Below are 57,671 nucleotides of genomic sequence, written 5' to 3'. Positions count from 1 at the left end.
TAAATAAAACTTTTCTGAAATTCAAAGAAGTTTTTATCAGTTTTATCAAGAATTTCATCTATTTCACTAATTATGACTTCTATATCTAAAATATATTTTAAAGCCTTAGGATTCATACAGAGAAAGTTTAGTTCTATTTATTTCATCAATAAAGTATTTATTACTTAAAGATTTTTCGGATACTAAGTCAACTTTTTTGTTGAAAAGATTTTCAACATCTTCTAAAAAGTTAAAGTAATAGTCAGCATAATCAATAACATCAATCTTATCAGAAAATTTAATTAATAGGTCAATATCACTATCTTCTGAATAATTTTCAGTTGCTTGAGAACCAAAAAGATATACTTTTTCTAGTCTATGTTTTTTGCATAGCTCTTTAAAAGGATCAATATATCTCAATAATTCTTTGTTCATATACAAAGATACTATTATTTCCACAATTCTTAAATGTTGACTTAGCTTCTCTTAGATAGGCAAAACAAGAATTAATACCTTTTTTGCCTTTTCCTATTTCTCCTAATTTGCAAAATAGAATACTTTTGAGGTATCCCGAAAAGTACTTTGGCCACAGAATTTTACTTATGCGAAGTCCTACGACGACTTCAAGGAATTACTAACTAAAGTATTATTGAAATGAACCGAGTACTACTCAAAACCAGCTTCAGAATGCTATTTATTCTGGCTATGATTCCTTTTATAGGAAATGCGCAAGACCCGAATTGGGGGAAAGAGAACCGTTGGGAAAGTCTTAATCCTGGCGGAGGTGGACAAATTCAAGATGTCTATTTTGATCGTAATGTAGAAGGCCGTATTTGGTTTTCAAGCGACATGGAAGGGGTGTATCGCTCCGACGATTTTGGTCAGTCTTGGCAGTATGTGTCCAAGGATTTAAGTCATGGTATGGCTTTTTGTATTGCCCAAGAAGAAGGAGGCAGTAAATTGTATCAAGGAGGTTTGTATGGTGCACATGTTGCCGTTAACCCGGGAGCTAGTAACCATCATAATGTTTCTTGGGACATGATTGAAGAAACTAGGGGTGATGCCATCGCTTCTATTGCTATTTCTTCAGATCATCAAACAGTTGTTTTGGCTCCGGGTTGGCAGAATAAAGATCCTCAAAAAGGGCAGGGATCGTTAATCGACCCAAATCAAAATCTTCAATCCGATAAGTTCAATGGGGAGAGAAACATCTATTTATCAAAAGATAGAGGGGCCACTTGGACCAAAGTAAAGTATGATAATACAAATGGATATCGTAATGTTTTTGGGGTGGCCATTCACCCAACAAACGATAATATCTATTTGGGTGCCGCATCGGGAGTTTTTGTATCTTCTAATGGTGGCAATTCATTTAATTTAATTGCTAAACCATCGGAAGCTATTGGTCCTGCAGGGAATGCGACTTCAATTACAAAACGACCGGATGGAGGATCGAGAGGTGTTGGCTTATCGCCTGATGGAAAGTACATTTATGCGACTTATCAAACGCAAGGAGGTTCTACGTATGCCGATAGAAGATGGGCAGTTTTTGTAGCGAAAACGTCATCTACGGGTATTACAGGTGGATGGACGAAAATTATGGATGGTTTAACAGATACAGCGGAATGGTATGATCCTAAAGTGGATCCAAGATCGACAGCTACGGAACACAGGTTATTAGTAGGAACTGTTTGGAACGATAATAAAAACAGAATTGGTTTGTGGGAAGCCACCGTGAATTATAATGGTTCTGGAAATGTAACTTCTTACAATTGGGAACAGATTCTAAACCTTCCTAAAAACAACAGATGTTTTGATTTTGAACCAAGCTGGGAACGTCGTGATTTTATTGTAAGAACATGTGATTATACTCCAAAATCTTGGAATCAACATCAAATTATCTCGATGGGAGGAATGAATGTTTTCTTAACGGATGCTGATGCTGTTGATTTCCCTTGTTCTAGTTGGAAGGAAGTTTATGGAGAAGTGATATATTATCAAGAGGGATTGGCGATGTCACATGAAAGAGGTTTTTCTTCACCATATTGCTATGATGTCGATAGTTATAAAAGCTATATGATTCAAGGGTGTGCTGATCATGGTATCTTACAAAGTTTGGACAATGGGTATTCTTGGACATCAGAACATGGTCCTCAGGGAATTACCAATGCAATGTCTGTTTTAACAGTACCAACTAATCCTGCTCTTGTATTAATGGATGCACGTAAAGGTTATGGAGCACCAAGTCAAAGTGTGGGTGGTTTGTATGCTAAACCAATCGAATTGGATAGAATTGGAAATGCAGAGGATTGGAAATTGATAGGTGGTTTTACACCAAATAATTCGGGTACAACCAATGATTTGCCATCAAGGAATTATCGTGCAATGCAGTACGATCCGAGCAATCCTAAGCGTGTTTATGTGACTATGAGAGGAAAGAATTGGGGCGGAGCAAATATCGAAGGAGGTGTGTACATGACCGATGATATTCTAGCAGTGTATAACGGGAATGGTTCTTGGAGAAAAATCTCAGAATCGAGTATGGGATATAGAGATTTTAGAGATGTTTGGGTAGATCCAAATAATGGTAATTACATTTATGTACGTTCGGCAGGATCAGGTTCTGCAGGTTCAATTTATAGAGGTGTTCGTCAGTCGAATGGTTCTTACACTTGGACGAATATGGAAACAGCAAGTAAGAATACATCGGATATTTATGCTTGGGAAAAAGATGGTCAAACTTGGTTAGTAGCTGCTGCTCAGATCAATAATGTGTATGGAGTTCATATATTGAAAACACCAAGAAATGCAGATTGGAATGATCCGAGTAATTGGACCTTTACAGGATTAGATGTTGCCAAAACATTGGAAATTCGTCCTGAAAAATGGGTAGAACCAAACGAACCGATTTCCATTGGTGGTTTAGCTGCTTTTGATGATCGTATTGTGGCCAATTCAGAGGTAAGTAATCATAAAAAAGGAAACGGATCTTTTATTGGGGTGATTCAAAATAATGGAACAGTGCAATGGTCGGATTGGACTAGAGCATCGGCTAATGATAGAGATATCGAAAACCCTACATCCCTACAAGCTAAAGTGAGAGTAGAAGACGGAGTGCCGTATTACTATGTGGCTTTAGCGGGAACTGGACCTTGGAGAAGACAAATTTCTTCAGCTGTTACTCCTCCAACTTGTTCGTTATCTGTTAATCCAAATAGTGTTGCCTTTGCTAGCAATGGCGGAACGAAAAATATTTCGGTGACGAGTACAGATGCTTTTTCAGCCAGCTCCAATCAAGGGTGGTTATCAGTGTCAACATCAAATAACCAGATTAGTGTAGTCGCTTCGGCAAATACATCTGAACAATCTAGAAATGCTACCGTTACGGTTTCTGGGTGTAAAAATGTATCCATATCTATCACTCAAGAAGGGGCATCAGTGACTCCTCCTCCTACAGGAGATTTGTTCACTGAAACATTGGATAATATGCCAACAGAGAACCAATGGGCCAATGGTAGTTTCGTTGGAAATTACGGACTGACTTGGGATTATGTTCAAGTGAAAAGAACATCCACTATCAATGGGAATACCATTAAGTTAGACAATAGTGCCAACGGAAGTTTATCTACTTCTTTATCAAATGGTCTGACATATTTGAGTTTCTGGGCAGCACCTACTGGAACGGGTTCTCCAAGTGGTGTTGAGGTGTATGTAAATGGTCAATTGATCCAATCATTTGAAATTGCTAAAGGAGCTGCACCTCAAGAATTTGTGATTCCGATTTTGGATGAATCAGGTACAACAGCTCTAGAATTTAGAGGAATGAATGCCTCTGATGTTCAGTTGGATGATATCAGTTGGAAAGACAATTCTGCTGTTACACTTTATCAACTAACCGTAAATAATGGATCGGGAAGTGGTAGTTATGCAGCTGGGGAAATCGTAACTGTTACTGCTAATGCTCCTGCTGCTGGTAAACAATTTAATGAGTGGACAGGAGCAGAACACCATTTAGCGAATCGTAATAATGCTTCTACTCAATTTACGATGCCATCTAATGGAGCCACAATTACAGCTACTTATGTAGATCTACCTTCTGGTGATAGTGGTTTCGAAAACTTCGACTTATTGGGCACCCTAAACGATTGGTCAACAGGATCATTTGTGGGGAACGATGGTCAGGTTTGGAATTATAGCGTCATTAAGAGAACACAAACCATTAATGGAAATACTGTAAAATTAGACAATAATGCTGGTGGTAGTTTATCGACGACATTGAATGGTTTATCAACGCTTACATTCAAAGCCGCACCTACAGGATCTGCGAATTCAAGTGGTGTTATTGTAAAAGCAAATGGAAATACCATTGGACAATTTGATATTGCAGCCAATTCAGGGTCGAATACATTTACGATCAATAATATTGATTTAACAGGAAGTGTTGCTTTAGAATTCACCGGCTATAACAATGCTGATGTACAATTAGATGATATTGAATGGAATGCACCTTCGGGAGCAAGAAGAGTGGTTTCTAATCAATTACTTGATGAAGAAGTAAAGGTTTATCCAAATCCATTTAATGATCAAATCAAGCTTCAAGGGGTTGATCAAGGAACGGTGACTATTTTCTCAATCACTGGAAATATTGTGTATCAGAATGATTATCAAAAAGGAGATACGATTGTATTAAATTATTTAACTAAAGGGATGTATATCCTAAGAGTAAATGATAAGACATTCAAGATCAAAAAATAAAGTATCTTATTAGAAAAAGTGGAGATCGTAAGCTAGGAAAAGGGTGAGCGATCTCCCTTTTTTTTATGAACAAACTTCAAAAGATTAAAACTAAAGTAGATTGTAACTATCTGATTATCATCTTTTAATAGTCTTTGTGTTACTTCTGATTTACTACTAAATTGCAAATTGGAAGTATTCCCCCATCATCAAGTCTTAAAATTGTAATGTCGTTCAAATAAGAACTTACGATTGTAAACTCTTTTTAATTTTTTGAGTCTAACATAACTACATAAAAATCTTAGACTACATAAGTATGACTATGATGAAAATTTTACTTAAACTATTCAGCTTCTTATTCATGTTCACAGCATGGATAACAGTACAAGCCCAGCCAGATACATGGGGGCAAGAAAATGCTTGGGAAAGTTTGAACCCAGGTGGTGGAGGCCAGATTCAAGACCTTTATTTTGATAGAAATGTGGAAGGACGAATTTGGTTCTCTTCAGATATGGAAGGAATTTATCGTTCTGATGACTACGGACAATCTTGGCAATATGTAAGTAGAGATTTAAGCCATGGTATGTCGTTTACGGTTGAGCAAGAAATTGGTGGATCTAGAATGTACCAAGGTGGTTTATATGGAGCATCTTATACAGATAATGCAGGAGCAGCCAATTACCATGAGGTGACGTGGAACATGATCGATATTACTAGAGGCGATGCAATTGCTTCTATAGCAGTATCAAGAGATTACAATACAGTAATTTTAGCTCCAGGTTGGCAAAACAAAGATCCTCAAAAAGGACAAGCAGCTATTTGTGATCCAGTACAAAATATATCATCTGGTAAATTTAATGGTGTAAGAGAAATATACTTATCTCAAGACGCAGGGGTGAACTGGAAAAAAGTGGTTTACGAACCAACAGAAGGTTACCGTCATGTATTTGGTGTAGAAATTCACCCTGTTACAGATTACATTTATTTAAGTGCCGCTTCTGGCGTGTATATCTCAAAGGATAATGGGGAAACTTTTACAAAAGTAGCCAAGCCGACAGATGCGTTGGATGGTGCGGGTGAAGCAGCGAATGTAAACAAAAGACCCGATGGCGGTTCAAGAGGTATCGAATTATCTCCTGATGGTCGTCATGCGTATGCGACTTATCAGACAGTAGCTAATGATAATTATGCCGACAAACGTTGGGCGGTATATTATGCAAAAGTAGAAGAGAATGGTGATTTAGGTGAGTGGGTGAAAATTATGGATGGCTTAATTGATACTGCGGAATGGTTCAACCCTAAAGTGGATCCAAAATCGCCTATCAATCAAAATAAAATGCTTATCGGTACTGTATGGAACGATAATGCTAACCGTGTTGGTCTTTGGGAATGTACTTTAAACTTTAATGATAATCACGAATTAGTCGACTATGCTTGGGAGAAAATTATTGAAAAACCAACGGCAGGGTCTAACGGTAACTGTTTCACTTTTGATGTAGGTTGGGAGAGTAGAGCATTTATTGTTAGAGCATACGATTATTCTCCATCAACATGGCAAGATCCTTATGTGATTTCAATGGGTGGTATGAATGTATTCCTTGGAGATCCATCAAATAATGGTTTCCCTTGTTCAGCAGGTAGCTGGTGGGAAGTGTATGGTGAGATTGTACCAAGTGCAGGAAGTCATACAATGGCACATACTAGAGGTTTTGCATCACCATATGCTTATGATGTTTTCAGTTATAAAAACTATATGATTCAAGGTAATGCAGATCATGGTATGTTACAAAGTATAGATCATGGATATTCATGGACATCACACGAAAATCCACAAGGTGTTACCAACGTGATGTCAGTTTTAGTGACTGAGACGACACCTGAATTAGTATTAATTGATGCAAGAAAAGGTTTTGGTGCGCCATCACAAACAGCAGGTGGTCTTTATGCTAAAGAGTTAGATCTAACAAGTATTGGAGAAAAAGAAGATTGGAAATTAATCGGAGGTTTTGAGCCAAACAATAATGGTGTGGTCCAAGGTCTTCCATCAAGAAATTTCAGAGTAATAGTTGCAGATCCTAATCATCCGGAAAGAGTGTATGTGAGTATGAGAGGATCTTCTACAAACTCTGGAGGTATTTACATGGCAAATAATATTGTCAATGTATATAATGGTACAGAAGATTGGGTGAAAATATCCTCTGCAGACTATGATGAATTGGACATTAGAGATGTATGGGTAGATCCAAATAATTCTGATATCGTTTTTGGGCGTTCAGATACAAATAATGCAGATGGTATTATTTTCAGAGGTGTTCGCCAAGCAGATATGTCGTATGTATGGACTTCATCAATTGGTCTTTCGAATTCTAAAGATGCCTACGTTTGGGATAGAGGTGATGGAACATCATGGTTAGTAGCTTCTACTACAATTGGCGGAAATACAGCAGTATATATCAATAAAAATTTAAGTGATGATACTTGGAATACGGAATCGAATTGGGTGAATGCTGGTTTTGATGTCCCTACATCTTTAACACTTCGTCCAGAAAAGTGGGTAATTCCAGGTAAGCCTATCAAAATGTCAGGTTTAGCAGCTTATGGTGATCATGTGGTCATCAATACATCCGTAGATAATCATAAAAGGGGATTAGGTTCATTTATTGGAGAATTACAACAAGATGGGTCTATCGAGTGGTCGGATTGGACATTAGGCGTAGCAAATAATACAGCTATTGTTCACTCTGTAAGTAATCAGTCAAAGATTATTATGGATAATGGTGAGCCATATTATTATGTTGCCACTGCAGGTACTGGACCTTGGAGAAGAAAACTTCCTAAAGTGGATCTTTCTTGTGACATTTCAGTATCAGAAAGTGTACTTGATTTTGCTTCGACTGGTGGAACAAAAACGGTTATAATTACTGCATCAGGAGCTTATGATGTACATGTGGATAAATCTTTTGTAGAAATTTCAAAAGAAAATGATGAGCTAACGGTAACTATGCCATCAAACAATACAGCAGATATAAGAACAGCGATTATCACTATTGCTGGTTGTGAGAATAAAATCATCACTGTTTCCCAATCAGGTTTAACTTCAGGTGGACACGAAACTTTTGATTACTTCCCAGATATTTCTACTTCTTGGGGAAATGGAGATTACGTTGGTGATGGTGGAATAACTTGGACATTCGTTCAAGCAAAAAACATCAACACATTAGACGGAAGAAACATTAAACTTAGGAAGCCAGGTACAAATCCAACTCCTAGTTTTGAAGGAGTTGTATCGGGTGGTATTACTACATTCTCAGTTGATGTAAAGAACAATAAAGATTTAGGTGGATTAGAAATCTATTTAAATGATGAACTTCAAGGTGAATGGCAAGTGGATAAAAACCGTAAACAGATCTATTTACAGAACCTAACTTACGAAGGTGATGTTAAAATCAGGTTGGTGACAACAGGTCAGAATACAAGTACATACGGTGATATTAATATTGATAATATCAAATGGAGCGGTGCTGCACTCGATAAAGAATTAAAAGTAGTAAACGGTACAGGATCAGGTTTCTATCCTCAAGGAAGAGAAATTGAAATAGTTGCAGACGATGCACCTGCTGGATATGTTTTCAAAAACTGGACGGGTTCTACAGGTTATTTAGAGGATGCAAATCAAGCATCAACGAAGTTAGTAATGCCAGGAAGAAATATTGAGTTAACTGCCAATTATGTAGAATCGACCACTCAATCATATACTCTGACGGTGAATCAGGGAACAGGTTCAGGTACTTATTTTGAAGATGCACAAATTGAAGTAGCTGCAAACAATTTAGCCGGAAAGAGATTTGTGGCTTGGACTGGAGATACAGATTATTTGGTGAATCCAAATAGTGCTTCAACTACGCTTACGATGCCAGCTATGAATGTAGAAATTACAGCAACATATGCAGATGCAACTACTTATACATTAACCGTAAACAAAGGATCAGGATCAGGAGATTATGAAGCAGGAACAACAGTAGAAATTTCTGCAGAATTACCAATGGACGGTTATGTATTTGATAAATGGACAGGAGATACGGAACATATAGCTGATGTAAATTCTACTTCGACAACGGTAACTATGCCTTCTTCAACGGTTTCATTAACGGCTACTTATAGAGAAGCTGATGTTGAAACATTTGCATTAACTATCGAAAAAGGTACTGGTTCAGGTGTATATGAAGTAGGACAAGTGGTGAATATCAAGGCGGATGCTGCAGAGACAGGTTTTGTTTTCTTAAAGTGGACAGGTGATGTTGAGTATTTAGCCGATGCAATGACTGAGGAAACAACAGTGACTATGCCTGAAAAAGCAATCACTATTACAGCCACTTATAGGGAAGATGATCTAACTTCTATTGGAGATCATTTAAAAGAAGAAAAATTATTGATTTACCCTAATCCAGCATCAGTACAAATTACTGTAGAGGGGTTAGATCAACAAGCAGATATTATCATTGTTAATGCAATGGGTCAGGTAATGAAGTTTAATCCATCTGTAGAAAACAATAACATTCAAATAACTGAATTACCAAAAGGAATTTACTTCTTAAAGAATGGAAGAAGAACTTCAAAATTCATAATTAAGTAAGTCAATTTGTTAAGTATTACACGTTGTGTTTTACGTAATGAAGGCATTAAGGCTACCTCATAGTATTTGAGGTAGCCTTTACTATAAAAGTAAAATAATTGTCTTTTTTGGTGTAATAACCCAGTTATCTGGGATAAAAAAGGACAGAATTCTATTATCAAGAGGATTAAATGAGGTAATTTAAAATCATCAAGATTTCTAATTAAATGGCTATTAAAGCCTAAATAAGCACTTTTTTACTCTGATATTTCAAAATCAAAAGAAAATAGAATGGTTGATTTTCTTCGGCTTTCCTAAATAAAAGTCTTTTGTACACTCATTCCTCTACTTTTGATTTAGAGTAAAGTAATATATTCAATATGCAACTAAAGAAACTATTTAAGGAGCAGGTCAACAACGTAAATGAATACGAAAGAGAGCCTGTACCAAAATCTGAAGTAAAAGGCTTTAAAAGCTTTGTCGGCATGGTATCGGGAGAACATATAGCAGGAACCGAATTTGTAATCGGACCTTTGTTTGTTTTGCATGGTGCGGCCGCAAAAGATGTATTTTTGGGACTACTTTTAGGAAACTTGCTAGCAACCTTAAGCTGGGTGTTGTTTTGTGCACCTGCAGCAGTAAAAACTAGAACAACTATCTTTTACCAATTAGAACGAATTAGTGGAAAAGGGATTGTCACATTATATAATAGTGTCAATGGCCTTTTGTTTTGTGTGACCGCATCTGCAATGATCGGTGTTTCAGCATCCGCAGTGGGGATTATGTTGGATATTAAAGGTCCAGGACTAAACGATCTTTATCCAACGAGTCCATTGTGGGTAGGGATTATTTTTGCAATTGGAGCTGTTATTACTATTGTAGCCACTTTTGGTTTCGATAAAGTATCGAAATTTGCCAACATCTTTGCTCCATGGATGCCCGTTATTTTCTTTTCGGCAGGTGTTGCTATGTTACCACAATTAGGAGTGACTTCTGTTAGTGATTTCTTTCAGGTAGCAGAAGAGAAAATATGGACAGGTGTTCCCATAGATGGACAAACAAAGTACACTTTTTGGCATATCATGATCTTTGCGTGGTTATGTAACAGTGCAATGCACTTAGGTTTAGCCGATATGTCGATTTATCGTTATGCAAAAAAATCGACTTATGGTTTAGCTTCTGCATTTGGTATGTTCATTGGTCATTTTATGGCTTGGATTGCTTCAGGTATTTTATGTGCTGTTGCTCTTCAAATGGGAGAGACCAATCCTTCACCAGGTCAGATTGCCTTTATGGGTGCAGGGGTAACCGGTTTAATTTGTGTTGTTATTGCAGGTTGGACTACAGCGAATCCAACAATTTATCGTTCAGGTTTAGCAGTTCAGGGCTTATTCCCCAAAATGAAACGATGGAAAATAACCCTTATTGTAGGGTGTGTGACTACTATCTTGGCTTGTTCACCAGCTTTTGTAGCCAAGTTAGATCAATTTTTAGGCGTGTATGCTTTATGTGCAGCTCCAATTGGTGCGATTGTATTAGCTGACATATTTATATTTCCGAAACTAGGTTTACAATCAAATTATGCCGAAAAGAAAAAGTCAATGCTTAATCTTTCGGTATTAATCTCATGGGCATTATCTGTGTTAGGATCATACCTCGTGTACAAAGTATTCGACCTAGACTTTTATTTCTTTGCAGCAATTCCAGGGTGGTTATTAGGTTTTGTCACCTATATAATTTCATCTAAACTACTACAAAGAGATACAGGAAATGAAGAAGATGTAGAATTTCAAAATATTACTGTAGATGAATTTAACTAAACACTTACTAAAACCATTATCCTATATTGGTTTAGCGATTACTTTAGTTCCTTGTATTTTAGTCTTCCTGGGAGAAATGGAAGTTGAAATATATAAACAAACGATCTTATTTGGATCTCTACTATGGATGTTTACAGCTCCATGGTGGATTAATAAAAGTTGAAAATCAAACAAATTATTTTTAATTGATATTTTTTAGATGATTTTCTTATTGATGTCATCTCATTCTAAACAAATTGATCTGGAGACCGACGACGACTTTTTTAATTCAGTTCAAGTAATAGAAACAAAGAAAGTGATGAAAGATTAAAAATGAATCTTTGAATTATCATATTATTAATGATTAATTTTTACGCTGTAAACGTAAACAACAAATACTCTTTTTAGAAGGAGACAATTGGTATTTATTTGAAATAAGCAGACCGACGACAGGGATAAACTTTCGGCTTTTTCATAAAAACATTACAATTGAAATCTTTCTTTTAAGAGTATTTTTTTGTTTGCACGTTAATTGATATTTTGTATTATACTAATGATGGAACAACATATTATACGCAAGTAATATTTTATTTTTTTTGACACATACAATTCATTTTTTTTATATGATTTCTATTTACTGATATACCTTTTACACAACTACTTAGTCATTTTTTAGTCAATTTCTTTTCAACGATAAAATTATAATTAACTACTTATATAGCCTCTAAACACTTCTAAAGTCTATTTTTTGGAAATCCGAAGAAAAAAGAAAACGGTTCAGAACCTTTGTTTTTGGTGTGTTTAAGACACTTTTGCTTCAATTTTATAAATGAAAAGACTTTTGAGAGAATTTTAGACGATCATTGTTGTAAGAAATTAATGAAGTGAAAATATATGCGAACTCTTCTCAAATAAAGGCAAGCTTTATGAACAGTGATAAACTTATTTTAAGAACAAAGATTTTCATTTTCCTCAGTCTACTACTGGGAATGAATTCTTTATATGCACAGAGCATTATATCTGGCAAAGTGCTTTCAGCAACAGATGGTGCTGCACTTCCTGGTACTTATGTAATCGAAAAAAATTCTCCTAACAATAATGGAGTGGTTACAGATTTCGATGGGAAGTATAAGATTAATTTAGAAAATCCAAATAGTGCAATTTTAATATTTAAAACAATTGGATTTAAAACTACAGAGGTTCCTGTTAACGGACAAAAAGTAATTGATATCAAACTAGAGGAAGATCTTCAAGAATTAGATGCTGTAGTAATTACAGGTTATGCTACAGAATCGAAGAAGATGAGTACTGGTAGTTATCAAACAATTGAATCAGATCAACTTCAAGAGTCAATTCAAAACTCTTTCCAAGAAGGTTTACAAGGTATGTCGCCAGGTTTGGATGTAACCAACTCAAGTGGTTCAGTTGGTGGCGCGGTGAACATTAGAGTTAGGGGTACAGGTTCGTTCTCAAGTAACTCTTCTCCTTTATATGTAATTAACGGTATTCCTTTTACTTCTTATCCTACAGATGGTACGGGTAACTTCGGTACTTCTTACAACCCGATGACCAACATTAACCCAGAAGATATTGAAAGCGTAACGGTATTGAAAGATGCTGAAGCTACAGCAATCTACGGTTCTCGTGGTGCAAATGGTGTAATTGTAGTGACTACAAAACAAGGTAAAAAAGGAAAAGCGAAGTGGGAAGTAAATTATGCTCAAGGTATTAACCGCCCAACTAAAATGTTGGAACATATACGTACGAATGATTGGTTAAACTATTTGCAAGAAGGTTGGGAAAATGATGGTACGCCATTAGATAAAAGAGTTTTACCTTATACTACATCAGCAAACAATCCATGGTATACTGATGAAGTGGCAAGACAAACAGATATTGATAAATATGATTTAGCATACCGTCAAGGAGCAACGATGAATGCATCGGTAGCTGTTGCAGGTGGTACTGAAGGAATGACTTATCGTATTAATGGTACCTATGCAAAAACAGAAGGTATCTTAAATGCCAATGATAACGAACGTTTAGCTTTTGCTGCCAACTTTAAATTTGATGTAAGTGATAGATTAAAGATTGGTATCAATACAAACATCAGTAATGTTGAAAACTCACAATATCCAACAAACATTTATTTCTTAAATGTTCAGGGTCAAGGTGGAGGAGTTTTCCAATATTGGAACAACCCAACAGGTTTAAACTTTATCAGAAACGCAACGCCACAATTACCAGTTCATAATCAGGATGGTTCTTACTTCCAACCGACATCGTTGAATAATATTGTTCCTGCAACGAATGAAGAATACTTCTATCATCGTTCGAACTCAATGACAACGATTAATTCAGCGGATTTATCTTATAAAATCTCGAATAACCTAACATTAGATGCAATGGTAGGTATGACGTATACAGGTTATGAAAGAGAAGTATGGTACTCGCCATTCTTAACAACAATAGCTATTAAAGGACAATGTGATGAGTGTTTTGGTTATGCAGATAAAATTCAGCAAGCCCGTACTTATATTAACTACAATGCTATTTTAAAGTACAATAAAGAAATAGGCGATCACTCTTTTGATGGATTACTTGGTTTTGAGAGTTTTGGTGAGACTCAAAAATTCTTATCAATGAAAGGGGTTGGTTTTCCTCCAACAAACTCAATCAAAAATGTAGGTAACGCACAAGAAATCATTGAATGGAGATCAGGTCAAAATGGTGTGATTTTCTACTCAGGTTTCTTTAGAGGTAAATATGCTTATAAACAAAAATATTTACTTGGATTTAGTGCTCGTGCCGATGGTTCATCAAGATTTGGTGCTAAAAACAGATGGGGTGTTTTTCCTTCAGCATCAGTAGGTTGGAACATTTCAGAAGAAGACTTCTTAAATTCATCAGACGTATTAACTTACTTGAAATTAAGAGCATCTTATGGTGTATCTGGTAACGCAGAGATTGATCAGTCAGCAGCATTTGCAAACTGGGTGTACAATAGCCAATCGTATGGTAATAATCCAGGTATTTCGCCATTGAGATTAACAGGTTCTACAGATAACATTGGATGGGAAAGAGCTTATTCATTAGATATCGGTGCAAACTTCGAATTATTTAATGGAGCTGTTACAGGTGAAGTTGCTTATTATGATAAGATCAACAGAGATCTTCTAGCAAAATTAGATTTACCTCCATCTCAAGGTGGTGGACAGTTTATTACCAATTCAGGAGCGATTAGAAACAGTGGTGTGGAGACATCATTAACTTTCAATATGTTCCAGAAAAAAGCATTTAACTGGAGCTTAACAACTAATGTGGCTTACCTACAAAATGAAGTATTAGAACTAGCAGTAGATCCTGCCGTTTTGGAACAATCTAATGGTCTAGCTTTACCACAAATTGGAGGTTCAGTAGCCTCTTATCAGATGGTTAAATTCTTAGGAGTAGATCCTCAAACCGGTTATGAAATGTATGAAGATCCGGAAACAGGCCAACCTTATCAATTTGAAGATCCTGCTAAACCAACTCCTGCAGAAATGGAAGGTTTAATTCAGACTATTGATAATAAAACAGGTTTACCAAGCTTTACTGGTGGTATAACAAACAGATTCTCATATAAAGGGATATCATTCAGTTTTATGTTCACATTCCGTCAAGGCAACTGGATATATGATGATGAATTGAACTTGATGGCCTACATGAGATCTGAAAATGCATTAACGAATGTGCCACAATACATGTATGACCAAAGATGGCAACAGCCAGGTGATCAGACAGATGTGCCAAGAGTAGTATATGATCACCCATTTGGTAAGAGAGATCCTTTCCAAGGTTCGAGATCAACAAGGTTCTTATATGACGGTTCCTTTATCAGATTGAAGAATGTAACCTTAGCTTATACGTTGCCTAAGTCAATTTCAAGTAAACTTAGAATGGACATGATGAGATTCTATGTAACAGGAACCAACTTACTAACATTCACAAAGTACCCAGGTTGGGATCCAGAAGCTATGAACTCTCTAGGTAACTTCTCGCCAACAGAGGCAAACATTGCACCAGGTGTAGTAAAAGGTAATCCACCTCAGGCAATGCAACTTAAAGTAGGCGTAAACTTAAATTTTTAGACTAGAAAGATGATGAAATTAAAATCAAATATTGCAAAATCAATCGCACTTATGGCAGTGCTTGGGCAATCACTCTTCTTTTCTTGTGTGAAATTTGAAGATGTTGGACCTACTGATGAATTTCCAGGTAGTAAAGTAGATGCTTCTACTTTCAATATAGAATTGGTCATTAATGAAGGTTATTTATTGTGGGCTAACGCTCACCTTTCAAACCATTTACCTGATGCCAATCTAATTGCAGATCATACGGCTGCAAATATTGATGGAGCTAAACTTGGAGGAAATAAAAACAAATTCGAATACATCCGTACAGAATTCCAAAACGGAGGAATGTGGTCGAATGCATATAAATCAATTAACCAAGCCAACTTGGTACTTAGTGTAACTGAACCAGATGGTGGTATTGATTCATATTATGAATTTCAAAGAGGTCGTTTAAGAGGTGAAGCATTGTTTTTAAGAGCTGCAAATACCTTCTTATTATTAAGATATCACGGAGCTCAATATTCTGCTCAAACCAAAGATATGCCTGGCGTGATCATTAAGACAAAGCCAGCCGAAGATTTTAATGGTGGTGGTAGAAGTACAGTACAAGAATGTTATGATTTCATTTTGGATGATCTAACAAAAGCAGCTGAATTGATACCTGTTACTTTTGACAATACCATTCATCAGAACTTCCCTTCTTATAAAATTAGAGCAAGAAGATTTGATGTGTTGGCCCTTAAAGCTAGAGTTTTGTTCCAAATGAACAGAATGGATGAGGCGGAAGAATTGATTACTTCTTTAATAGGTTTCCAGCCAGGAGTGGTTACGATAGAGGAAGCAATATCTCCAGCTCCAGTAATGGAATTAACAACTGCACAGAATGCCACTACACTATTTTCAAATAGTGGAGCTACTGAAGCCTTAAATCTTCGTTCATTTGTTGCTGGATTTGCAGTTTCTGATCCATACAATTTAATGTTCAATGTTGATCAAATTACTGACGGTGAATTTTCAGCCATTTTCTTATCTAAAGATTTCATAAGTAATTATGTAGATGATAAAGGCTTGGTGATCAACGATGAATATTTTAGAATGAGTTCTTTCATTCGTGAAGCAGAATTAGAAGACGCTGAGTCAGGTGAAGTTACAGATACAGTATATGTTTTCAATAAATTTAGTTTAGACTTAGGGTCAACAACCAATTGGCCTACACTTCGATTAGAAGAGTTAATTTTAATGAGAGCAGAGATCCGAGCATTAAACGGACAAGTGAATGGAGCACTTCCAGATATCAACTTGTTAAGAGCCAATCGTGATGCAATGGAAATAACATCTGCTCCATCTAAGCAACAAATGATTGAAATTGTAGCACACGATAGAGCATTAGAATTGATCGGTGAAGGCGAAAGATTCTTTAATTGGAAAAGGATGGGTGCCTACAATGAAACGGTAGCTCAAGTTTATCCAGAATCGGTATATAAACCTTTTGATAGAGGGAATGTACTTGAAATAAAATGGAACAGTCCAGAAACTTTATACCGATTGCCATTAAACGAAATTCAAAATAATCAGGATTTATCTAACTCAGATCAAAATCCATAAAAGTTGTTTTGATGGTATTGAACAATACTCTCAAAAGGACTTAAACCAATTGAGCGTACTTACTTGTGGTAGGTGCGCTTACCACAACACTTTTTAAGAAACTATTATTATAACTTTAACTTTTACTTTTATGAAAGGATTACAACTACTCAGCAAAATGAGTAAGTTGATGCTTACTACACTAGTGATAGGATTAGCAACAACTTTTTCCGTAAATGCACAAGAATATTTAACGAAAGATCATGATACAGGAGTAACTACTTTTCCTGATTTACAAGATTACACACCCAATGCAGGCTTTCCAGGAGATACGATTACAGTAACAGGTACAAATCTACTTACGAAGATCAAAACCATTAAAATTGGAGCTGCAGAAGCAGAAATTATTACTGAATCTACAGATACAGAATTGTATTTTGTAGTACCTGAACCTGACATGGATGCTGAAAAAGATACCATCAGTTTTACTACAGACGATGGTTCTATTTTTGGTTCACACCAACCTTTCTTATATCCTAAACAATATTCTGATGCAGAACAATTGGTAATGTATGAGCCATTTGAAGATGCACCATATGGTGGTGGTACACTATGGTGGGGTGTTGATGCGAACAAAGATTATCAAGAGCACAAAGAGATTGATTATTCAGGTTCTGCTTCTAGAATCTGGTTTGGGGTAAAAGAAGCAAAGTATGAAGGTGCCTCTCAAAGAGCAGTTTATGGGATGAAAAAGGATAAAAACATTATCATCTCTAAAATCAATACGTTAGGTTTAGAAAATATCAGATTATCTTTTAGTATGGGATACTGGGGTTGGTTAGTATTAGAAGGTCAACTTAAAATGTATTATTCAGTAGATGGTGGTGAATATATTGAATTTGGTGGTTCTTCAATGCCTTATGGTATTGGTGGAGATATGAATTTAGTAAGAGTAGGTTTTAAACTGCCTGCTGCAGAAAACTTATCAATTAAGTGGGAAGTTGTTCAAGAAGTAGAACAATTCATTATGATTGATGATGTGAGAATCACAGGTTACCCTGAAGGTGCAGCTCAAATCACAGGTATCGAACCTATGAAACAAAAAGTAGGTAAAGAAGTACAAGTATTGGGTTCTTCATTAACTAACGTATCTAAAGTTTGGTTAGGAGAAATAGAGGTAACAGAATTCACTACTTCTCAAGACGGTAAATCACTATCATTAGTAGTACCATTTGGTGCGGATACAGTAGGAAAAGCGCAAGTATTAATTGAAAGAACTGAAGGTGGTAATGTTACTTCTGTAGAAGACTTAGAAGCATTATCAGCATTACCAGCAATCAACGCATTTTCTCCTGAAAGAGGACCAATTGGCGGTTTAATTTACTTACATGGAGACAACCTCTATAACATCGAAAGCTTAAAATTTGGAGATGTTGAAGCGACTGAATTTATGTCACTAAATGATACTGTAGCAGAGGTATATGTTCCAGAAGGAGCGACAACAGACTTTGTAGCGGTAAAAACATTCAATCACGAAATGGATTCTACCTCTCTAGAAGAATTTATTGTTGATTTAGCATTCCCAATTATTACAATCACTGCTTCTGCTGATGAAGCATTTGAAGGTGATGATGCTATTGAAATCAAATTAACTACTAGTGCAGCTGCTTTATCAGAAACTAAAGTAATGCTAGCTGTTTCAGGTGAAGGTATTTCTGATGATGATTACGAACTAGATAAAACAGAATTAACTATCGCGGGTGGAGCTTCTGAATCTGATTTAGCCATGTTAAAAATCTTAGAAGATGGTGATGATTTTGAAGAAGAAGAAACACTTGTATTGACTATGGCTTCTACAATTGGTGAAGGTGCTGTAATTGGTGAGGCAAGAAGCGTTTCTATCTTAATCAAATTACCTGATGGTCCAACTTCTATTGATCTTGAAAGAGCATTGGATAAATTAAAAGTGCATGCCGAGAATAATCAATTAAGCTTATTCATGGAGAATAAATTGAACTTAAAAGAGGCTCAAATTAGTATCTATAATGCAGAAGGTAGAATCAATATGATCTCTCTTGTAAACGTTGTAAATGGTCGAGCTACTATCAATGCACAACACTTACAAAGAGGTATGTATATCATCCGATTAAATACTGGAAGCGAGATTCTAACAGGTAGATTTATCCACCAATAGTAACAAGACTTTAAAAACTGTATTAGTATGGACGTTGCATTGCAACGTCCATACTAAGCAGTAACCGACTATAAAGAGACAACAAGGAGACTATAAGGAGGTATCACAAGTGCAATTGAACAATAAACTTTTTAATGCTTTTGTGATACCTTTTTACTAACAACGATTGAAGGCGAACGATTTTTTAGCCTCGGGACTTACTTAATTATAATGATATGAAACGAAGACTTTTACTACTAGCTGGGGTAATTATATCCTCATTCTTGGGTTGTTCACCTCAAAAAGGACAAGTAGAAGAAACTAATCCAAGACCAAACGTAATTCTTATCCTGGCGGATGATATGGGCTACTCAGATTTAGGTTGTTATGGAGGGGAAATTAAAACACCTTCTATTGATCAACTTGCAGACAACGGCATGCGATTAACCCAATTTTATAATGCATCACGTTGTTGTCCAACAAGAGCGAGTTTGTTGACAGGATTATACCCACACCAAGCCAATATGGGTTTCATGCAAGAGGATTGTCACCTACCAAATTATGGAGGTTATATTCCTAATAATGCAGTAACTATTGCTGAAGCACTAAAACTAAACGGTTATAATACAGCCATGTCTGGTAAATGGCATGTAGGCAATAAAGAAGAATATTGGCCTACAAAAAAAGGATTTGATAAATTTTACGGGTTCCCCCATCATGGTGGTGCGTACTTCTACCCATTCCCAGGAGATCAAGTAGTGGCTATTAACGATAGTCTTTTAGCACATCCTGGAGAAGACTACTATTCTACTGAAGCAATTAACGAATATGGTGCTCAATTTGTAAAAGAAATGAGCCAAAAAGATGCTCCTTTCTTTTTATACTTAGCACATGTTGCTCCTCATTTCCCATTGCAAGCGAGAGCTGAGGACATTGCAAAATACAGAGGAAGTTACAAAAGAAATTTTGAAGAGGTAAGACAAGAACGCTTCAAGAAACAAAAAGAATTAGGCATTATTCCTCAAGATTATCCTATCTCTAAGACAGATCGATTGGTAGAAGATTGGGATAAATTATCTGAGGAAGAAAAGGACGATTACGATTTGAGAATGTCTATCTATGCGGCACAAATCGAAAACATGGATAGAGGTATTGGAGAGTTAGTAAATACCCTAAAAGAGATCGGAGAGTTAGACAATACTATGATCATTTTCATTTCTGATAATGGTGGTACGCGTGAAGATTATTCATGGGGCGATCCAAATATTCCTCTAGGTCATCAAGGATCATTTGGTTGTTATAAATTACCATGGGCCAATGTCAGTAATACTCCTTACAGAATGTTTAAACATTGGGGACACGAAGGCGGAATTAGAACACCTTTCGTAGTACATTACCCAAAAATGATTCAACCAAAATCAATTGATAATCAACCTGCTCATATTGTTGATGTGATGACTACAATAATGGAGGTGACCCAATCAGATTACCCAACAAAAGTAGGTGAAAATGATATACAACCTATGGAAGGGAAGTCTTTACTACCTATTCTAGCAGGTAATGTAAGAACGGGACATCAAGGAATTTTTTGGGAGCATGAAGGCAACAAAGCAGCTAGGCTTGGTGATTGGAAATGGGTGAACATTTACCCTGAAGGAACAGATGAATTATATCATTTATCAGAAGATCCAATTGAAGCACACAATATAGCTAGTCAACATCCAGAAAAATTAAAAGAACTACAAGAAGCTTGGCAAAATTGGGCAGACCGTGTCGGTGTAGTACCATGGGAACAAGTTTTGGAACACGAGCCTTCTCAAGGAAGACTTCAAATTTGGTACGAACAACCTGTGCCAAAAAGCTAATTATCTCAACCAGCATTCTGAACACTTTTTAGACAAAAACTTAATTATGAATTTAATATCATTTTTTAGATCAACTTTTATTTTGATCTGTTTGCTTGCCTTCCAACAGAAGGTAGCTGCACAATGGTATAATACAAACCCCGGACATGGTGGACAGTTACAACACGTAATATGTGATCCAAATATTGACGGAAAAATGTACTTGTGTAGTGATATGGAGGGATATTATGTCTCTCACGATTATGGACAGAAATGGATTTATGTTCCCTCTGCTCCATTTAATAATGTGTTTAATATTGCAGTTGCACCATCAAATTCAAATACTTTATTGATGGGTTCTACCTATGGTGTGGCTTTATCGAAAGACGATGGTGAGAATTGGGAAGTATTGGATGAAGCCATTGGTTATCCGGTACAAGCCATGGCTATAGATCCTTCCAATGAAAATAATATGTACTTCGCTCCATCTTGGTTAGAGGATGAAGTGAGAGACTTTTCGGCTACTGGTGTAAGAGAAGTATTTTCCACAGTAGATGGAGGTGCAACTTGGCATAAAACAAATTTTGAGGTGGGTAGTGGCAAAAGAAATGTATTAACCATTTCTGTTCACCCATCAAATGGAGAGGTGTTACTTGCAGCACAAACAGGTTTGTATTTATCCAACGATAACGGTAATAGTTGGACAAAACAAACAGCTCCTAACAATACAGGAGATTGTATGGGTGCCACCATTACAGAAGATGGTCAGTGGGTATATTCCCTTTTCATTAGAAATGATGGAAACTCTGGATTATATGTAAAAAAATACAATGAATCGGATTGGACGGAATTGGATGCAAATGGTTTGATGCAGCAAAAAGATCAAACGCATTGGCGTCCTATGATTTCAGGTAAAAGTACAGCCACACAACATTATGTCATGATGGGTACTTTTTACAGAGGAGGAAATAACGAAGAGAATGCTTTATTAGAAGGTACATTCTCTATTTCAGGTGATGTAGTGGCAGGTACTATTTCTGAAGTATTCAAATATCCTGGAATGGATATCAAAGAGATTGGTTGGAATGCCTACCAAGGAGTTTCTAGAACATATAGTTATTACCCTGCATCATGGACAAATCATTCGTACACAAGAGGTGCATTTATTATGTCACAACAATCGGCCTATGTAGGTGATGTAACCGATGAAGGAACATGGGATTGTGTAACATCAACGTATGTAAAAACCTTAAATGGCAGAAGATTCTTTAGAACAAACGGTACAGCATCAACTTATAACTGGGATATGACAGGTTATAAAAATTATGTGGTGCAAGGTATGGCCGATAATGGTCTAGTAGAAAGTTATGATGGAGGGGAGACATGGAATCAACCATCAATTGTATTCCAAGGAAACTGGAACTCTGATGCATTGGAAACTATTATAAAGGATGGTGAAGATCCATTAATTCTAGCAGCAACAGCCAATGGTTTTGGTGGAGCGACAGATAAATGGGACGGTCGTCTATTGATGAAACGCCTGACTAATTTAGATGGTCCAAGTAGTAACTTTTCTGTATTAATTGATGGTAATACGCAAGCAAGAAGAGGTTTAGAAGATCAAAATAGAATTAGTTCAATTCATAGCGACCCTTTGATGCCGGAAAGAGTATATGTTTCCACTATTGGTGGTGCTTATGTAACGGACGATATCTTTGAGTTGATCAAAGGGAATTCAGCTTACTATTTTAGAAAAATTTCTAATGGAGCAGCACAATCACAAGGTAGAAGAATCATTTCCGATCCCAACGACTCGGATGTAGTCTATTTAAGATGTGGAAACGGTACATTTAGAGGAGATAGACAACCTAGTGGTGATTATGTGTGGACTAAATTATTAATCAATAATTCAGATGCTGGCTTAGAAGGTCAGTGGGGATCTAATGGTGATTTAACCACTTGGGCTGATGGAGAAACGTCTTATCTTTTAGTGACGAAAGGAAATTCATCTAACGAAGATTACGAATTGTGGTTATCTGCTGATAAAGGAGCAAACTTTACAAAAGTAGTAGATAGAGCAACTGCACTTCAATTTAGAAACCCAGAATGGTTAGATACTTTTAATAAAAAGACAGGTTTCGGTGGTCTTGTGGGACAGAATGATGAATTCTATTTCACCTTCCATTCAAGAGAACACGGAGAGGGAATTACAAGAGGTATTTCTTTCTTAAAAGCCAAGATTGGTAATACTTTAGACGACATCACTTTAGAAGATCTAACTGGAGATTACAATGGTAATTATATTGAATTCCCAGTGGCTCGTAGAGGTAAAATCTGGAAAGATGATAATGAAAAACAACACCTGTATATTGCTACTATGGGTACGGGTATGTGGAAGTTGGCCTTACAAAAGCCTGAAGCACCTGTTGGAGTAATTAAGGTGGATCAAGATAAAGCACAAATTCCTGCAACCATTCAATTCGATGCCTCAGAATCTATGCCTTTTGAAGGAAGATCGATTGAGAAATACGAATGGGATTTCGGAAATGGTGCCACTGCAGAAGGGACAACAGTAAACTATACATATGAAGAAGAAGGAGTGTATTCTGTCACTCTTGTGGTGACTGATAACTTGGGTGATCAAGGCCGAACTACCAAAAGAATTGAGGCGATAGATTTACAAGTGAGGAGTGTGATCAAATCGACACATACTACTGGATTCTCACCATTGTATATCGGTTTAGACGGTACTGATTCAAAATCAACAGAAAGTGAAATTGTAGCTTACCGTTGGATGTTAAATGGTCAGGTGGTAGCTGAAACAGAAAAATACAATCCATATCATCCCGATGCAGGTACTTACAAATATATCTTAGAGGTAGAAAATGCCAATGGTGAAATGGCAAAGGATACTTTAGATTTGGAAGTATTACAGTTCACAGGTGAATCAAGCGGTTACAAACGTTTGATGCGTGAAGACATGGAAGGTTTTTCAATTATTGATCCTAATGATAACGGACAAATGTGGGGTGGTCTGCCAAGACATGCAGAATTTGCAGATGATAATACCGCGAGAATTCATTTCGGTCCCAATTGGGGAGTACATGCAAGTGCTGGATATGAACAAGCCTCTGGGTTATACTCTGCATTTATTCAAAATGATGAAGTCTTCTCTTTACAAGGATTTGATATCTCTGGTCACGATCATGTAAAGATATCATTAGGGATGATGAAATTTTCTGTCGTAGATGGGAATGCCGTAGCCAATGAGGACAATGGTGAAAGCTTAAAAGCTGAATGGTCTACGAATGGAAATGAGTGGAATGAAATAAATCTTGCCAATAAGTTTACTTACAACAATGAAGAAAACGGTATTTGGTATTGGGTGGAATTAGATGAACAATTTCCTTCTGTAGAAAATTTAAGATTGCGATTTACAAGAATTGAAGATGCTAACAGTTTAAATACACTTTGGAGAATAGACGATATTTATTTTGGTGTACCGACAGGTGTAACAATGGATGCTCCAACAGTAAATATTACGACATCTAAAACTTCAGTAGATAGAAACGAAATGGTTACGCTTTCTGCAGAAGTATTCGGTACTGCATCAAAAATTGAGTGGGATTTTGGCAACGATATGGACATCGCTTTTGGCCTTGGACCTCACGAAATCTCCTATGAGGAACTTGGAAAATATGATGTAAAAATCAGAGCAATCAATCATATGGGAGATCGTCAAGAAACGGTAACCATCCGTGTTTCAGATCAATTCCATGACATAACAGGAGAAGTTCATCCAAGCAAAGAGGAAGTGTTCATGAACGAAAATGTGGTGCTTGTTCTAGATCATAATGGAGAAGTATTTAAATACGAGTGGGATTTTGGAGAAGGAGCCGTGGCAGAAACCACTGAGGGAGAAGGTCCACATGTGGTCAAATATTCTACTTCTGGAATGAAAAGCATTTCCGTGAAAGTCACGACAAGAAGTGGTCAGGTCTTTACCATTGCAAATGATGATGTGTTGATGGTAAAAGAATCTGATATTACATCATCAGATGATCTGCTAAAACCACAAGTAGTGATCTATCCTAATCCGGCATCAGAAACTATCCAATTGAAAGGAGTAATTGATGGATCATTAGAGATCATCAATCTTCAAGGACAATTGATGCAAGAGAGTTCATTTAAACAAAATGAAACGATCAATTTAGAGTTACCTAAAGGAATCTATTTTGTGAGAGTGTATCAAAATGCTTCATTAATTCACCGTCAAAAACTGATCATCAAATGAAACAATCACTAATAAAAATATATCTTTTGTGCTTTGCTCTGTGTTTTGCAACACAGAGTATAGCACAAGAAATTACAGACTTTTATCCCAAAGAAACAACTACCTCAGGCATCGTTACTGTAGTAGGTAGTGGTTTATCGAATATGAGTGGGGTAGTGTTTAATGGTATCGATGTGTTATATAAAGAAAAGGTTTCGGACACCCAAATTATTTTTGCCGTTCCTCCTGGAGCGACCACAGGTACTTTCTTTATTAAAGGTCCAGATGTTACTTCTACAGAGGAAGTAATTGTAGATAATTTCTCTAAGGAAACACTAGGATCCATCGATTTTACGAATGCATCGGGTAAAGATGGAGATGCTACATTAGACCCAAGTTCTCCTTACAATTTCTATCAGGTGAGTGGTTCTGGACTTGCTTTTGGTAACAATGGTTATAGTGGTGGAGCTGGAGATAATCTGGGAATTTATCAAGGAGCTTCGGGTGTAAATTATGGTGTGGTGAATTCTGCAGATCCAGGGTCTGTGATCATCATGGATGGGATCAGTACAGAAGGATATGGAGAGTTATCATTGGCCTTCGGTTTTTCTAAATGGAAAGATATTGACCCAAGAACAGGGGTGAGTATTGAATATAGAGACAAAGCCAACAATGGCTCATGGACAGCATTTGATATCCCTTATATTAAAGGACAAGTAAATAAATGGTATTATTGGATTCTTTCGGATGGAATGATTCCTCAAACCTCTGATTTAGAATTTAGATTCACATTAGTTGACCCAGAATTTAGATATAGAATTGATGACATTAGTGTGATGGGTAAATTATTACCTCCTTATGCCAACTTCCAAACTTCTAACTTGTCAATTAACGAAAACGATGCTCCAACAGAAATTGAAGTATCATTAACAAAAGCAGCTGCAGAAGATATCACCCTAACATTATCAATCTCTGGAACTTTAGAAGAAACTGATTTCTCTCTAACAGATATGGGCGGTGTTAATGCTGAAAATACGATCACAATTTTAGCAGGTGAAACAATAGGTAAAGCACTTTTAAGTGTAGTAGATAATGATATTGAAGAAGACACAAGAACACTTGATATTGAGATCGCTTCTGCCTCTTCATCAGTAGAAATTGGTCAGAAGAATCAGATCACTATCACAGTATTTGATGATGATTCTCCAGCTACTTTATATAACCTTACTGTAGATAAAAGTGAAATTGTAGAAGGTAGTGGAGAAACGATAGAAGTGACTGCCTTGTTCACTAAAGAAGTGGAAGGTGATCAGACAGTTACTTTAGAGTTACCAGCAGATAGAATACATCAAAGAGCATATACATTAGGTACAGATTTTACTTTTACAGTAAATAATGGAACTAAGATGGCTACAGCGACATTTACTGTAGTTGATGATGAAGTCCTAGAAGTTTCAGAGGAAGTTGAGTTAAGTGTGAAATCTATTGAGGGCGGTGCTCTAGTGGGAGATCCAATTCCATCAGTTTCATTTATGGTGCATGATGACGAATTACCAAAAGTATCCCTTTCAATTAGTGAAGATGTAGTTTCAGAAGCTGATGCACCTGAAGTGATGATTACTGTTACATCTGAAGTACCATTAAGATCAACAGAAACCATACAGTTTTCGATTACAGGAACAGGTATTGATCAAGACGATTACGAGGTCTATAGTAGTACTGGAGATAAAGGTGTAGCAGAATTCATTATCAATGCGGGTGAATCTCAAGCGACAGCAACGATTAAAATCATTAGAGATGGGGAAACGGAAGGGAATGAAATCATGGATTTTGATATTACTTCAGCTACTTCCGGTATTCATACCGATTTTCCTGAAACAGTATCACTAACCATTTTAGATGAGTATTTTGAAATGTTCGTCTATGGACCAGAAACATTTGGTTGGAGAGAAAACCCTAGTATCGAAACTTACTATAATAATGGTTATTTTGATATCGCTGAAATTGCTTATTCAGGTACAGCGAGAATTGGTAAACGAACTGCGGCAGAAGGTTCAGAGCAACAATTTGATAGTTATGTCAACTTCGAAGGCAATAAAACGACCAACATTGTGATGTCTGGTTTAAATACTTTAGCACATGATGATTTAAGATTAGGGTTTGATTTACTTCCTGTTCATACTAGAGGTCAATCTAATGCTGAAACTGATTTTACAGTAGAATATTCTACAGATGGCGGTATTACTTTTAAAGCATTATTATTAGAGTGGAACCACACAGGTACTAAGGTATTTGAAAGAATGCAGGTAGCAGGTTTCTTACCTCAATCCGATAATCTGACTTTACGTTTTACCAACTTGGAAGACAATAACGACATCGGTTGGTGGATGGATAATATGGGTGTATATCATGATAATCCACGTCCTGAAATTACTTTGTCTGTGGATAAAAATTGGATATTGGAAGCTGATGAAGAAGTGGTTACTCTAACAGCAACTTTGTCGGAAGCATTACCAACTAATGAATATGTTTTCTTAAATAACGCTAGCGGTATTCACATTGTGGATGGTGAAAGTGTGATGATCATGGATAAAACATTATTCTTCCCAGCGGGTACTACAGAGGTTTCTACAACAATAAAAGTATATGATAACGATGTGGAAGAATATGGCAAGCAATTACATATTTCGGCTACATCAACGAGTGCGGGCATTTCGGATCGTGTTATTCCTCATCAATTAGTGATTGATATTTACGATGATGACAAGCCAGGTCCGGGTGAGTATTTCTTCAAGGAAACTTTAAATAACCCGAATAACTTAGAACCAAAATCATGGGGTGACCGTCTTCCTCCAACCTACTTAAACAGAAGCAATCGTCCATGGTCAAATATGAATGACCACGTTCGTTACCAACACTTCTGGAATGCGAAAGACTTCCTGATTACAGGTAATGCAAATATTTCATGCGAGAGTCTCTTAGGAGGTATGTCGAAAGAAGAACACTCGGATTGGAATATGGGCGCAGAGAAGTACGAAGGTGCATCTGGAGCCCACTATTTCTTCTTCAATGAGAACGGTATGTATGTTATTTTCGATAACATCAATGTGTATAGACCGGGTACTACTTTACGATTTGGTATGTATCGTTTCGAAAACTGGAATACAGATGGAAGTGAGCTAATTGTAGAATACTCTACAGACGGTTTACGTACTTGGCATCAAATGACTTTCGATGGTCTTCCTTATCAACCGAATTGGTTTAGAGTAACCATGAACGAAGACATTCCAATGTCGGGTAATGTGGCTATTCGTTTTAAAGTGGAGAACCTAACAGGAGCCAATATTGTAAAAGTGGATGACATCGAGATTATTGCGAGAGAAACAAAAATTACATCTATCTCAAACGATTATGCGAAACGTGGCGACGAGATTGTGATTAAAGGGGAAAGCTTTATTGGTGTAAATTCTGTTCAAATTGGTAACGTTCAATATACTTCAGAACACTTTACCGTAGAGAATTCAACAACCATTAGATTTACAATTCCAGCTAACTTAGAACAAGGTGGATTGATAAAAGTAAATACTTCTTATGGACAAGCGGAAGGTCCTCTGTTTACGTTGGACGATAGAGCATTGGCTTCTTTATTCATCGAAAAGAACGAATTACAAGAAACAACGCAAGAACAAACAGTGATATACGCAGAATTGGATGTTCCTGCTCGAGAAGATAGCTATATTCAATTGGCACTTTTATCGAATCCAGACGATATCACTTTATCATCAGATAGATTGTTTATTGCAGAGGGTGAGACAATGTCGGAAGAGGTGACAGTTACAGCAGTATTGGATGATTTTATTGCAGAACCAGATGAAATTGTAACGATCGGAATGTCTAGTGTTATAAGTGGTCATGTAGATATTAGTACGCCTTCTAATGTAGATGTGACGATCATTAACGAACATCGTTTCCCTATCACTTATAGAGTGATCGCAGCAGATACACTTTACGAAGACACAAGAGATGAAGTATTGGTGTTTGCCACCACTCCGTTTGCGTTACCAGAAGCTGTAGATATCAATTTTACCATTTCTGGAACAGCAGATAAAAACGACTATACTCTCAATAAAGAAACACCAACAATTCAGTTTGGTAGAGGAGATCAAATTTCTGATACTTTACATATCAAAGTTGTGAATGATGGAGTGAGAGAAGAATTAGAAACTTTGGTGATTTCATCACAAGAAGATATCACAAGCGAGGTGTTCATTATTCCGTCTTACGAGAGAATGTTCTACATCAAAGATGGACATTTCTATGAAGATGAAGAGCAGCCTCCATTAAGTATCGAAGATCAGATGAAGTGGATGAAAGTGTGGTCGGCCAAAGGTCAGCTGAATATCATTCATCAGAAAGATAAGGCCATTGGTGAGGTATATGTTTACAACACCACAGGCCAATTGATACAGACTTGGAAATCAAATACACCACAGTTTAGTCAGCCTTTCCCTTACAGAGGTATTTATATTGTGAGAATATTTGATGGAGAACAAGTATATAACATAAAAGTGATCGCGAAATAACAGTAAAAAAGTCAATGCTAACGACTTGGGCCACCTCATAAATTTGAGGTGGCCTTTTTGTAAGTAAGAGATATACAGTAGATTATGTTTCTTTGAGTAGTTGAATTTATCCGATTCTAGAAAATGAAAGACTTTTCTAATCACTTTTTACATAATTGATGTTGAGAAAAGAAATGAAATTTTTTAGCTATAGATCAATGACAAATAATTACTTCACTACGATTGTTTTGTTTTGCTTAGGACTACTGATGAGTAGTCAATTACAAGCACAATGGAAAAATGCAAACCCCGGGCACGGGGGGCAATTACAACATGTAGTTTGCGATCCGAATATTGACGGAAGAATGTACTTATGTAGCGATATGGAAGGCTACTATTATTCTGAAGATTACGGTCAGAAATGGCATTATGTTCATTCTTCGCCTTTTAATAATGTCTTCAATATTGCTGTGGCTCCTTCAAATTCTAACACCATGTTATTGGGAGCAACGAATGGTTTTGCAGTATCAAAAGATCAAGGGGATACTTGGACGGTCCAAGAAGGTTTTAAAAACATTCCGATCTCTGCAATGGCCATCGATCCTTCAGACGAAAACAATATGTATGTGGCTCCATCTTGGTTGGAGGATGTGGTGGGGCACTTCTCTCAAAATGGAGAAAAAGCAATGTATTATTCTAATGATAGAGGATCTACATGGAACAAAAAAGTATTTAGTGGTGTGAGCGGAGAGCGTAATGTAAATACCATTACTGTACATCCAACAAATGGAGAAGTTCTTTTAGCGGCTACAGAAGGTTTATTCTTATCATCTGATAATGGTGCGAACTGGAATAAATTAGAATCACCATCAAATACTTCTTTATGTAGAGGAGCAGACATTACTCCTGATGGTGAATGGGTGTATGCGTTATACGTAAGAAATGATAATAACTCTGGTTTGTATGTCAGAAAATATAACGAAACCACTTGGACAGAGTTAGATGCCAATGGGTTACTTCAAACAAAAAATCAAACACACTGGCGACCACTTATTTCTAAAACAAGTACAGCAACAGAGCATTTCATGTTAATGGGTACATTTAAGAGAGGTGGAAATGGAACAGAAAACGCTTTACTAGAAGGAAGATTTACAGTGGCAGGAGATGTTGTATCTGGCGAAGTGGTAGAAGTGTTCAAAAATCCAGGAATGGAGATTCAAGATATTGGTTGGAACGATTATCAAGGCGTCTCTAGAACGTATGATTATTATCCTGCATCATGGACGAATCATTCGTTTACTAGAGGTGCTTTTATCATGTCTCAACAATCAGCTTATGTTGGGGATGTGACGGAAACGACGACTTGGAATTGTGTGACATCAACCTATGTGAAAACATTAAATGGTCGCCGTTTTTATAAAACAAATGGTACGGCATCTACTTATAACTGGGACATGGTGGGCTACAAAAACTACATCGCTCAATTAATGGGTGATAATGGTATTGTAGAAAGTTATGATGGTGGTGATACCTGGAATCAACCCACAATTGTGTTCCAAGGCAATTGGAATGCAGATGCAGGTGATGTAGTGTTAAAAGAAGGACATGATCCATTATTATTAGTAGGTACGGCGAATGGTTTTGGTGGGGCACAATCGGAGTGGTCAGGTAAGTTCTTGATGAAAACACTGACGAATTTATCGGGACCATCTGATCAATATAAAGTATTAATTGACGGAAAATCACAAGATTTAAAAGGTTTAGGCGACCAAAACCGTATTTCAAGTATTCATTCAGATCCATTGAAACCTGAAAGAGTATACATATCTACAATTGGTGGTGCTTATGTAACTGATGATATTTTTGAATTAATCGAGGACAATAGCGACTATTATTTCAGAAAGATTTCGAATGGAGAAGCGAATAGTCAGGGTAGAAAAATATTCTCTGATCCTAATGATTCGAACATCGTTTATTTGAGATGTGGAAATGGTACATTTAGAGGACAACGTCAGTCGAATGGAGAATATACTTGGACGAAATTATTGATCAATGGATCATCAAATGGTTTGGATGGACAGTGGGGATCGAACGGTGATATGGCCATTTGGTCTCATGGAAATAAGAGTTACTTATTAGTGACAAAAGGGAATTCATCCAATGTAGATTACGAATTGCATTTGTCGGATGATAAAGGTGAAAACTTTACCAAGGTAGTAGATCGTGCAATGGCAGAACCTTTTGGAATGCCTGAATGGGTGAGTATTTATAATAATAAAACTGGTTTTGGAGGTTTAGCAGGTAAGGAAAACGAGTTTTACTTTACTTTCCATGTACGTGAAAATGGAGAGCAAATGTCGAACGGTATTTCATTCTTTAAAGCAACAATAGGAACGGATCTTTCGGATATCACTTTAGAAGATTTAACTGGTACAAAAGGACAAAACGATTTAGAATATCCTTTAGCAAGAAGAGGTAAAATTTGGAAAGACGAAAACAATAAAGAACACCTTTATATTGCCACAATGGGTACAGGTCTTTGGATGCTACCGTTACAATCAGAAACGCAACCAGTAGGTGTTATAGAAACCAATCAAAATCACAGTCAAGTACCTGTAGAAGTAGAATTTGATGGAAGTAATTCTTATGCTTCATCAGGAAGAACAATTACTGCCTACGAGTGGACGTTCAACGACGAAGTGATCTCTACAACAGATAAAGCAACTATTACTTTTCAGGAAGATGGTGCTTATTCAATCTATCTAAAAGTAACTGATGATACTGGAGAATCAAACACTGTAACTTATCGCTTTGTGGGTGTAAACGATAATGTGAAGACAGTCATTACAGCATCAGAAACAATGGGTTATGCACCTTTGTATGTGAAATTAGATGGAGAATCATCCTCAAGTGATCAGGGTGAAATTGTAGGCTATACATGGTATCACGATAGTGAAACTGTAGGCACATCCTCTTCTCTAAATGTTGATTTCCAAACTGCTGGAGAATATTTATATGTCTTGGAAGCTGAAGATGTCAATGGCAGAAAAGCATTGGATTCTTTAGTAATTCAAGTGTATGATTACGATGATGGGAAAATATATCAAACCATGTTCACAGAAGACCTGGAAGGATATGTGTACACAGGTGTCTTCGACTGGGAAGTATGGGTAGGAGCACCTAAATACGGAACCTTGGCAGATGATAATGTTACGAAAATTCATTACGGGCCACAATGGGGAATTCATGGAAGTTCAGGTTATCCTAATGCTTCGGGCAATTACTCTGCTTTTATTCAAGCCAATGGAGTATTTTCATTAGAAGATTTAGATGTATCTGGAGTAGATAATGTCAGATTATCTTTTGGAATGATGAAGTGTTCTGTTATTGATGGAGAGGCACTTCAAAATGAAGACGATGGGGAAAGTATCCGATTTGAATATTCCACGGATGGAGTGACTTGGACAGAAGTGTCATTGTCAGGTCACTTTGATTATGTGAATGAACAGAATTCAGTTTGGTATTGGGTAGAATTGGATGAAGAAATTCCATCGGTAGATAATTTACGTTTACGTTGGACCAAGCTAGATGATAGTGATCCATACAATACACTTTGGAGAGTGGATGATATTACTTTTCAATCGGCATCTACTTTAGAATTAAAAGCACCAACCGTAACGATTTCTGCATCATCATTAGAAATTGATAGAAACGAATCGGCGACTTACCAAGCGGAGGTTTTGGGTACTGCAAGTACTATTGAATGGGATTTTAAAAATGAAGAGACAGCTTCAGGACTTGGACCTCATGATGTAGTGTATACCGATGCGGGTAACTATGAGGTAACAGTAAATGTGAGTAACTCAAAGGCTCAAGTTGCTAAATCAGCTTCTCTAACGGTAAATAATAGTTTTGGAAGTATAGAAGCAGAACTCTCTGTAGATAAAGAAAAGGCCTACAATATAGATGATGTTACATATTCTATCACACATAATGCAGATGGTAATCTTCAATATAAATGGACTTTTGGAGAAGCGATCAAACACTCGGAAGCAACTGAATATATTACAGAAGTGACGACCACAACTCCATCTGTTACCATACAGTATTTAGAACCTGGTATGAAATCAATAAATGTGACCATCATCACAAATGATAATAAGCATTTTGATTTTTTCGGAGAGGATATAATTGAGATTGAAATAATAGACTTATTATCAATAGATGACATCCATAAATATGGGGTGAAAGTGTATCCCAACCCAATAGAAAATGATTTTAGAATCAAAGGTATATCATCAGGATCTTATCAAGTGATCAACCAAATAGGACAGGTCGTTTGGGAAGGACAATTCCAAGAATTAGAAACGATAACCTTGGAAATTCCGAAGGGGATTTATTTCATGAAAATATCGGATGGGGAGAAGGTAATGACCCATAAATTTATTCGAAAATAACGAATCCTCAGTATTCTAAAACTGAACAAGTTAAATCCAGTGTTATATATAACTCCCACATTTTCAGTATTTACTATTGGATGTGGGAGTCTTTTTTCTTTCGAAAAATTAAACAAAAGACTTTGTTTAAACATACTAAATACCTTGCCATCAGTAATCCACCTCATACTTCCTCTAGAAGTCTGGATTTTTTGGAACATGTTTAATCTAACATCAATTACTTATGCCAACTATACAATTAGAAATTACATCAGGAAAATTAGCAGGTGAGGGAGTCATCACTGCTCAAAAAAAATTAAGTCAATTGGAAAATGTGTTCCAAGACGAAGCTACTCGAAAATCGATGGACCAAGACCAATTAATTTATGAGGTGCAAGCTTACATGCCTGTAGAGGAAGGCAAAGAAGGTGGGTTGTATTTTGGGAATTCTACCATTTTTCCAGGGAAAGTCAACAACGAATATTTCATGACTCGAGGCCATTTTCATACAAAGTTAGATACGGCAGAATATTACTGGTGTATTCAAGGGAAGGGTGCTTTGATTCTAATGGATGAAGAAGGCAAAACTTGGTTAGAAGAAATGACTCCAGGATCTGTGCATTACATCCCTGGAAAAATTGCACATAGAGTAGCCAACACCGGAGATGAGAAGCTAGTTTTCAATGCATGTTGGCCATCAGAGGCTGGACACGATTACGCCACTATTGAAAAAGACGGTTTTGGAGCAAGATTGATGGAAGTGGATGGAAAACCTCAGTTAGTGCAAAATAAAAAGGAGATGGTATGAGAAACATCTGTATAGATCTCGGAGGAACCAATATTAAGGCAGGGATTATTGAAAACGATCAACTATTGTATTCATGTTCAGCTCCCTCTATGTCGGATCAATCCTTTTTAAAAGTAGTCTTAGTACTAGAAGAATTGATTGATCAACTTTTAGAAAAAACCAAAACTCAGATCGATAGTATTGGTGGTATTGGTTTATGTATGCCCGGTATTGTTGATGTGGATAATAACAGGGTCTTAGCCATTAATGCCAAACATGAGGAGGCGATTCAATTCGATTTCAACGGTTGGGCGAACACCACTTATCAGTTGCCTATTGTGATGGAAAACGATGCAAGAACAGCTCTTGTAGGAGAGTGGCAACAGGGTGAAGGAAGAGGAACTGATGATATTGTGATGATGACTTTGGGAACAGGTATCGGTGGGGCAGCCATGATCAATGGAAAACTATTGCATGGAAAGCATTATCAAGCGGGTTGTTTAGGCGGACATTTTACGGTTGATATTAACGGAAGCCAATGTAACTGTGGAAATATTGGCTGTGTAGAATCTCAATCGGCGTCTTGGAGATTACCATCTTTAATTGAAGAAACCCCAGGAGGAAAAGAACTGCTCAAACAAGAATCAACGATCGATTTCAAAAGATTATTTGATTTAACCCGAGAGGGAAATCAAGTGGCTAAAAATGTAGTGGAGAACATCATGAAAGTTTGGTCTGCAGGAATTGTCAACATGATTCACGCCTACGATCCAGATAGGGTAATTGTAAGTGGTGGCATCATGAATTCCAAAGATATCATTTTGCCTTTCATGCAAGAGTGGGTAGATAAATATGCTTGGACTGCCAATCATCGTGTAGAAGTAAAAGCATCTATTGATACTGAAAATATAGCCCTGTGGGGTATCAACTATTTAGTGAACGAAAAAATTAATCAACAAGTCAATGACAGCGTTTAATAATCAGCCAAGAGTAAAGGTAAAAGGGAATTACTCTTGTGCGAAAGGTTGGGAAAACATCTCTTCTCAAATCTTAGAAGTAGCCAACAGCAAGAAAAATCAGAAGGTAATTATTGTCGAAACCTATCAGGGAGTTCATATCGAAGAACTGATCGATGAATTACAAAAAGGTTTGAATGCTGAACGTCTCATTTACACAAAGCAATTGATGAAATCGGAAGAGAACATTTCATCAATGGTTTATCCTGATGTAACTGACGATAGAATTTTTGGTTACCTCACTCGAATAAATATCGAAGATTACTTTGATGCAGCCAAAGTGGAAGAAGCGAAAAAGGCAGTGGCGAAAGAATCTAATTCGGTGTTGATTATTGGACCTGGAGCAGCGCAATTATATACCGGTGATGAAACATTGGTGTATGCGGATATAGCACGTTGGGAAATCCAACAAAGAATGAGACGTCATGAAGTGGACAACCTTGGGGTTAGTAATCGTGATACTGAAGATTGGATGCTGCTTTACAAGCAAGGCTTCTTTGTGGATTGGAGAGTATGCGACCGTTTTAAGAAAAAGCTGTTTGATAAAATCGACTTGGTATTGGATACCAACTTAAAAGGCAGTCCTAAAATGATTTCTGGAGAGGCTGCTTTAAAAGGGTATGCACAAACCGTCAATCAACCGTTCTCTGTAGTACCATTTTTTGATCCAGGTCCATGGGGTGGTCAGTGGATGAAAGAAAAGTGTAATCTAGATCCATCGGCACAAAACTACGCTTGGTGTTTTAACTGTGTACCAGAGGAAAATAGTTTATTACTTGAAGTGGATGGGGAGTTGGTAGAATTACCTTCCATTAATGTAGTATTCAAACACCCAGTAGAATTAATGGGCGATGCTGTTCACGCAAGATTTGGTGATGAGTTCCCAATACGTTTTGACTTCTTGGATACAATGGATGGAGGAAACTTGTCCTTACAAGTGCATCCTTTAACAGAGTACATTCAGGAGAAATTTGGCTTGCATTATACCCAAGACGAAAGCTACTACATGATGGATGCCAAGAAGGATGCTATTGTGTATTTAGGTTTTAAAGAAGGCGTAAATCCAGAAGAATGTATTAAGGATTTGAACCGAGCACAACAAGGTTTGGAAGAGTTTGATGCCGATAAACATGTGGAGGTGTGGCCTGTGAAAAAACACGATCATGTTTTGATACCTGCAGGAACAATTCACTGTTCGGGTAAAGATTCTATGGTGCTAGAAATTAGTGCGACTCCATATATTTTCACTTTTAAGCTTTGGGATTGGGGACGTGTTGGTTTAGATGGTAAGCCAAGACCGATCAATTTAAAGCATGGTGAGAACGTGATGAAATGGGATAGAACAACTGAATGGACCAAAAACAACTTGGTTAATGCAGTGCAAGAGGTAGCGCAAGGAGACGGTTGGAGAGAAGAAAGAACAGGCCTCCATGAAAGAGAATTTATAGAAACACGTCGTCATTGGTTTACAAAAGAAGTACATCATAAAACACCTTTTGGTGTGGAAGTTTTCTGTTTGGTAGAAGGGGATCAAGTAGTGGTAGAATCACCTATAGAGGTGTTTGAACCTTTTGTGGTCAACTATGCTGAAGTAGCTGTAATACCGGCAAACATTTCAGAATATACTATCCGTCCATGTGGACCAAGCGAAGGCAAAGAGTGTGCGACACTTAAAGCATATGTGAGATCTTAATAGTAAACATCATGGAAAAACTCTTCGATCAAGGCATTAATATTTTTGCCAACTATGAATCCTTCAATTTTGAATATGGAGAAGGTTGCTTCGGGCCAGAGGTAGAAGTACGTACGTTAGATGCTATAAGAAAAAGCCTCTTAGAACCCAATTGCGATGGACCAGAAAAAGTATATTCTATTGCAATGGATGTGGGGAAAAAACAACATCAGCAACAACTAAACGAGCAACATTTATTGTTTGGTTTAGTGACTTACGCTAAAGGTCGTTTGGGGCAAGAACCAATTCGTAGTCAAGGACATATTCATAAAACATCGGCTTATGCGAACGATTGGTCCACACCAGAAGTGTATGAGATTTGGAGCGGAAAAGCCATTATTTACATGCAAGAATATGCCAAAGACCATCCGGGTAGATGTTATGCCGTTATAGGCGAGTCTGGAGATGTGATTATCGTTCCTCCATTTTGGGCACATGCAACAATATCTGCAAACCCCGAAAATCCTTTAACATTTGGTGCATGGTGCGATAGGGACTATGGTTTTGATTATGATGATGTTAGAGCCCACAAAGGATTGGCTTATTATCCTTTACTGAATCAGGATAACGAGATGGAATGGCAAAAGAATCCGATGTACGAAAAATCTGAATTGGTAGTAAAGAAACCTCGTATCTATCAAGAATTTGATATTCAACCGAATAAACCCATCTATAAGCAATACGAAGAGGATAACGATAAATTCAAGTTTGTTCCTCGACCCGATTTGTTTAAAGAAAAGTGGTTAGATTTTATACCTTAGTTAAAATGAGTGTTGTGTCTATTTCTAAAATAGATGCAGCACTTTTTTTAGGATTGACTAATAGGTATTTCAAAATAAAAAGTTGTCCCTTTACCAAGAGTTGATTCTACCCAAATTTTCCCATGGTGAAGATCAACTATTTTTTTACAATGAGCCAAACCTATACCTGTTCCTTTATATTCATGGGAACTATGTAATCGTTGAAAGATGATGAATATTTTATTATGATGTTGTTGATCAATACCAATACCATTGTCTTTAACACTGAAAACCCAACTGTTTTGCTTTCTTACTGCATTGATTTCTATAATTGGATGATCGTCTATTGGACCAAATTTAATAGCATTGGAAATAAGGTTTTGGAATAATAAACCAAATTCATTTTTGATGACATTCACCATAGGTAAATCGTTAATAAGTATAGAAGCATTATTAGCTTCAATCTTTTGATGTAGATCTTCCAATACTTCTTTTACTAATAAATTACAGTCTACTTCTTCAAGTATTAATCGTCGACCAATACGTCCGTATTCTAATAAATCTTTGATAAGTGTGCTCATTCGTTGACTAGAAAGATGAATATAATTCACACATTTTTTACCTGTCTCGTCTAAAACAGAGGAGTATTTATCTTTTAAAATACTAGTAAAGCTAGATATAGTGTTTAATGGTTCTTGTAGATCGTGGCTTGTGATGTATATAAATTGCTCTTGTTCTTTATTGTTTTGCTCTAATTTTTTGATGTATGATGCTTTTTCATCATTTAGTTTTTTGTGTTGAACAGCAATAATATAAAGGATCCAAATCGATAAAATGGAGATTCCTCTATTCACAAAAGCCATCCAAGTGGTTCTTTCATCAAAAGTTAAAACCGGAATAATACTAGTGAGAAATGTGGCTAATAATGATAATTTAAGGGTGACGTCTTTTTTCTCTCTCAGTAATAAGGCAATACAACACACATACATTACACCCACAGCAACGCCTAATGGGATGTAAAGGTCAACCATGAAAATGATAATCATGGCAAGCGAACTCATGTATATTGGCTTTCTATATTTATGTAGCATTACCGTTAAGAAAAAGCTATCAGTCTAAAATTAGTTATGTGTACGGGTTATCAATCTTTAATTTGATAGTCGAACATCAGAGTAATGTAGTATATACTATATAAGTTATTCCTTTAGTCTTGTCTAAACAAGTGATTATCATTGAATTGATGAAGTTGTATGCATTACTATAGAATAATCACTTATATAAGTAGAATAATCCTATTTATCTATAGATGTAACTTTTTCTAGCGTTTTGATATATTCCGAAGGGGTCTGTCCAATTTTTTGTTTGAAAGTTCTATTAAAGGTGGTTTTAGAGTTAAACCCAGCTTGTTCGCCAATATGAGGTAAGGTATATTGAATATGTTTTCCCTCATCAATTAATCGCATGACCTCTTTTAATCTAAAATCATTCATCAATTCATAGAAGGATGTATTTAGATCGTTATTCAGCATTTGGGAAATCTTTTTATAAGAAAAGTCTGAGATTTCGACCAAATCCTGCATTTTGAGGTCGTTTTTTAAATAAGGCTTTTTCGTTTCAATAATACCCAAAAGCACTTGACTATCAGTACTTGAGTGATCATTAATTGAAGATATTATGGGTGTTTCATCAAATAGAAGTTCCTTAGAAGGTGCTTCTTTATTTATATTTTCTGTCTCAAGCTGCAAGAATAATCTAGGCCATTTGAAAGCACAAAAACCAATGGTCATCATTAAAAAGGTTAATCCAAAATAAAAGAAGTGGAAAAAGTTGACCGTTACTTTTACTTCTAATATCTGTAAGACCACACCCGCTGTACCCACTGCCCATAATAAGATATTGCTGAACATGAAAAACTTCATGAAGCGAACAGATAATTGTAATTCTTTGGTAATAGATGAATAGTCATTAAACTGATAAAGTATTTTGAAAGATTTAAGTGAATAGATAATTCCTTGAATAATAATGATTAAATCAAATACTAAACTATAGGACAAAAACCACTCGGGCAAACCATTGATAAGATGATCTAATTTTTGATCTGATGATAATATTAAAAAGGGAGAGAATACAATCAAATAGATCAAAATCGGTAAAAAGTGGAAACTTATCTTGTAGCTAATTTTTGATGTCGGTATAAAAAAGAACTTGATATAAAGATACATCAAAGGAAAGAAAAGTAAGACCACTGGATCTATTAACGAATACAAGTGAGGATGATTAATAAAGAATTCATCCGACTTAAAAACGTAAATAAAAACTGTTGTTGTCCAAACTAAAATAAGACTTCCTAATGTAATATTAGAAGGACTTTTTGGTGGGACAAAATAAATATACATAGAGAGTAAAAATGATAAAATTACCCCTACTAATAATGAAAAATGAAAAATACTGTCTAAAATCATGGTAGTTAATTATGCAGAATGTAATGTTTACACAACGCATTAAAACCTTCTATAATAGTGTAAATTAAAATCGAAACTACACTAGCGATGAGATGATATTGGTTTTAATCTTAGTGGTTTGTTTGGAAGTTTAATAATCGAAACTAGTAGTAAAACTTCAACTGACAAATTTATAAGATGTGCTTAAGAAAACATAATTCACAATGTTAGAAATACCTAATATTTAAAATCGATTCCTTATTAAAACACAATTATCATTAAATGATTTATTTCTTCGATAAGAAAAGTGTGAAATTTATAAATAGCAAATTATTAGTCACTTAATGTGTGCCACTGAATGCCGGTTAGGTGTGTCACTCGTGGAAAATGTATCATTGAATGTATTGGTACGACTTGATATAATACAAGTTAGGCGGATAGGTTTATTTCGAGAATCTTTACGGTCAATACTATTTATGTAACCACTCGTAATCTATTTATTTAAACTTTTTAATCATGTTTCGTAACAAACTTATACTATTATCACTTGCACTTTCTTGCTGTGTAGTGAGTTGTCAGATCGACGACCAAGATATCCAAAGTCAGTTAGATGACTTAAATGGAAAAGTAGACGAGCTAAACCAAAATTTGGATAGCTTAGATCAGGAATTGGCTGCTTTACAAGAGGCACATCAACAAGCTTTATTAGTGAAGCTTCAAGAAATGGACGATGCTATGGCTGACCTAATTGCAGAGAACGAAAAGTTATCTGAACAATATGGTGAAATTGCTGATAGTTTAGATTCAATCAAAGAAGAAGTTGAAGGAGGGAATAATTCTATTTATTATGGAGACTTATTAACTGCTGAAAATTATGCTTCTTATAAAGCACAAGGAGCATCTATTGTAACAGGTAATGTTCTTGTAACTTCTGCTGAGCAAGTAGAAGCGTTATCGACACTTCGAGTGATTGGAGGAAACTTACAGATTTCTGAAGTGATGGATGCTCAATTGTTAGCACTAGAAACTATTGGTGGAGACGTGGTGCTTTCTGAAGTAAAAGGAGGAGTAACTTTCGATAACCTTTTCACAATTGCTGGGCGTTTATACGATAGAGATAATGGAGAACACACTTCATTGGTTGCTAATAAGCTAGCGTTTGTAGCAGAAGGCGTTGAAATCGTAAATAACATTTTATTAGAAACGGTGTCATTCGAGTCGATTTCATATGCTCAATCATTAGTGATTGATAGTTACTGGGCAGAAGATCCTGATTACAATAACTATGGTGCATTAACTACAGTAAAAATCAATGGTCTTGATGTTGAAGGTAACCTAACGATTCGTTTCGGAGGCACTGGAGCCGTTAATATTGGAAATGTGGGCGGTAAATTGAGTTTGGAAAAAACTAAGTTTACTGACATTACTGTTGAGGGAACTACATTGGGTGAACTTGAAGTGATTTGGAATTCCGAGTTAGTCAATCTTTCTTTAGATGAATTGACTACAGTGAACGGTAAATTGAATATTGGAAACAATGCTCCAGCAGGTGGAATTGGTATTGGCGGAGGTTCCTCAGTAGCTTCAACAGGGTTCTCAGTATTCCCATCTTTCGAGAAATTAACTACGGTTTTAGGAGATATTAATGTAGAAGGAAACTCAAATATTACTGCAATTGAGTCATTTAACAATATGATCAATTACTCTGGTGAGAACATTAGCTTTATTAATAACGGAACATTAAGCGTTATGGATGTATTTAATGAATTGCTAGTTGCTGAAAACAGAATTTCTCAATATCAAGTAACAAAAACAAGAATATTTATTTCAGAAAAAGTGAGCTGGTTTAATGGTTTCTCTAAACTTACTGAAGGTGGTGAAATCTCGTTAACAGTAAATAATCCATCAGAAGAAAGTGGTGGAATTGGTATTTCTAGTGTGATTAAACTAGAAGGTTTTTCTGCCATTACTGAAGCAACTAATGTATCATTATATATTGGAGAAGTGACTGAACTAAATGCATTTAATGTATTAGAAACATTAACTCCTAAATACCCTAACTATACCTACTTCACTTTAGATATGCCTAAGGAATCAACAGTTTCTTTCTGTTCTTTATCTATGATATTGAACAAAATTAAGAATGGAGATTTTGATAATCCTTATAACGCAAGTGTAAAGGCATCTATTAGAGATCTAAATGAGTGGGGTTACTATGGAGAAGTAGATGATCGTGATGCTGCCATCGATGAACTTCTATCTGTATGTGAATAACTGACACCTATTTTTACCTATGAAAAGGTAGCCTTTTAACTCTTGATATTCATCGAGAAGTAAGAGTGATTCTCTTTGTATCGATGAGTTGTTGGGCTACCTCAATTTAAACCTAATAAAAGTAACCAGTTATCTATTCCATCATTTATAACTACCAATTCAAATCATAATTCATGAAGAATCTATTCGTATTCTTTCTGCTTCAGCTTATCACAATTTCTGCCTTGTTTGGTCAGAATAGAATTGTGAAAGGTAAAGTTGTCGACGAAGAAGGAGCTGAACTTCCTATCGTAAACATTCAAATTCAAGGTACAGATATCATTACTGTGACCGACATGGAAGGGAATTACAAAATAAATGTGCCTTCCGATTCATCTACTTTGGTGTATACTTTTATTGGTATGGCCGATGTCTATGAAAAAGTAAATAACCGTTCTGTGATTAATGTGAAGTTAAAACAGGACATGCAGCACCTAGAAGAAGTAATGGTGGTTGCTTATGGTACTTCGACCAAAGAAGCTTTTACGGGTTCAGCTGAAGTCGTAGATGATGAAGTGCTAAAAAACAGAGCTGTAACCTCTTTCGATAAAGCATTACAGGGAACAACTCCTGGTTTAATGGTATCGAGTAGTTCAGGTCAGCCGGGTGCAACTTCTACGGTGAGAATTCGTGGAATCGGTTCATTAACGGCGAGTAGTTCTCCACTTTATGTTTTAGATGGTGTACCTATGACGGGTTCCATCTCTGATATTAACCCAAATGATATTGCAAGCATCACTGTATTAAAAGATGCAGCAGCAGCCTCTTTGTATGGTTCTCGAGCTGCAAACGGTGTAATTATTATCACGACCAATCAAGGGAAAACGGGTGAAACCAAAATCTCATTAAACTCTCAGTTTGGGGTGTCTAGTCGTGTTTCTGATGGTTATCAATTGATGAACTCGTCTCAGATCTATGAGCATAGCTGGATGGGGTTATACAATCAAGGTTTATTGGATAATATGACTGTTGAAGAAGCACGTCAATTTGCACATAACAGTGTAGAAGGTATTGTAGGTTTCAATCCTTTCAGTTCGGAAAGTCCTTTAGATCAAAATGGAAAAGTGATAGAAGGAACACATCTTCATACCAACACCAATTGGAGAGATGAGCTTTATAAAAATGGTTTGATTAATAACCATAATTTAAATATTACTGGAGGAAATGATTTAACTAAAGTATTCTTTTCTTTAGGTTATTATGATGATACCGGAACAATTCTTAGTTCAAACTTTACCCGATACACAAGTAAGGTAAATGTTTCTCATAAGATCAATGACTTCCTAACGGCTGGAGTAAACTCTATGTTGTCTTACTCAAAAACAAACGCACCTCCAAGTGGTTCGGGTGGAGCCAATCCAGTGAGATCTGTAGAAATTATCAATGCTGCCTCTCCGGTATATAATTCCGATGGTACATATAATTGGGACAATAATGCTGTATTTGACTTCAACCCAATCGGGTTAGCCGAGAAAGACAAATATTTGTATGAGACCAAAAGAGGACTTTTGAATGCCTATCTAAATGTTGATTTCACTAAGAATTTTGCATTTAAAACGACTCTTGGAGTAGATAATTCCATCAACAAAGGCTTAAACTACTACAACCCGGAACATGGTAATGGTGCTGGTGTAAATGGTAGAAGTAGCATGTCTCAGACCGATAATATGGCTTGGAATATCTCTAACCTATTTATTTATAATTATTACAGAAAGGATTTCTCTTTTGAAATCTTAGCTGGTCAAGAAGCAGCAGGACAAAGTATCTCTACGCTGTCGAGTGGAGTAACCGATTTTTCTGTGGATGGCTATTACGATTTGGTTTGGGGATCGAAACCCTCTCAGCCTGGAAGTTTCACTTCGGAATGGACGTTGGTGTCTTATCTAGGACAAGCTAAAGTTGATATTAATGATAAGTATTACTTCAGTGGTAGTATTCGTACAGATGGTAGTTCAAGGTTCGGTAAAAATAATAAATACGGAATGTTCTATTCGTTAGGTGGTGGATGGAGAATCAATAATGAGGCCTTCATGCAAGATATTACTTGGATAAACCACTTGAAGTTAAGAGCAAGTTATGGTACTTCAGGCAATAACTCTATTGGTAATTATCAATCACTTGGTTTGTATGGAAGTGGAGCCAATTATGGAGGTTATGCAGGTCTGACACCAGTATCTAGAGCCAATGAGGACTTACAGTGGGAAAAAATCACAAGCTTCAATGCAGGATTTGAATCGAGATTATTCAACAAAATGTCGTTGTCTGCAGAATACTACATTCGTCACTCAGATGGCTTATTGTTCAATCAGCCATTATCAGCATCAAAAGGTTTTGGTTCTATTCTAACCAACCTTGGTGCAATGGACAACAAAGGTGTGGAAGTCGCTGTATCATATGATATTGTTACAGGTCCTAAATTCTACAGTACTATTGGTTTTAACTTATCTACGAACGAGAATACCATCAAGACTTTAACTACGGATAGAATTATCAGTGGAACTAAAGTTATTGAAGAGGGAGGAAGCATGTACCAATTCTATTTGAGAGAGTGGGCAGGGGTGAACCCAGAAAATGGACGTCCGATGTGGTATGTAAATCATTCTGGAGAGCAAGGAGAAGTGATGCCAAGTTCAGCATTTAACGATCCACACGGTTCTGGTAAAATGGTAACAAGTGAGTATAACGATGCTGAAAGAGTTCGTTTAGGTACAGCATTACCATCACTATTTGGTGGACTGAATTATACATTAGGCTACAAAAATTTAGAGCTAAGTATGTTTGTTTCTTTCAATTACGGAAACAAAGTCTACAACCACGATTACGCTGTAAACATGCACGACGGCGTGCATACCGGATATAATTTAGCCGCTGATGCCTTGGATGCTTGGACTCCAGATAACATTTATACCAACGTGCCTAGATATGTTGCCAATAACACGGATAGAGGAAACGAAATGTCATCTAGATTCTTAGAAGATGGATCTTATGTGCGTTTAAAGAATATCACTTTAGCTTACAGATTACCAAAACGTCTTTGTGAAAAAGCAAAATTAAGTGGAGTAAGAGCATTCGTATCGGGAGAAAACTTATTGACATTCACCAACTATAAAGGATTCGATCCAGAGATGAGTATTAATGGTGTTACTGGAAGTAATATCCCAGGTGTAAAAGTCATCTCTACAGGTTTCAATTTAGATTTTTAAGGAATAGGAATAATGATATCAACTATAAAAAATAGCTTCATCACCTTTTTATCACTTACGGTTTTATTTTCTTGCTCTAAAGATTTCTTAGAATTGAAACCAACTGATGCCATCGAGGAAAATGAGGTTTTTACCAACTATAATAATGCTAGAGCAGCGTTGATCGGTGCTTATGATCAATTAAGTTCTCCAAATTTCGGAGGACTTTACAATCCCATTATGTCAGATATTATGGGAGAGGATTTGATGATCAATTCTGTCGATAACTGGAACTGGTTCACTCAGGTATATCAAATGAATGTGCTCCCTACATATACATATGTAGATGCACCTTGGTGGTCGGGTTATAAATTGGCTTACGATGTAAATAAAATCGTAGAAAATGCACAATCTATTCCAGGTGCCTCACAAGAAGAGATGAACGAATTGGAAGGACAGGCCCGCGCATTGAGAGCCTATGTTCACTTAAAATTGGTGCAAATGTATTCTCAGGCTTACAAACGAAATCCTAATGCTTTATCGATCATGGAAGCGGATAGAATTTTAGGGATTGACGAAGAAGACTTAGGAAGATCTACGGTTCAAAATACATATGAATTTATTGCTTCTGATTTATTAAAATCGTTGGAGTTATTGACGGATTTGGATCAGGATGAGTTCGACCAAGGATTCTTTTCTAAGCGAGGTGCCTATGCATTATTGGCGAGAACCTATTTAGATATTGGTGAATGGGAGATGGCTAGAGATTATGCACAAATGGCACATAAAGACCTAGATTTAATGTCGATTAACGATATGTATGCTGGGTTTATGTTTAGAAACTCAGAGACTATTTATGCTATTGCTTACACTCAAGAAGATAACAACATTTACCTAAGTTTACCCTCTTTCTATTGGCCTGTAGCAGGTTATAGTTCGATGAGAGCAAACGATAAGTTTGTAGAAAAGTTCTCTAACGATGATGCGAGAGCAGGTTTCTTTTTGATGGAGCCAGAAATTGATGAAAACAGACATTTGATCTTAAAGTTCGGTCACAATGCTGTAGTGGGTAATGCTGAAAGAATTGTCATTCGTGCCTCAGAAATGCATTTGATAGAAGCCGAGTGTGAAGCAGAATTAGGGAACTACTCAAAAGCACAAGATGCTTTGTATTTAATTCAATCTCGATCGTATCCTGGCGTTAGAAAAAGCACAAATACAGGTCAGGAACTCATTGATGAAATCCTATTGGAGAGAAGAAAAGAGTTATTCGGAGAAGGCTTTAGATGGAACGATATCAAAAGACGTCAGTTGCCATTTGTAAGGGAGGGTAACCATTGGGTGAAATTCAATTTTACATCAAATGATCCGGATTATTATAGAATGACTTTCCCAATTCCTCAATCAGAAATTGATGCCAACAGTAATATCTCGGAGGCAGATCAGAATGAGGGTTACTAACATCAAACAACCAATTGATTAAATAAACTTCGTATGAGTAAAATCACGATAAGAACAATCGGTTTTCTTTTTACACTCTTGCTTGGCTTTGGGTGTAAAAAGGATGCCGAATTGATAAAAATAAATGCCGATGCAGGGCCAAGTTTTATCGATATAGAAACAGAAAACTATATGATAGAATTAAATGCTCAAGCGGTAAAGACAGGACAAATTGGAACATGGAAAGTGTACATCGGAGAGAACGGAGTTTTCGAAGATGCACACTCACCCAATACCAAATTTTATGGAGAACCTGGGGTGACGTATCAGTTAATCTGGGAAGTGAGAGAAGGTGATCAGTACCAAACGGACGTGATTACGGTATCTTACAAAGCGCTGGAACCAACGATCTTAACTGTCATTCCTCAAGACACTTTATTCAATAATATCTCAACCTACTTAACAGCAGAAGCACCCAAATTTGGTACTACCGGTACATGGGAAATTGTCGAGGGTAATGGTGGTCAGATCACTATGGTCAATGATAGTACTGCTGCATTTGTCGGTCTGAAAAACAACGCCTACAGAGTGCAATGGACCATGACCTTCGGTAATCAAATAGTCTCTGAAGAATTAGCTTTTGTTACTGATGAGTTAAGAGCATTTGCGGGTGATGATCAGTTAGATATTATTACTGATCTAAATGATAAAGACCAAAAATTCTTCACTTTAGAAGCCTTTTTACCAGCAGGAGGTGTGGGTAGTTGGACCCTATTAAGTGATGAAAACGCTCAAATCTACAACAAAGATTTACCTCATTCATTGTTTAAAGGCGATCCTGATACAGAATACGAATTGGCTTGGAAAGTAGAAGTAAATAATACCGTTTCCACTGATACCGTGAAGCTTCGTTTTAGAGGAAAATGGGGTGTTTGGGTAGACGCTCGAGATAACCAAGAATACCGTTTCGTAGAGATTAACGGTCTGGAATGGATGGCCGATAATTACAATTATGCGGAAGATCCAGGGAACATGTCATGGTACTATGGATATGCTTATAGAGCAATCATCGAAGACGGTCATGCACTAGATGATGAAGACGAGAGAAAGTACTACGGGCGACATTATTTTATCACTTCTATGCTGAATAACCCACCCGAAGGGTGGAGACTTCCTACGTCTATCGAACTAGATGATATTATCAGATTGTATGGGGGTGAATTGTATGCAAAAGAAGCCTTAAGAGAAGGTGGAGCATCTGGCTTGGAGATCAATCACCCAGGATATTTATCTTTTAGCGATCCATCAGATCCAGCATTCAGGCACATTTTCAAAGCACAAGATAGAGAGACGTTAATCATGACTTCCGATATCAATCAGAATACAGGTATGGGGTATGTTTTCCTTATGAATACAAGTATCGATAATGTCGGTTTTGCGGTAATGAATACGTATTACAATGCCTTAACCGTTCGTTTTGTACGTGAAAAACAATAGAAGCTAAAATTAAGAAAATGAAGAAATTATTGATATTACTGTTCTTAAGTATTGGCTTTGCTTTCAGTACTTTTGGACAACAAAATCAGCCTTCGGGGGACGATATCGTAAGTGGTAAAATCAGAGTGAAATTTACCAAAGATGCCATCAATACCTCATCGAATTTGCGTTTATCATCTTCTGGTAACCAAGTAGGTATTGCACATGTGGATGATGTGAACCAACAAGCAGGAATTTATTCTATTAGAAGAGTATTCCCTTTTTCTACCAAACATGAAGCGAAACATAGAGAATATGGGCTTCACTTGTGGTATGAAATAGATTTTGATACACTCATCGATCCTTATGTAATGATAGAGAATTACAAAGGTTTATCGGAAGTGGATATCGTGAAACCGGTATACACTAAAGTGAATATCGACAATGGTTCTCAACCTGTACTTTTTAAGCAAAATGCTTTTAAAGCAACAAACACTCAAGAAGAGGAATTCAAGTTTGATGACCCTTTGTTGACTGATCAATGGCACTATATTAACCACAGACAAATTGGTGGTGAATACCATATGGATATCAACTTGGAAGAAGGTTGGGAAGTAACATCTGGAAGCTCCAATATTATTGTCGCTATTGTTGACCAAGGCGTGGATCCTTACCACGAAGATTTAGTGGGCAACATGTGGGTGAACGAAGCCGAAATGAATGGTACACCCGGTGAAGATAGCGATGGAAATGGTTATGTTGATGACGTATACGGTTACAACTTTATTGTTCCCGGACCAATAACTCCAGGCGACCACGGTACTCACGTAGCGGGTACAGTGGGTGCCGTAAATAACAATGGAGTAGGTGTAGCTGGTGTTGCTGGTGGCGATGGATCGGGCAATGGTGTAAAGCTAATGTCTTGTCAGGTGTTTGATTACCGCGAAAGAAACGGAAATAACTTTGCCGAAGCGATTGTATACGGAGCCGATAACGGAGCTGTTATTTCTCAGAACTCTTGGGGATATAACGTAGACAATTACTACGAGCCAGAAGTTTTAGAGGCAATTAGATATTTTGTAGCCGAAGCAGGTCAGTATGAAGGTAGCCCCATGAAAGGTGGTATTTTATTCTTTGCAGCAGGTAACACAGGTACTGAAATGCAAAATAAATATCCCGGAGCATTTGATGAAGTAGTGGCAGTTTCTGCCTTAGGTCCATCAGGTTTACCGTCGTATTACACCACTTCAGGCGATTGGATCGATATTGCTGCTCCCGGTGGAGATATGCTTAATTTCGATCAAGAAGGAGGTATTTTGAGTACCCTAACCAATAACAACTACGGCTATATGGAAGGAACATCAATGGCTTGTCCACATGTAAGTGGTGTGGCTGCATTGGTGATTTCTAAATTTGGTGGTGATGATTTTACTGCGGATGATCTAAAAAGAATTTTATTGAATTCAGTGGTTCCTTTCACTTTCCAACACAACGACAAGTTTGGTCGAGGAGTATTGAATGCGGCCAATGCTTTGGTAGACGACAACCGTATTCCACCCAACGCAATTGATGATTTAACGGCAGCTGAAATTCTTCATAATGAAGTAACTTTAGAATGGACAGTTCCTGAAGACGAAGATAGTAACGGTCCTGGCGTGTTCTATTTAGCATTTTCGACAGAAGAAATTACAGAGGAGAATTTCAATAATCAGTTAATTTTTGGAATCGAAAATAATATGGCTGAGGGAGATACGTTCAGAGTGCGTTTCAATCAGTTATTGAAGAAATCAGATTATTGGTTCGCGGTGAAATCTGTCGATCAGTTTTCAAATCTCTCGGAAATATCAAATATTCTGAAGCTGACGACGGTAGATGAACCTCATTTCATGTCGAATACAAATCAGATTTCTGTGTTTATTGATGTAGAAGATCAAACTACTGTAGAGGCTCCACTAGAGTTTTCTAATATCGGAGATGGAGCAGTGTATTGGGCAGCGATGGTGACCAACGAGCACAATTATCATGAAGAATATGGTATAGAAACACAAACGGCTTCAGTTGCTCAAGAAGAAGTGAATGAGGTGTTAAGCATGCCATTGAATTTCAATAATGAAGTAAATCTTAATTCTGCTGGTCGTACAATGGAAATCCCGACTTCTATGGAAGTGACGGAAGTGTCAGAAGCGGTGCTTCATTCGAACGAGCATTGGAAAAATGATGTCACAGAATACGTATCGGGTATGTCGTATGAATTGTACGAAGGTCCAAGTATCATTGCAGGTTCTGGTAATCCAAATGCAGGTCTAATTTTCGCAACACGTTTCCATATTCCTTACGATTATGAATTCAATTTAACGCATATTGAATTAGGGATGATTCCAACGGTAAGTGATAAACCGTTCTTTATCGAAATCAGAAAAGGCGGATATAGAAACTTGTTGGAGTCTGAAGTAGTCTACACTCAAGAGTATTATCCTGATACGGTGGATGTGATGAAATACTACAGAATGCCTCTTTATCAACCGCAATTTTTTGATGAAAACGAGACATTTTGGGCAGTCATTCATTTTCCTAAAGAAATCGAAAGACCACTATTATTACAGTTTGGATTTATTCCTTCAGAAGTCGATAACTTTATAGTTTCTAGAGACAATGGTAGAACTTACGAATCGTCGTTGGTACTTTCTGCTAGAAGTACGATCCCTTTACTAAGAGTATTGAGTACAGGTAGCAACGGTTCTTTCGTATTTATCGATCCAACTTCAGGTAAAATTGAATCGGGGGAAACTTCTTCCGTAACTGCCACTGTAGACGCACAATCTTTAACCAATGGTAAACACTTGGCTTCTTTGGGTATCTTAACCAACGACATCCATAAACCTATTGTAAATATTGAGGTGGAGGTTAATGTCACCGGACATTCTGCTGCTATTGATTTAGAGAAACAGTACGAACTAGAATGTTTTACGAATGTCGAAAAGGAACATCAAATAATCTTAGAGAATACAGGATTGGGCGATTTGCTGATTAACGGATATGAGATCGATGGACAGGCGGTGACGTTAGAAGATCCAATCACTGTAGAAGCAAAATCAACTCAAGAATTCAGTTTTCCTTTCACCATATCATCTGATGGAATCCATAGAAAAACATTAATTCTAGATACGGATGCAGGAAAAATCAATGTTCCATTAACAGTAATGAGTGTCGTACCACCAACACTAAATGTAACATTGGAAGATACGGATATAGATATTGATTATGGCACCACAAAAGAGGTGACATTAACGTTAGAAAATACCGGTTCACAAGCCGATTTGGAATACGATTTAACGCCTTATAGTCAGTTAGCTTTAAAAGGTGGTGTATTGCCAGAAGCGTTAAGTTATTCCATTAAATCCGCACCTTTTGATGGTAAGCTTTGGGATGAACTTCAACAAATTGGTAAAGATATCGATCCTGAAGTAACCTTTGCAACATATGACTTCGGTATGGAATTTCCTTTCTTCAATGAGAAGTTAAGCAAGTTCGATATCACGTATAATGCACGTATTTTTCTGTACAATTATATAGCTTGTAGTCCGATCGATTTCGAAGACGGTTTCCAACGTGCCATCGAGATGAAATACCATGCCTATGGTGACAAGTTTGTGGTTTCAATGAAGACCAATCACATTATCTATGAGAATTCTAAATTCAATATTAGAAATGCGGAATTGGAGTATCAGATTGTATTCTACAGAAATGGATTGATCGAATACAACTATGTGAATGTTGAAAACATCGATCCTGAAACAAGATATAGAGTTTACACGCTTGGTTTTACCACTGAAGATACATTGATGTACAAAGATTTCGACGACGATGCTTTGTTGTTGAAAAACGGTACAACGGTCGCTTTTGAGCCATCTCAAGATATCAACATGGTATTTGATGTGGAACCTTACAAAGGAGTTGTTGCTCCGGGAAATAGTGTCGATTTAAAGGTGACTTTAGACCCCGAATTCAACCAGCAAATTAACGGGACATACCAAAACTCTATTGTGGTTTCATCAAATACAGTTGAAGGATTGACAACCGTTCCATTTACAGTAAATGTACACGGTGAGCCTGAAATGAGTGCAGTCGATTCTGTTCTTTTTGCTGATGTAAAAATCGGTTTATTCGAAAAGAATTTTATTCATATAGAAAATACTGGATCAGCAGCTGTAACGATTTCTTCTATAGCTATCAACAACGATGTGTTCTCTTTTGATAATGAGTTGATTGGGACTGAAATCAAAGGACAATCGAATTTCCCATTGCCAATAATCTATACGCCAACATCAAATAGTAAGGAGGAAGCAGTGGCTACTGTTACTTTTAGTGATGGAAATATCACTCGATCAACCATTATCGGAGAAGGTATTTTTGATGCTGACTATTCGCATAACTTCCCATCAGAAATAGTAGTAGATGCCACTATCGGAGAGGTAGAAAATGTAGATGTCTATATTCAGAATGAAAGTAATGGAGTCGACTTCGAATATGTCATTCAAGAAGGTTTGTTTACTTCACTTCGAAATGAGTCGATAAATGATGTGTTCGATAGCACCACTTTCGGTTTTATGAAAGACGATTACGGATATACTTGGCATACGAGCAACGAAGAAAATAACTTCTATCGTTGGGAGAATATCAAAGGTGAAAACGTACTTCCTGTAGAAGATAATAAGCCTATGGCCATCGGTTTACCATTTGATTTTCCTTTCTATGGTGGTGAATACGATAGTATTTGGGTATCTATTCACGGTATGGCTTCAGTGCTTCCAATGGAAGAAGATTTCCTTTACCAACGTTTTGAAAAAGAGGATGGTGTGAGTGGTATTCTTGCTCCTTTCTGGTCTTACTTAAAGTATTCGGGAACAGATAGTATCTACTATAAAGTAACAGACGACCGTATGTTGGTACAGTGGAACAACTTTATAGGTAAAGACGCTACATCTAGTCCAGGTATATTAAGTTTTGGTTTGGAAATCGTGAAAGACGGTCGTATTTATTTCCACTACAAAAAGCTGGATACATGGGGCGGATTGCTAAAATATGGTTTAGAAAGTCCAGATGAGAAATACACTTTAGAAGACGAAAGTGTACTTATTGTGAATCAATCGTACCTTACAAATCGTTCTTCGATTGCTATCGTTCCTCCTGTACATCATAAAGCAAGTGCAAATGCAAAAGACAATTATGTACTATCGGTCAATACATCGAGATATAACTATAATGGGACGTATTTTGATACGCTAAGAGTACGTACAAATAGCGATATCAAACCATTGATTGAGGTACCTGTAAAAGTAAACGTAACAGGATCACCGGAATTATCTGTACTAAATGATGTCGACTTTGATGAGGTAGTATACAAGGAAAACTTAAGTATTTCAGATGAGATCCAATTGATGAATATTGGGAATAATGATCTTGAGGTCACTAAAATAACAAGAACTAATTTAGAGGCTGCTAACTTCTTTGATGAAGACGGTAATCAAATGATTATGAACAGTTCAGGGACATTATTGTCTCCAATTGTGATTCAACCTTGGGAAGTGGTGAATATTAAGTTTGTCTTACCTGTATCAGAAAAAAGTGATGTAAATGGACAGCTGAACTTTATTAATACTACAGGTGAAGCGTCATCAAATATCACTGCAAAATTAGTGGACTCACCTGTTTTTGTTTGGGATGCTACCGATCAGGAGTACACAATGAGAAGTACAGACACATTGGACTATAAATTTTCTATTGAAAACAATGGAGAATCGAAACTGAAATATTCTATTATTCCAGCAGTGTTACCAGAAATTGACCCAACGGTTATTCCGGGAGCTATTGAGGAAATAGGCGAAATTACAAGAACAAACGGAGTGGTAGTCGATTCATTGGCCTTGGATCGTAGTGAAGAAGCAGATGGTGTATTCACTCCTTTTGTAGTGGGTGCAAAATTAGGATTTGCCAATCGATTTGTCGCTCCTTCAGGTGGTTTTGATGTGACTCATGTGAAAGTCTATTCTTATATTCAGAGTATCAATGAGTATGTGCGTATTATGATTCACCAAGGTGGAGATTTACCTCAAGAAGGTCAGTTGTTATTGGATCAAAGATTCAAAATCACAGAAAAAATCGACGAAGATTGGATGTACTTCAAATTAGATCAACCTTTCCATATCCCAGAAGGGGAGACTTTCTTTATTGGTGTTGCACTTCCAGTTGCACCTAAGTACATGGGCTTTAACAGTACAGAGGATCGGGCAATTCTAGACAATTGTTACAGTGGAGTTTACGGCGGAGAAGCTGTAGATGGAAAATATAATTGGTGGCAAGCACATGGTTATGAGAAGTTTGCTTGGAAGATTCGTCCGTTAACGGCTAGTGGTGAAAACAATTGGTTGTCATTGGATCAAAAAGAAAATGTGCTTTTGCAAGGTGGACAATCTGAAGTAACAGCTACAGTGAATGCTTCGGGAGCAAAACCGGGCGAAAATGTAGCTTCAATTATTGTGTTGACCAATGATGCTGCAAAAGAAAAAGACATCGTTAAGCTAAAAGTGAATGTAAATGGACGTCCAGAATTTTTACATACACCAAATAGCTATCAAGATACACTTCGAGTAAGCGAAGATGGAGAATATACCTTCAATTATCTATTTGAAGATCCAGAAGGAGATGCGATGAGCATTCAAGTGGATTCAAATGATATTCAAAATATCGTTTATCATTTCCAACAAGATGGAGCTCAGACGGCTTCTTTAAAAGTGATAGCTGATTACGAAAGTGAGGGCTTGTATCATCTTCCAATCTCAGTAACTGATGAATTTGGGAACACCACGGTAGATACGACATTAATTGAGGTGACTCATAAAAACAGATCTCCGATGTTGAACATGGATTATGCCATTATTAGAGTGAATTTGGCGGATACAGTACAAGCAATCACGATCAGTCCAGACGATCTATTTAACGATCCCGACGATGATGAACTATTGATTTACGCGGGTAACTACACTCCAGATATTGTCGATTTATCATTGGGTCAAACCTTTATTAATATCAACCCAATCCAAGAAGGAGTAGGGCAGTTGGTATTTGCCGCTGATGACGGTAAAGAGAACGGTTTTGTCGCCTACCTAATCTATGTTGAAATCATCGACGATCCGTCTGCAGTGATGAACAGTACAGATAAAAACGGTCAGCCAATGCACTTGGATTTCGGCACTTTTGATCACTCGGTGGTTTATCCAAACCCAGTAACCGATGGTAAAGCTGTTGTGGCTTATAAAGTAGATGAAAACACAGGTGTGGAAATGGAATTGGTCGATATCAATGGGCAGACAATATTTAGAAAAACATACGATCAGCAAGAAGCAGGATTGTATTCAGAATTGTTGCCATTAAAAGAATTGTCAAGCGGAATGTATATCCTAAAATTAAATGTGGATAAGCAATTCGTGGAAACACATAAAATTATTATTAAGTAACATTGAATTGGTGAAAGTAGTAAATGCACTAAGAGTTTTCTTAGTGCATTTCTTTTTTCTAAAGGAAACTATTCGCAATCATATCACGAAGTTTTGTTCCGTCGGGATCTGCTTGTGTTTTTAACTGACAAAAACGTTCGGCCCATTCGGAACTTCTTATTCTTAAAGGAGGATTTTCATTTTGGGCGACTTGAAGGACTACTTCAGCCACTTCTTTACCTGTTTGATAAATTGGAATTTCGCTACTTTTAGCTCTTTCCTGACTGCCAGCCATGTACTTCTCAAAGATTCCTTGATACTCACCCATAGCAAACTGTCCATTGGAAGAAGTTTTCTGAACAGCTGAAGCCATAAATTCCGTTGAAATGCCACCAGGCTCAACATTTGTAATTTTAATATTGAAAGGTTTTGAAACATAGTTCGCCAATGCTTCCATGTAACCTTCTACAGCGAACTTGGCTCCACAGTAGAACTCATTGAAAGGTTGTCCCACTAAGCCTCCCACAGAAGTGATCGTAATAATTTGTCCACCATTCTGTTTTCTCATATGTGGTAGCACTTCTTTGGTACAGAAGACTACACCGTGGTAATTTACATCGGTCACCCATCGAATTTCTTCTTCAGATGTTTGTTCGGTAGTTTTTGCAAATCCGGCCCCTGCATTATTAAATAAGACATCTATTTTCCCATCATTAGCTATAATAGTATCTACTGCCTTTTTAATAGACGATAAGTCGGTGACATCTAAAGGTAGAATCTCGATATCCAATTGTTCTTTTTCAATAGCGTCTTTTAGAGCATCTGCTTTTTTGAGATTTCTCATTGTAGCATAGACCTTAAAGCCATTTTTAGCAAAGAGAATTGAAGCTTCCAATCCAACACCTGTGGATGTACCTGTGATTAAAACATTTCTTTTCAT

At 36.8% G+C, this 57,671-nt stretch carries 25 protein-coding genes (1 of these 25 running past the window's edge); 20 read left to right on the top strand and 5 right to left on the bottom strand.

Annotation, left to right across the window (positions count from 1 at the left end; genetic code table 11):
- Both KMW28_RS20750 and KMW28_RS20745 read right to left on the bottom strand, forming a co-directional pair.
- Positions 1-116: the 5' end (the start) of a HepT-like ribonuclease domain-containing protein gene (locus KMW28_RS20750; RefSeq protein ID WP_169662444.1), read on the bottom strand. The gene continues 223 nt to the left of window position 1, outside the view; only the first 116 of its 339 coding nucleotides appear in the window; the start codon lies at positions 114-116; its stop codon lies beyond the left edge, outside the window.
- Entirely contained in the window at positions 106-414 is a 309-nt protein-coding gene (locus KMW28_RS20745) for a nucleotidyltransferase family protein (protein ID WP_169662445.1), read from the bottom strand. Before KMW28_RS20745 ends, KMW28_RS20750 begins: the two co-directional genes overlap by 11 nt.
- Positions 415-633: 219 nt before the next feature.
- Here KMW28_RS20745 and KMW28_RS20740 point away from each other — a divergent pair, with 219 nt between their 5' ends.
- The 15 genes from KMW28_RS20740 (at position 634) to KMW28_RS20670 (ending at position 38,407) form a co-directional block, all read left to right on the top strand.
- Positions 634-4,734, top strand: coding sequence for an InlB B-repeat-containing protein (locus KMW28_RS20740; protein ID WP_169662446.1), 4,101 nt, complete (start codon positions 634-636; stop codon positions 4,732-4,734).
- Positions 4,735-5,035: 301 nt separating this feature from the next.
- On the top strand, positions 5,036-9,346 hold the full coding sequence (locus tag KMW28_RS20735) for an InlB B-repeat-containing protein (RefSeq protein ID WP_169662447.1): 4,311 nt from the start codon (positions 5,036-5,038) through the stop codon (positions 9,344-9,346).
- 359 nt (positions 9,347-9,705) lie between these two features.
- Positions 9,706-11,145 (top strand): purine-cytosine permease family protein, encoded by a 1,440-nt coding sequence (locus tag KMW28_RS20730; protein ID WP_169662448.1) that lies wholly within the window; start codon positions 9,706-9,708, stop codon positions 11,143-11,145.
- Positions 11,132-11,308, top strand: a complete 177-nt coding sequence (locus KMW28_RS20725) for a hypothetical protein (RefSeq protein ID WP_169662449.1) — start codon at positions 11,132-11,134, stop codon at positions 11,306-11,308. The genes KMW28_RS20730 and KMW28_RS20725 overlap by 14 nt, the downstream gene beginning before the upstream one ends.
- Positions 11,309-12,113: 805 nt before the next feature.
- On the top strand, positions 12,114-15,254 hold the full coding sequence (locus KMW28_RS20720; RefSeq protein ID WP_169662450.1) for a SusC/RagA family TonB-linked outer membrane protein: 3,141 nt from the start codon (positions 12,114-12,116) through the stop codon (positions 15,252-15,254).
- Between the two features lie 9 nt (positions 15,255-15,263).
- The gene (locus tag KMW28_RS20715) at positions 15,264-16,844 is read left to right on the top strand and encodes a RagB/SusD family nutrient uptake outer membrane protein (protein ID WP_169662451.1); all 1,581 of its coding nucleotides are present in this window, start codon (positions 15,264-15,266) and stop codon (positions 16,842-16,844) included.
- A gap of 130 nt (positions 16,845-16,974) precedes the next feature.
- A complete protein-coding gene (locus KMW28_RS20710; RefSeq protein WP_169662452.1) occupies positions 16,975-19,017 on the top strand; it encodes an IPT/TIG domain-containing protein in 2,043 nt (680 codons plus the stop codon).
- Positions 19,018-19,232: 215 nt separating this feature from the next.
- The gene (locus KMW28_RS20705) at positions 19,233-20,861 is read left to right on the top strand and encodes an arylsulfatase (RefSeq protein ID WP_169662453.1); all 1,629 of its coding nucleotides are present in this window, start codon (positions 19,233-19,235) and stop codon (positions 20,859-20,861) included.
- Positions 20,862-20,907: 46 nt separating this feature from the next.
- A complete protein-coding gene (locus KMW28_RS20700) occupies positions 20,908-25,134 on the top strand; it encodes a PKD domain-containing protein (protein ID WP_169662454.1) in 4,227 nt (1,408 codons plus the stop codon).
- Positions 25,131-29,696 carry an IPT/TIG domain-containing protein gene (locus KMW28_RS20695; protein WP_169662455.1) on the top strand — a complete coding sequence of 1,522 codons (4,566 nt, stop codon included), beginning with the start codon at positions 25,131-25,133 and terminating at the stop codon, positions 29,694-29,696. Before KMW28_RS20700 ends, KMW28_RS20695 begins: the two co-directional genes overlap by 4 nt.
- A 248-nt stretch (positions 29,697-29,944) precedes the next feature.
- Positions 29,945-34,132, top strand: coding sequence for a PKD domain-containing protein (locus tag KMW28_RS20690; protein WP_169662456.1), 4,188 nt, complete (start codon positions 29,945-29,947; stop codon positions 34,130-34,132).
- A gap of 223 nt (positions 34,133-34,355) precedes the next feature.
- Positions 34,356-34,919: a glucose-6-phosphate isomerase family protein gene (locus KMW28_RS20685; RefSeq protein ID WP_169662457.1), complete on the top strand. Its 564-nt coding sequence runs from the start codon at positions 34,356-34,358 to the stop codon at positions 34,917-34,919.
- A complete protein-coding gene (locus tag KMW28_RS20680) occupies positions 34,916-35,875 on the top strand; it encodes an ROK family protein (RefSeq protein ID WP_169662458.1) in 960 nt (319 codons plus the stop codon). The genes KMW28_RS20685 and KMW28_RS20680 overlap by 4 nt, the downstream gene beginning before the upstream one ends.
- Positions 35,862-37,607, top strand: coding sequence for a class I mannose-6-phosphate isomerase (locus KMW28_RS20675; RefSeq protein WP_169662459.1), 1,746 nt, complete (start codon positions 35,862-35,864; stop codon positions 37,605-37,607). The genes KMW28_RS20680 and KMW28_RS20675 overlap by 14 nt, the downstream gene beginning before the upstream one ends.
- An 11-nt stretch (positions 37,608-37,618) precedes the next feature.
- On the top strand, positions 37,619-38,407 hold the full coding sequence (locus KMW28_RS20670) for a glucose-6-phosphate isomerase family protein (RefSeq protein ID WP_169662460.1): 789 nt from the start codon (positions 37,619-37,621) through the stop codon (positions 38,405-38,407).
- Positions 38,408-38,454: 47 nt separating this feature from the next.
- On the opposite strand, the gene KMW28_RS20665 is transcribed toward KMW28_RS20670, so the two are convergent.
- Positions 38,455-39,447, bottom strand: a complete 993-nt coding sequence (locus KMW28_RS20665) for a sensor histidine kinase (protein WP_169662461.1) — start codon at positions 39,445-39,447, stop codon at positions 38,455-38,457.
- A gap of 231 nt (positions 39,448-39,678) precedes the next feature.
- Positions 39,679-40,782 carry a helix-turn-helix transcriptional regulator gene (locus KMW28_RS20660; RefSeq protein WP_169662462.1) on the bottom strand — a complete coding sequence of 368 codons (1,104 nt, stop codon included), beginning with the start codon at positions 40,780-40,782 and terminating at the stop codon, positions 39,679-39,681.
- A gap of 561 nt (positions 40,783-41,343) precedes the next feature.
- On the opposite strand from KMW28_RS20660, the gene KMW28_RS20655 reads away from it, so the two are divergent.
- From KMW28_RS20655 to KMW28_RS20635, 5 genes are all read left to right on the top strand, one after another.
- Entirely contained in the window at positions 41,344-43,101 is a 1,758-nt protein-coding gene (locus KMW28_RS20655; RefSeq protein ID WP_169662463.1) for a coiled-coil domain-containing protein, read from the top strand.
- A gap of 173 nt (positions 43,102-43,274) precedes the next feature.
- Complete coding sequence (locus KMW28_RS20650; protein WP_169662464.1) at positions 43,275-46,343, top strand: SusC/RagA family TonB-linked outer membrane protein; 3,069 nt, start codon at positions 43,275-43,277, stop codon at positions 46,341-46,343.
- Between the two features lie 12 nt (positions 46,344-46,355).
- Entirely contained in the window at positions 46,356-47,783 is a 1,428-nt protein-coding gene (locus tag KMW28_RS20645; protein WP_169662465.1) for a RagB/SusD family nutrient uptake outer membrane protein, read from the top strand.
- A gap of 33 nt (positions 47,784-47,816) precedes the next feature.
- Entirely contained in the window at positions 47,817-49,259 is a 1,443-nt protein-coding gene (locus tag KMW28_RS20640; RefSeq protein WP_169662466.1) for an FISUMP domain-containing protein, read from the top strand.
- A gap of 17 nt (positions 49,260-49,276) precedes the next feature.
- Positions 49,277-56,752 (top strand): S8 family serine peptidase, encoded by a 7,476-nt coding sequence (locus KMW28_RS20635; RefSeq protein ID WP_169662467.1) that lies wholly within the window; start codon positions 49,277-49,279, stop codon positions 56,750-56,752.
- 58 nt (positions 56,753-56,810) lie between these two features.
- On the opposite strand, the gene KMW28_RS20630 is transcribed toward KMW28_RS20635, so the two are convergent.
- Positions 56,811-57,671 carry an SDR family oxidoreductase gene (locus KMW28_RS20630; protein ID WP_169662468.1) on the bottom strand — a complete coding sequence of 287 codons (861 nt, stop codon included), beginning with the start codon at positions 57,669-57,671 and terminating at the stop codon, positions 56,811-56,813.

The organism is Flammeovirga yaeyamensis, assembly GCF_018736045.1.
In the GTDB taxonomy this organism is placed as follows: Bacteria; Bacteroidota; Bacteroidia; order Cytophagales; family Flammeovirgaceae; genus Flammeovirga; species Flammeovirga yaeyamensis.
Note: the sequence above shows the minus strand (reverse complement) of the source record. Positions and strands in the feature narration are given on the sequence as shown.

Coding starts and splice junctions, on each gene's coding strand:
- KMW28_RS20745 (WP_169662445.1), bottom strand. CDS start 414: ATGAACAAAGAATTATTGAGATATATTGATCCTTTTAAAGAGCTATGC.
- KMW28_RS20740 (WP_169662446.1), top strand. CDS start 634: ATGAACCGAGTACTACTCAAAACCAGCTTCAGAATGCTATTTATTCTG.
- KMW28_RS20735 (WP_169662447.1), top strand. CDS start 5,036: ATGATGAAAATTTTACTTAAACTATTCAGCTTCTTATTCATGTTCACA.
- KMW28_RS20730 (WP_169662448.1), top strand. CDS start 9,706: ATGCAACTAAAGAAACTATTTAAGGAGCAGGTCAACAACGTAAATGAA.
- KMW28_RS20725 (WP_169662449.1), top strand. CDS start 11,132: ATGAATTTAACTAAACACTTACTAAAACCATTATCCTATATTGGTTTA.
- KMW28_RS20720 (WP_169662450.1), top strand. CDS start 12,114: ATGAATTCTTTATATGCACAGAGCATTATATCTGGCAAAGTGCTTTCA.
- KMW28_RS20715 (WP_169662451.1), top strand. CDS start 15,264: ATGATGAAATTAAAATCAAATATTGCAAAATCAATCGCACTTATGGCA.
- KMW28_RS20710 (WP_169662452.1), top strand. CDS start 16,975: ATGAAAGGATTACAACTACTCAGCAAAATGAGTAAGTTGATGCTTACT.
- KMW28_RS20705 (WP_169662453.1), top strand. CDS start 19,233: ATGAAACGAAGACTTTTACTACTAGCTGGGGTAATTATATCCTCATTC.
- KMW28_RS20700 (WP_169662454.1), top strand. CDS start 20,908: ATGAATTTAATATCATTTTTTAGATCAACTTTTATTTTGATCTGTTTG.
- KMW28_RS20695 (WP_169662455.1), top strand. CDS start 25,131: ATGAAACAATCACTAATAAAAATATATCTTTTGTGCTTTGCTCTGTGT.
- KMW28_RS20690 (WP_169662456.1), top strand. CDS start 29,945: ATGAGTAGTCAATTACAAGCACAATGGAAAAATGCAAACCCCGGGCAC.
- KMW28_RS20685 (WP_169662457.1), top strand. CDS start 34,356: ATGCCAACTATACAATTAGAAATTACATCAGGAAAATTAGCAGGTGAG.
- KMW28_RS20680 (WP_169662458.1), top strand. CDS start 34,916: ATGAGAAACATCTGTATAGATCTCGGAGGAACCAATATTAAGGCAGGG.
- KMW28_RS20675 (WP_169662459.1), top strand. CDS start 35,862: ATGACAGCGTTTAATAATCAGCCAAGAGTAAAGGTAAAAGGGAATTAC.
- KMW28_RS20670 (WP_169662460.1), top strand. CDS start 37,619: ATGGAAAAACTCTTCGATCAAGGCATTAATATTTTTGCCAACTATGAA.
- KMW28_RS20665 (WP_169662461.1), bottom strand. CDS start 39,447: ATGAGTTCGCTTGCCATGATTATCATTTTCATGGTTGACCTTTACATC.
- KMW28_RS20660 (WP_169662462.1), bottom strand. CDS start 40,782: ATGTATATTTATTTTGTCCCACCAAAAAGTCCTTCTAATATTACATTA.
- KMW28_RS20655 (WP_169662463.1), top strand. CDS start 41,344: ATGTTTCGTAACAAACTTATACTATTATCACTTGCACTTTCTTGCTGT.
- KMW28_RS20650 (WP_169662464.1), top strand. CDS start 43,275: ATGAAGAATCTATTCGTATTCTTTCTGCTTCAGCTTATCACAATTTCT.
- KMW28_RS20645 (WP_169662465.1), top strand. CDS start 46,356: ATGATATCAACTATAAAAAATAGCTTCATCACCTTTTTATCACTTACG.
- KMW28_RS20640 (WP_169662466.1), top strand. CDS start 47,817: ATGAGTAAAATCACGATAAGAACAATCGGTTTTCTTTTTACACTCTTG.
- KMW28_RS20635 (WP_169662467.1), top strand. CDS start 49,277: ATGAAGAAATTATTGATATTACTGTTCTTAAGTATTGGCTTTGCTTTC.
- KMW28_RS20630 (WP_169662468.1), bottom strand. CDS start 57,671: ATGAAAAGAAATGTTTTAATCACAGGTACATCCACAGGTGTTGGATTG.